Source organism: Bacillus sp. FSL L8-0199 (genome assembly GCF_038005705.1).
GTDB lineage: Bacteria > Bacillota > Bacilli > Bacillales > Bacillaceae_G > Bacillus_A > Bacillus_A cereus.
The window spans coordinates 720,001-775,814 of the sequence record NZ_JBBOTS010000001.1; the positions used below are offsets into that span (position 1 = coordinate 720,001).

A 55,814-nucleotide genomic window follows, 5' to 3' on the forward strand; every position below is an offset into this window, starting at 1 on the left:
TAGTCGAGTGACTCTGCGCCGAAAATGTACCGGGGCTAAATACACCACCGAAGCTGCGGATTGATACCGAATGGTATCAGTGGTAGGGGAGCGTTCTAAGGACAGTGAAGTCAGACCGTAAGGACTGGTGGAGTGCTTAGAAGTGAGAATGCCGGTATGAGTAGCGAAAGACGGGTGAGAATCCCGTCCACCGAATGCCTAAGGTTTCCTGAGGAAGGCTCGTCCGCTCAGGGTTAGTCAGGACCTAAGCCGAGGCCGACAGGCGTAGGCGATGGACAACAGGTTGATATTCCTGTACCACCTCTTTATCGTTTGAGCAATGGAGGGACGCAGAAGGATAGAAGAAGCGTGCGATTGGTTGTGCACGTCCAAGCAGTTAGGCTGATAAGTAGGCAAATCCGCTTATCATAAAGGCTGAGCTGTGATGGGGAAGCTCCTTATGGAGCGAAGTCTTTGATTCCCCGCTGCCAAGAAAAGCTTCTAGCGAGATAAAAGGTGCCTGTACCGCAAACCGACACAGGTAGGCGAGGAGAGAATCCTAAGGTGTGCGAGAGAACTCTGGTTAAGGAACTCGGCAAAATGACCCCGTAACTTCGGGAGAAGGGGTGCTTTCTTAACGGAAAGCCGCAGTGAATAGGCCCAAGCGACTGTTTAGCAAAAACACAGCTCTCTGCGAAGCCGTAAGGCGAAGTATAGGGGGTGACACCTGCCCGGTGCTGGAAGGTTAAGGAGAGGGGTTAGCGTAAGCGAAGCTCTGAACTGAAGCCCCAGTAAACGGCGGCCGTAACTATAACGGTCCTAAGGTAGCGAAATTCCTTGTCGGGTAAGTTCCGACCCGCACGAAAGGTGTAACGATTTGGGCACTGTCTCAACCAGAGACTCGGTGAAATTATAGTACCTGTGAAGATGCAGGTTACCCGCGACAGGACGGAAAGACCCCGTGGAGCTTTACTGTAGCCTGATATTGAATTTTGGTACAGTTTGTACAGGATAGGCGGGAGCCATTGAAACCGGAGCGCTAGCTTCGGTGGAGGCGCTGGTGGGATACCGCCCTGACTGTATTGAAATTCTAACCTACGGGTCTTATCGACCCGGGAGACAGTGTCAGGTGGGCAGTTTGACTGGGGCGGTCGCCTCCTAAAGTGTAACGGAGGCGCCCAAAGGTTCCCTCAGAATGGTTGGAAATCATTCGTAGAGTGCAAAGGCATAAGGGAGCTTGACTGCGAGACCTACAAGTCGAGCAGGGACGAAAGTCGGGCTTAGTGATCCGGTGGTTCCGCATGGAAGGGCCATCGCTCAACGGATAAAAGCTACCCCGGGGATAACAGGCTTATCTCCCCCAAGAGTCCACATCGACGGGGAGGTTTGGCACCTCGATGTCGGCTCATCGCATCCTGGGGCTGTAGTCGGTCCCAAGGGTTGGGCTGTTCGCCCATTAAAGCGGTACGCGAGCTGGGTTCAGAACGTCGTGAGACAGTTCGGTCCCTATCCGTCGTGGGCGTAGGAAATTTGAGAGGAGCTGTCCTTAGTACGAGAGGACCGGGATGGACGCACCGCTGGTGTACCAGTTGTTCTGCCAAGGGCATAGCTGGGTAGCTATGTGCGGAAGGGATAAGTGCTGAAAGCATCTAAGCATGAAGCCCCCCTCAAGATGAGATTTCCCATAGCGTAAGCTAGTAAGATCCCTGAAAGATGATCAGGTTGATAGGTTCGAGGTGGAAGCATGGTGACATGTGGAGCTGACGAATACTAATAGATCGAGGACTTAACCATATAATATGAAGCAATGTTATCTAGTTTTGAAAGAATATAAAAAACTTGTTGACTTTAAAAGTTAAATAAGTTAAAATGATTCTTGTCTTAAATGAATACAGTCTGGTAATGATGGCAGAGAGGTCACACCCGTTCCCATACCGAACACGGAAGTTAAGCTCTCTAGCGCCGATGGTAGTTGGGACCTTGTCCCTGTGAGAGTAGGACGTTGCCAGGCAAAATGGAGGATTAGCTCAGCTGGGAGAGCACCTGCCTTACAAGCAGGGGGTCGGCGGTTCGATCCCGTCATCCTCCACCATATATGTCGGAGGGGTAGCGAAGTGGCTAAACGCGGCGGACTGTAAATCCGCTCCTTCGGGTTCGGCAGTTCGAATCTGCCCCCCTCCACCATTCTTAATTAATGGGCTATAGCCAAGCGGTAAGGCAACGGACTTTGACTCCGTCATGCGCTGGTTCGAATCCAGCTAGCCCAGCCATTAAGAGCCATTAGCTCAGTTGGTAGAGCATCTGACTTTTAATCAGAGGGTCGAAGGTTCGAGTCCTTCATGGCTCACCATTTTAATGAAATATGCGGGTGTGGCGGAATTGGCAGACGCACTAGACTTAGGATCTAGCGCCTTTGGCGTGGGGGTTCGACTCCCTTCACCCGCACTTTTAATAAAATAACTCATACATGTCTTGCGGAAGTAGTTCAGTGGTAGAATACAACCTTGCCAAGGTTGGGGTCGCGGGTTCGAATCCCGTCTTCCGCTCCAATTTTCAATATGACATGCCGGGGTGGCGGAACAGGCAGACGCACAGGACTTAAAATCCTGCGGTGGGTGACCACCGTGCGGGTTCGACCCCCGCCCTCGGCACCATATGCGCCCGTAGCTCAATTGGATAGAGCGTTTGACTACGGATCAAGAGGTTAGGGGTTCGACTCCTCTCGGGCGCGCTTTTATTAACGGGAAGTGGCTCAGCTTGGTAGAGCACCTGGTTTGGGACCAGGGGGTCGCAGGTTCAAATCCTGTCTTCCCGATATTCCCAAAAAACATGGGGCCTTAGCTCAGCTGGGAGAGCGCCTGCCTTGCACGCAGGAGGTCAGCGGTTCGATCCCGCTAGGCTCCACTTTATTTAATATATGTCTCGGAGGTATACCCAAGTTCGGCTGAAGGGATCGGTCTTGAAAACCGACAGGCGGTGAGAATCGCGCGGGGGTTCGAATCCCTCTACCTCCTCCATTTTTTCTTTAATGGTTTAGACATATAATAATAAAATATTTATTTTTTCCTTCATGGAGGTATACCCAAGTTCGGCTGAAGGGATCGGTCTTGAAAACCGACAGGCGGCGAGAGTCGCGCGGGGGTTCGAATCCCTCTACCTCCTCCATTTTTTAAAAATTTATATTGTCGCGGGGTGGAGCAGCACGGTAGCTCGTCGGGCTCATAACCCGAAGGTCGCAGGTTCAAATCCTGTCCCCGCAACCAAATGGTCCCGTGGTGTAGTGGTTAACATGCCTGCCTGTCACGCAGGAGATCGCCGGTTCGACCCCGGTCGGGACCGCCATTTATGTTGGCTCGGTAGCTCAGTCGGTAGAGCAGAGGACTGAAAATCCTCGTGTCGGCGGTTCGATTCCGTCCCGAGCCACCATTTTTTTATGCCGGCTTAGCTCAATTGGTAGAGCAACTGACTTGTAATCAGTAGGTTGGGGGTTCAAGTCCTCTAGCCGGCATCATTTAGGGGCATAGTTTAAAGGTAGAACTGAGGTCTCCAAAACCTCCAGTGTGGGTTCGATTCCTACTGCCCCTGTAAAGTATATGGGCCTATAGCTCAGCTGGTTAGAGCGCACGCCTGATAAGCGTGAGGTCGATGGTTCGAGTCCATTTAGGCCCACCATATATTATTCCGCAGTAGCTCAGTGGTAGAGCTATCGGCTGTTAACCGATCGGTCGTAGGTTCGAGTCCTACCTGCGGAGCCATGGCCCGTTGGTCAAGTGGTTAAGACACCGCCCTTTCACGGCGGTAACACGGGTTCGAATCCCGTACGGGTCATACAAAAAAGAGTCAGCATTATGCTGACTCTTTTTTATTTTGTTAATCCTTTTTATTACGTTACTTTCCAGAAATAAATAAAGGAATTTTGGAAAAGCTATGGTATGTATAAAAAGGAGGAAATCATAATGACACGAGTTAGAGACTTAATGAGTACCCATATTGTACATTGTACACCGCTAGACAATGTATATGAGGCAGCTGTTAAAATGAAGGAAGAATCAGTTGGATTAATTCCTGTTGTTGAAAATGAGCAAGTTGTTGGGCTTGTTACTGATCGTGATTTAGTCGTTCGAGGGATTGCTGAAAAACATCCTGGATCTAATAAAATTACAAATGTAATGACAACAAATATTATCTCAGTTTCTCCAAATGATTCTATTGAAAAAGCTACAGAGCTAATGGCACAGCATCAAATTAGACGATTACCAGTAGTTGATAGTGGTCAACTTATTGGCATGTTAGCACTAGGAGATTTAGCTATAAGGGAATCAGCAGATGATCAAGCTGGATTTGCCTTGAGCGAAATCTCAGAGCATACAGAGTAAATTGAAACTTTAATTAACCGAGAGTCTAATGGTCACTCATAAAGAGCTAAATTATATATAAAGTTCAGATACATTATTCTAGCATATATGGATTAAACTAATATGTTAGCGTGATGTATCTGAGACATTATATAATAAGGATACGGTTAATAATTTCGACAGTTTTTTTTAATTTGTTATTCTTCATTTTTAATAAGAGAAAAGATGATATACTGATAGATATAAGTATTATGAGGGATTTTGAATATAACAATATTAATTTTTAGTGGTGCGATAATAAATTAATATTTCCTACATAGATGAAAAGGGAAGGGGAATTATATGAAGGCTGTACAGGGCGATCCAAATTGGAATTTGGTTACAGATACATATATAGAACCAAATAATTTCGCTGAATTATTTTCTTTGCTTGTACCTTGTCACCCAAAAGGTGAGGGGAAAGAACGAACTATATTAGTATGGAAAGAAAAAGAATTTTATAAAGAAGAAAATTTAGCGGCATTTATCGTATATGGCATGAATAAAGCAAAGAAATTACCGCAGTTTCATAAAGATGAAATTCCAACTTTAGTGCGTATTCTTCGCTTATGCCAAGAGATTGGTTGGTATGAAGAGGCAAATGATTTTATGATAGCGCAAGGATTAGCTGAGTTTGTTCATACTTCATTGGAATATGAAACATGGGATCTTTTGACACAATCAGTTGCTTTAAATTATTTAATTATTAAATATCGTATAGGTGAATTGACAGATAGGGATATTGAAATTTGGGATAGAGTTAAATTTAATGAGAAGTGTATAACCGATTGTAAACATTTATTATCTCATAAAGAAGTATTGGAATTTACATTCTTTTATATGTGCAAGAGAGCGAAATCATTATCAAAAGAGCAATTAAATAGTGATATGATGAGTTTAGCAATGTATTGTAATACTTTTGTATATGATTTGTATACACATGATTTATTACGGAAATATCGTAAGTGTACAGATTTCCTATCATATTATGGACCTAGTCAGGCAGTTTTAGCATGTCAAAGAGCTGTATTATCTCAAATTTCCGATCGCTTAGACCCATTAAAGACAACGCATGTAGATGATTATTTATATGTGATGAAAGAAATGATGGAGCATATGACGATAGGAGTAATGGATCGATACGGTCATTTTATTGGAAAGCTACTATCTTATGTGCCATTTTTCGAAATGATACAAGTTCCACAGCATGCATATTATTGTGAAGAATTACTGTATATTTGTAAGGGCATTGAATATAAAGAAGAAATACTACGCAATTATATATTTATACAATTACATGATTGTTTACCATCATTCTTTAGGCTATTTCTTAAAAATAAGCGTTACGCAACGATTCATGATATTCTTTTCTATTGGTGCGATGACGAACAAAGAATGAGCTTAGAGAAAAAATATAATCTGAGCTTTATTTATGAAAAATATGCTTGTGGATAAACAATATTTCCGATATGAAAAATTAATATAAATTAAAAAGGATCTCCAGTTTATATGAGATCCTTTTTTGTTAGTAAAACAAGGAGAAAGTGATTAAGACAAGAAACAACATTCCATATAGGAGAAGTTGTTCAGTATAACTTCCTTGTATACCAAAAAAAGTATTGGCTTTCTTATACAAATTCAATATGTATTTTATTGGAGTATCTTTGAAAGATTGGTACACAGTGTCTCCTCTTTCTAAGCTTCTTGTTCTTGTTTATAAGGGACATTAATATATCTAGCTACAAATAATAAAACAGCCATAAAGAATACTGGAAATACAGTAGATAAATAAAAGCCATTACTAATTATATTTGTTATGAGAGCACTCAAAAGAAAAATAGCATTATAAATATGGGCAATTTTTTGTTTTAGTTGCACTTGAAATGATTCCATCATAATTTCTAATGCAACAAAAGCAATAATAATAGATAAAAATACAATGTTTGTATTGTAAATGATTAAACAGCAGATTAAACCTAAAAAGGCTACGTATTCAATTATAAGAGGTATATTGCGTGGCATACAATTTACCTAACTAAATATGGCAGTGGATTTACTGCATTTGTTTTTTCAAAATTCCATTCTCCATTATGTAATTCAAAATGAAGATGTTGCCCGTATGAATGACCTGTGTTTCCCATATGACCTATTAATTGTCCAGTTTGTACTTGATCACCAGCTTGTACAGTGCGATCCTTCATATGAGCATAAACAGTTGTATATAATTTCCCATTGATTTGATGCGCAATGAAAACAACATTGCCATAGCTAGCTGAATAATAAGATTTCACAACTTTACCTGCAGCAGCAGCATGGATAGAGACGTTTCCTGGAGCGGCAATATCTATACCATAATGCATTTGTTCCCAGCGTATATCAAAGGTTGAGCTAATTCTTCCTTGAGCAGGGAATTTGAAAGCAGCTGGAATTGATGAAGGTTGATCTGTTTTAGCTTGTGGTTGATTTTGTACTACATAGTGTTTTGCTACATATCCGTATCCTGTGCCAAAACGAATTTTATACCAAGTTCCTACAGTTTCTACTACTTGTACTTGTGTACCGTTTTGTAATGAACCGAGTAGAGCGCTACTTGTACTAGCGTTGCTACGTACATTTAGATTAGGTGTTGCAACAGTATATTTTGTATTATTTTGAACGGTGATTCCTTTTACTAAGGGTTGTGAACCATTAGAGATGAATGCTTTTTGTACGTAACCTGTTTGGCCATTATGCGATATTTTATACCATTCGCCTTGATCTTCTTGAACGGTAATAAACTTGCCATTTGGTAATACATCTAAAATGGAAGATTCTAAATTAGGTTCAGAGCGAACGTTTAATGCATTAGCATTAACGATGTATTGATCATTAGAATGAAGTTTGTTTTTTAGTAAAATAGCATCTTTTTGTACATAACCTACTTTATTATGAACAGATACTTTATACCACTCATTAGTTGTTTCAAGGATGTTCACTTTTGTATTAAAGCGAATTGTATCAATTGATGTGCTTTTTACGTTATCTTCTGTATGTAATGCTACTTGATCGACTTTGACATACCCAGTTTTAATATTAGATAATTGTTCAGCGTTTGCTTTTTGTACATTTGTTTCACCCATAGAAGGAAGTAAAGAAGCAATCGCTACAGTAGTTGCTGTTAAAGCAGCAGCTTTCATATTCATGGAATAGAGACCTCCTCTAGTTGTATAGTTGTAATTTTATTATAGTATAAAGATATAATATAGTGGGTGTATTCACATAAATGTAATATGAAATCAATATAAAAATAAATTTTTTGAGGATAATGATTCCTTTTTATACAATTAATTGGGGTTTTATTTTCTAAAATAGAATGTATGTATTGTATAACTTTGATATTTTGTTAATAATTAAGAAAATTAAAAAAGTTGATGATGTCTTATTAGGGTGTTATACTGACAGTGATAATTTTATAGTTTGCTAGGAGAGCTGGTGTTGCCAGCTGAGAGTAGGCCGTAAGCCTTTGATCCTTTTTTTTACCTGATCTAGATTATGCTAGCGTAGGGAAGCAATTCGGACACTAACAATGAGTCCCCGTTTCTTTGCGTATAGAAACGGGGCTTTTTTATTTGAAAATTTCATATTGAAACCACTAGGGGTGCTTGATTTGCTGAGAGAGGAATAATCCTTAACCCTTACAACACCTGATCTAGGTAATACTAGCGAAGGGAAGTGGAACATCGAATAAATGTATAACTTTATTTGCTGTAACCACTTCTTATATATAGAAGTGGTTTTTTATTTAGATACATATATTGAAAGGGGATAGAGAAATGAAATTTTGCGATAGATTATTAGAAACTGTGCAACCGGTTTGGGAGATGAGTCATAATCATCCGTTTGTAGTGGGTATGGGAGATGGCACGTTAGAAAAAGATAAATTCCAGTATTATATTATTCAAGATTATTTATATCTGCTAGATTATGCAAAGTTATATGCGATTGGTGTTGTAAAAGCAACGAATCCACAAGTAATGGGAAAGTTCGCTGAACAAATTGATGGAATATTAAATGGCGAAATGACAATCCATAAACAATATGCAAAAAGACTTGGAATTTCTATAGAGGAGATAGAGTCTGCGAAACCATCTGCTAAAAATTTAGCTTATACAAATTACATGATGTCTGTATCTCAAAATGGCACACTTGCGGAATTAATAGCAGCGCTTCTTCCATGTATGTGGAGCTATTGGGAAATTGGAAAGCGTTTAAATGATATTCCTGGAGCAAGAGATCATGAGTTTTTTGGTGAGTGGATTCAAGGATATAGTTCGGAAGAATACGGTAATCTTTGTATTTGGTTAATAGATTTATTAAATAAAATGGCAGTTGGAAAGTCTGAGACAGAACTAGAAAGATTAGAGGAGATTTTCTTATATTCCAGTCGATTTGAATATTTATTCTGGGATATGTCCTATCGTAAGGAGATGTGGGGATTTGAGGAGCAAGAACATACTACAGTTTCATAATGTTTCTTTTCATTACGATGAGAAACCAATCATCCATGAATTAAATGCTTCTATACATGAGAAAGAGTTTGTCAGTATTATCGGACCGAGTGGATGTGGGAAAAGTACTTTATTTCGCCTTATTACAGGTCTAGAAAAGGTAAGTACTGGACAGATAGAACTGACAGAAACAAAGCACCATCCTGTAGGATATATGCCGCAAAAAGATATGCTTTTGCCGTGGAGAACAATTATTGAGAATGCTGCCCTGCCGCTAGAGTGCCAAGGTGTACAGAAGAAAGAAGCACAAGTAAAGGCAAAGGAACTGTTACATAAATTTGGTTTGCAAGGGTATGAGAAAAAATATCCGAAAGATTTATCTGGTGGTATGAGACAACGTGTATCTTTTATTCGAACTTTATTAACAGGCGGGGAAATATTGCTGTTAGATGAACCATTTAGTGCGTTGGATGCTTTAACGAAGACCTCTTTGCAAGAATGGTTGTTCGAACAATGGCAAGAGTGGGAAAAAACAATTTTATTCATTACTCATGATGTTGAAGAAGCGTTATTTCTTTCAAACCGAGTTTTAGTAGTGGAACAGCAGCCGATAACGACTTTGACTGAGCGGACTGTACCGCTTGATCATAACAGAACACGAAAAGATTTATATAAACCGGAAGTATTAGCGCTGAAAGATGAGCTTCTTAGTATGTTACAAAGGCAGGTACTTGTGTGATGAACCGATTGAAAGAATTAGTTCCTGCTATTACACTTTCTAGTATTTTACTAGCTGTGTGGGAAATAGGAGCAAGAATTGTAGATGAGATGTACATTTTACCGTCACCTTCTGCGATTGTAATGAAGATATGGAAACTAAAAGACATATTATTTACAGTTCATTTACCTGCAACGTTATACGTCGTTTTAATAGGTGTTGTTATCTCTATCGTATTAGGTGTAGGGCTAGCGATGTTAATGAATGCGAGTACATGGATGGAGAGAGCGTTTTATCCATTATTAGTTGCTTCACAAACGATTCCGATTACTGCGCTTGCTCCGCTATTTGTTTTATGGTTTGGATACACAATTTGGAGTAAGGTTGTTGTCACAGTTTTAATTACGTTTTTCCCAATTGCGGTCAATACGTATGATGGACTGCGTAGTACGAAAAAAGAATGGGAGGAGCTCTTAGTTACATATGGAGCAACAAAAAGAGATATTTTTCTTAAATTAAAGTTGCCATCTGCTCTTCCTTATTTTTTCTCAGCTTTAAAAATTGCAGTTCCGCTTAGTGTTATCGGAGCAGCAATTGGAGAATGGCTCGGTGCACAAGCTGGGCTTGGATATTTCAGTAAGAGAATGATGACGCAGTTAGATGGAGCTGGCGTATTTGCACCTATTGTATTGTTATCATTATTAGCTATTTTCTTCGTCGTAATTATTTCCATATTAGAAAAGAAATTCATTAGTTGGAGGAAGTATTCATGAAATTTTTAAAGCGCATCTTTGTGTTTACATTAATAATTGCAATAATTGCAGGATGTTCGAGTAATTCAGCATCAGACAAAAGTAAAAAAGAGAAAGAAATAACAGTCATGTTAGATTGGTATCCAAATGCGGTACATAGCTTTATCTATGCAGCAATTGAAAAAGGATACTTTAAAGAAGAAGGTGTAAAGGTAAATATTAAATTCCCTTCTAATCCGACTGATCCATTAACGCTGGCAGCAGCAGGGAAGGTGACAGTTGGCTTGTATTATCAGCCAGATGTTGTTATGGCGAGAGCGAATGAGCAAATTCCAGTGAAATCAATTGGAGCTGTCGTACGTTCACCATTAAATCATGTTGTATCACTGAAATCAGCGGGCATTCAATCACCGAAAGATTTAGAAGGAAAAACAGTAGGATACTCTGGAACACCTTTAAGTGAGATGTATTTAAGAACGATGGTAAAAGAAGCTGGTGGTAATCCTGATACAGTGAAAGTAGTTGATGTTGGCTTTGATTTAGTACCAGCATTAATTACGAAGAAAGTAGATGCGGTAACAGGGGCATACATTAACCATGAAGTACCTGTTATGCGTCATGAAGGCCATGAACCAGCGTACTTTAATCCAGCTGATTACGGAGTACCAAACTACCATGAGCTTGTGTTTGTAACAGGTGATAAAACGTTGAAAAAAGATAAAGAAGCGTTGCAAGCTTTCTTACGTGGTACGAAAAAGGGCTATGATTTCATGAAGAAAAACCCAGATGAAGCATTGAATATTTTATTAAATCATCAAGAAAAAGAAAACTTCCCACTTGTGCCAGAAGTTGAAAAGGAAAGTATGAAAATTTTATTAGAGAAGATGGAAACGAAAGATGAGCCATTCTTATCAGATTCAAAAGAATCTTGGGAGAAACAAAATAAGTGGCTGAAGGACAAAGGAATGACGAAAGAAACCGTCCCAGCCGATGAACTATTCGAAAATATTTTAAAGTAGGCGAATGAATATGAAAAATGAGCTCCACGTAATCTCAAATGGCCATATGCCATTCGAAGAGTTAGTGAATGTAGCGATGCAAATTGAGAGTGAGATTGATTATTTGCATATTCGTGAGCGTGAGAAGAGTACGAAGGAATTATATGAAGGTGTGGAAAGTCTATTAATGGAGGGCTTTCCGGCTTCTAAAATTGTCATAAACGATCGAATTGATATTGCAATTTTATTAAATATACCTCGTGTTCAACTAGGATATCGAAGTACAGATGTAAAGTCAGTGAAAGAAAAGTTTTCGTATTTGCATGTCGGTTATTCTGTGCATTCGCTAGATGAAGCAATAGTAGCTTTTAAAAATGGAGCGGATTCACTCGTTTATGGCCATGTATTTCCGACAGATTGTAAAAAAGGTGTGCCAGCGAGAGGGCTTGAAGAAATTTCAGACATTGCAAGGTGTTTATCTATACCGATTACAGCAATTGGAGGAATTACCCCAGAAAACACAGTGGATGTTCTTACTAACGGTGTAAGTGGTATAGCAGTTATGTCTGGAATTGTAAGTAGTAGTAACCCGTATAGCAAAGCGAAATCTTATAAGGAATCAATAAGAAAGTGGGCGGAAAAACATGTGTGAGAAGTATGATGTAGCGATTATTGGTGGTGGTGTAATTGGCAGTTCAGTTGCACATTTTCTAGCAGAAAGAGGACATAAAGTAGCGATTGTGGAGAAGCAAAGTATTGCATCGGAAGCTTCCAAAGCAGCTGCTGGTTTACTTGGTGTTCAGGCAGAATGGGATGCGTATGATCCGCTATTTGAACTTGCTAGAGAAAGCCGAGCTATATTTCCACAACTTGCAGCAGTTTTACGTGAAAAGACGGGTATTGATATTGGATATGAAGAAAAAGGAATTTATCGTATTGCTCAAAATGAAGATGAGAAGGAAAGAATTCTTCACATTATGGATTGGCAGCAGAAAACAGGTGAAGATTCTTATTTTCTAACGGGAGACCATGTGCGGGAAAAAGAGCCATATCTATCCGAATCTATTATAGGAGCAGTATATTATCCGAAAGACGGTCATGTTATTGCACCAGAGCTTACGAAAGCATTCGCACATTCTGCGGCAATTTCCGGTGCTGATATATATGAACAGGCAGAAGTATTTGATATCCGTATTGAAAATAATAAAGTGACTGGAGTTATTACAAGTGAAGGTATTGTCACATGTGAGAAAGTCGTTATTGCAGGAGGTTCATGGAGCACGAAGTTACTCAGTTATTTTCACCGTGATTGGGGTACATATCCAGTTAAAGGAGAAGTGGTTGCGGTAAGAAGTAGAAAACAACTTTTAAAAGCACCTATTTTTCAAGAAAGATTTTACATTACTCCAAAGCGCGGTGGACGTTACGTAATTGGGGCAACAATGAAGCCACATACGTTCAATAAAACTGTGCAGCCAGAAAGTATAACTTCTATATTAGAGCGTGCTTATACAATATTGCCAGCTTTAAAAGAAGCAGAATGGGAAAGCACGTGGGCAGGATTACGACCACAATCGAATCATGAAGCTCCTTATATGGGAGAGCATGAAGAAATAAAAGGTTTATATGCTTGCACGGGCCATTATCGAAACGGTATTTTATTAAGTCCTATTTCTGGCCAATATATGGCTGATTTAATAGAAGGAAAGCAAGAGAATCATTTGCTAGATTCATTGCTTTCTAGAAGAGTTTAGAAAGGGGATGGAAGTTTGAATTTAAAAATTAATGGTAACCAAATTGAAGTGCCAGCGAGTGTAAAAACAGTAGCTGAGCTACTTACACATTTAGAGTTAGATAACAGAATTGTTGTAGTAGAGCGTAATAAAGATATTTTACAAAAAGATGATCATACAGATACATCTGTTTTTGATGGAGACCAAATTGAGATTGTAACTTTCGTAGGAGGCGGTTGATTATGTTAAACATTGGACCATTTTCATTTCATTCTAGACTTTTATTAGGAACAGGTAAATTCCCTGATTTTGACGTACAGCAAAAGGCAATTGACGTTTCTGAAGCTGAAATTTTAACGTTTGCAGTACGTCGTATGGATATCTTTGATGCAAAGCAACCTAATTTATTAGAGAAACTTGATGTGAAAAAATATACGTTATTACCAAATACAGCAGGAGCAAAAAATGCTGAAGAGGCTGTTCGTATTGCAAAATTAGCAAAAGCTTCTGGGCTTTGTGACATGATAAAGGTAGAAGTTATTGGTGATGATAGAACGTTATTACCTGATCCGGTAGAAACGTTAAAGGCATCTGAAATGTTACTGGAAGAAGGATTTATCGTACTTCCGTATACATCTGATGATGTTGTATTAGCACGTAAATTACAAGAGCTTGGCGTGCATGCGATTATGCCAGGAGCATCTCCAATCGGATCAGGACTTGGTATTGTAAATCCATTAAATTTGAGCTTCATTATTGAACAAGCGACAGTACCAGTTATCGTTGATGCCGGTATTGGTAGCCCAGCTGATGCGGCATTTGCAATGGAATTAGGAGCAGATGGCGTGTTATTAAATACAGCTGTATCAGGAGCAAAAGATCCTATTAAAATGGCAAAAGCAATGAAATTAAGTATTGAAGCAGGCCGTTTAGGATTTGAAGCAGGTCGTATTGCACGTAAGCGTTGTGCAACTGCAAGTAGTCCTTTAGAAGGAATGAGCGTAGTTGAATAATCGATATTCTCGCCAAGAACTATTTTCTCCAATTGGAGAAGAAGGACAGCAAAAGATAAGAGAAAAGCATGTGCTTATTATCGGTGCAGGTGCATTAGGTAGTGCAAATGCAGAGATGTTTGTAAGAGCAGGTGTTGGCAAGATAACAATTGTTGACCGTGATTATGTAGATTGGAGTAATTTACAAAGACAACAATTGTATGCAGAGAGCGACGTAAAGAATAATCTTCCAAAAGCTATAGCGGCTAAAAAACGTTTAGAAGAGATTAATAGTGATGTAACAATAGAAGCTCTCGTTCAAGATGTAACAGCTGAAGAGCTAGAAGAACTTGTTACAAATGTTGATGTAATTATTGATGCGACTGATAATTTTGAAACACGCTTTATTGTGAATGATATAGCACAAAAATATTCTATTCCATGGATTTACGGTGCATGTGTAGGTAGTTACGGTCTTTCTTACACAATCCTTCCTAGTAAAACACCATGTTTATCATGTTTATTACAGTCGATTCCGCTTGGCGGGGCAACATGTGATACAGCGGGTATTATATCACCTGCTGTATCTCTTGTCGTTTCTCATCAAGTAACAGAAGCTCTTAAACTGTTAGTAGAAGATTACGAATCACTTCGAGATGGGCTTGTATCGTTTGATATGTGGAAGAATGAGTATTCATGTATGAATGTGCAAAAACTTCGCCAGCATAATTGTCCTTCATGCGGAGAGAATGCATTATATCCGTATTTAAATAAAGAGAACACATCAAAAACAGCAGTTTTATGCGGGCGAAATACAGTTCAAATTAGACCACCTTATAAAGATGAAATGAATTTTGAACAATATAAAGAGTTGCTGGAAGGTCGCGTGAATGATTTAAATATAAATCTATATTTATTATCATTTTCTGTTGAAGACAAGAGGTTAGTAGCCTTTAAAGATGGCCGTGTGCTCGTACATGGAACGAAAGATATAAGCGAAGCAAAAACGGTTTATCATCGCTATTTTGGATAGAAAAGGATGAGTGGGATGAAAGTGAATAAAGCTTTAACAATTGCAGGGTCTGATAGCGGCGGCGGTGCTGGAATTCAGGCAGATTTAAAAACATTCCAAGAGCTTGGTGTATACGGAATGACGGTTATTACGGCAATTACTGCTCAAAACACGCTTGGCGTTCAAGGGGTATATCCTGTTCCGTTAGAAGGTATTACAGAACAGCTGAATTCAATTGGTACGGATTTAACACCAGACGCAGTGAAACTAGGAATGTTATTTAGTAGTGAAATAATTCAAATTGTTGCAGAACAAATTAAAAAGTTTGGCTGGAATAATATTGTGCTAGATCCCGTTATGATTGCAAAAGGCGGTGCATCATTATTACAGCAAGAAGCAGTTCAAGCATTAAAAGAATATTTATTACCAGTAGCAACTGTTATAACACCGAATGTCCCAGAAGCAGAAGTGTTAACTGGGATGGAGATTCATAATGTTGAAGATAGTAAAGAAGCTGCAAAAGTATTGCATGAATTAGGTGCTAAATATGTGCTTATGAAGGGCGGACATGCAGAATATCAAGGGAATGAAGTAATTGATTTCCTCTTTGATGGAGAAAAATTTATTGAGTTTAGAAGCGAGCGAATTCCTTCAAAGCAAACGCATGGAAGTGGGTGTACATTTGCTTCAGCGGTTACAGCAGGACTTGCGAAAGGATACTCAATTGAAGATGCTGTTCAAGAAGCAAAACGATTTATTAGTATAGCAATTGAAGAGCCATTGAATATTGGTAGTGGTCATGGACCGACGAATCATTTTGCATATAAAGTGAATAGAACGCGTGCATAGGTAAGTGAAAAGCCAGTTTTATAACTGGCTTTTTTTCTGTTTACTTTTTCAAAATACAGGAGTAATATATCAGCCAGAATACATTTTTTTGTAAACGCTGAGTCCAATTATATGGAGCGGAGGAACCAATTTGTGCGTAGGCACTAGGGGTGAATCTTTCAAGTTTGAAAGTAGGGCTACTCTCAAAGTCCGAATCCGACAGCTAACTTCGTAAGCGTCTTGAGAGAGGACGGTGCCATGATGGATACATCACTTCATCGATCTGATTAGTATAGGGGAATATCAATCTATGTTTGATTTCTTTTATACTAAGGAGGATGAGGTACATGGAACTAACACTTATTTGTGTTGGAGAAGAAAGTAAGGTAGATAGTTTAAGAGATCTAGTACCATTTCAACATAAGTTAATTATTTTTACAGCAAATGAAGAGATAGCGGCTGAAGTTAGGAATTGTGGGTTTGATTGGACTTATAGCTGCAGTAAGGAGCAGGACTTTACTAGTATTTGTGAGTGTATTAAGAAGGTGATTTTACTAGGGGATGAGCTTCCAATCGTTAGTTTTTTCACAGAACACATTCGCTTTTCTTTTCAAGCACCTATTACTGTTGTTACAAGGAATAAACGATATCCAGCGAGGCTCTATGAAACAATTGGAGCTAAGTTTGTCGTGTTTACAAATTGTGATAATATTTCTTTTTTATTTTTTGAATAGGGCGGGGGAAGAAATGATGAAGGTATTATTACTTGGAGATATAGCAAATCGTTGGGCAGTATCGGTAGAGCGAGTTCAAGAATTGGTTCAGATCGATCCCCTTTTTCCAGGGCCGTATATTATATTACCATCAAAAGATGCTTTGTATTTAGAGGTGGATATTACCGAGTATGAGCAGCTACATGCAGAATTGACACAAGTTTATATTCGCGGGAGAAATTTACGTGCATTTTTACGAGGAGAATAAAGGTTGAATAAAAAAGAGCGAATGCTGAGTGCAACAAGCTATGCACTTCATCTCATTCGCTCTTTTTATTTCATATTTAAAAGGTCATTTTTAAGAAAAGAGAAGAGAAATAAAGAAAATAGATGAAATAATAGTAATAATCTTCAATGTAAGCGTTTAAATGAATATAAATATTATTATTTTCAGTAATTTAACCCTTTACAAGTGAAATATAGAGGAGTATATTTACTCTCATAAATCATTCATAAAATTTCCAAAAAAACCTAAAATCGCTGAGTTCCAGAAATGGAGCGGGGGAACCAATTTTGTGCATCGTCACTTGGGGTGAATCTTTCAGTTTTGAAGGTAGGGCTACTCTTTAGGCCCGAATCCGACAGCTAACCTCGTAAGCGTTTAGAGAGGAGGTTTACTTTTTGTTGTTCATTTTTTGAACACTGAGTAGAGCTCAGTGTTCTTTTTTAATAATTAAATGGTAAATTTTAACAAAAACAAAGCGAGGGATAGCTATGTTAGATGTTGTAATGGTCGGGATTTTTATTTTATTAGTTGCATCAATGGCAAGTCTTGCAAGTTGGTCAGATAAAGTTGTGAAAGAAGGAAAGCAATCATGATGATTGTCTTATCGGTTATTGTCGCAGCAATTACAGTGTATTTAGTGTATGCATTATTAAATCCAGAGAAGTTTTAATTAGGGGGAATCATTCATTATGATTTGGGTTGCAGTCATTATTACAATGCTCTTGTTTATTTTAGTAGCAAAGCCAATGGGGATTTATTTAGAAAAAGCTTTTCAAGGTAGCAAAATGCTAGATAAAGTATTCGGGCCTTTTGAAAAACTTATTTTTAAAATTATGGGTGTAAAAGAATACAATCAAACGTGGAAACAGTACGCATTATCATTAGTTTTACTCAACGGATTTATGATTGTTATTGTATATTTCATTTTCAGATTACAAGGTGTGTTGCCGCTAAATCCAGCGCATATTGAAGGGATGGAGCCTACGCTCGCTTTTAATACAGCGATTAGTTTTATGGCTGATACAAACTTACAGCATTATAGCGGTGAAAATGGTTTATCCTATTTATCACAATTAATCGGGATTACATTTTTAATGTTTGCGGCACCAGCAACGACATTGGCGCTCGTTATGGCTTTTATAAGAGGACTTGCTGGAAAAGAACTTGGTAACTTTTTCGTTGATTTTACAAGAGCGTTAACGAGAGTGTTTCTTCCTATCGCATTTATTGCGGCACTAGTTTTTGTTGCACTTGGCGTACCGCAAACGTTAGATGGGGCGGTTACAGCACAAACGATTGATGGGGCAAAGCAAAGTATATTACGTGGCCCTGTTGCATCATTCGTTTCTATTAAGGAACTTGGAAATAACGGCGGTGGATTTTTCGGAGCAAACTCTACGCATCCTTTTGAAAATCCAGGACAAATGAGTAATATTTTGCAAATGATGCTTATGATGTTATTACCAACAGCACTTCCATTTACGTACGGACGAATGGTAGGAAATAAAAAACAAGGTCGCATCCTTTTCGTGTCACTATTTATGGTATTTTTACTAGGGTTTATAACGATTACGACATCTGAACTAAACGGGAACCCGGCATTAAATGGAATGGGTATCGAACATGTACAAGGAAGTACAGAAGGGAAAGAAGTACGATTTGGAACAGTATTTTCTTCACTATACGCAACGGTAACGACAGCTGCTGAAACTGGGGCTGTTAATACGATGCATGATACGTTAACACCAATTGGCGGTCTAGTTCCACTTGTAAATATGATGTTAAATACAGTGTATGGCGGCGTTGGAGCAGGCTTTGTAAACATTATTATGTATGCAATTATTGCAGTGTTTATATCTGGGTTAATGGTTGGACGGACACCAGAGTTTTTAGGTAAAAAGATTGAAGGTAAGGAAATGAAATTAATTGCGGTCACGATTTTATTTCATCCATTGCTCATTTTAGGCTTTTCGGCATTAGCTCTTTCAACAAATTTAGGGACGGATGCTATTTCTCATTCTGGTTTCCACGGTTTAACGCAAGTTGTATATGAATATACATCGTCAGCTGCAAATAACGGATCTGGATTTGAAGGATTAGGAGATAATACACCGTTTTGGAATATTACGACTGGTTTAGTTATGTTTTTAGGACGCTACTTCAGTTTAATTACGATGTTAGCTGTGGCAGCTTCGCTGAAAGAAAAAACGGTAGTGCCAGAAACAGTTGGAACGTTCCGTACAGATAATAGTTTATTTGGTGGCATCTTCATCGGAACAATTGTAATTGTCGGTGCATTAACATTCTTCCCGATGTTAGTACTCGGTCCAATTGCAGAATTTCTTACATTGAAGTAATGGAGGGTAAATGATGAGACCGGTAGTAGTAAAAGAAAAACAATTAAATGAGTCACAAATACATGCTGTAGAAGATGAAGTTAGACAAGCGAAAACGATGGATCGTGATATCGTAACACATGCGATGAAGCAATCCGTTGCGAAATTGAATCCGAAAGTCATGATAAAGAATCCGATTATGTTCGTTGTGGAGATTGGATTTATCATTACGTTCATTTTATCTTTTCTTCCAAGTAGTTCTAGTAGTATACCAGATTGGTTTAATATAACAGTTTCTCTCATTCTATTATTTACAGTTTTATTTGCGAATTTTGCAGAAGCATTAGCAGAAGGTCGTGGTAAAGCGCAAGCCGATTCTTTAAAGCAGTCGAAGAAAGATGTGTTTGCAAATGTAGTAAAAGAAAATGGAGACATTGTCCAAGTTTCAGCAACTGATCTTAGAAAAGGTGACGTTGTTATCGTAAAACAAGGAGAAATGATTCCGAATGATGGCGAAGTAATCAAAGGATTAGCATCTGTAGATGAATCTGCAATTACAGGGGAATCAGCTCCTGTTATAAAAGAAGCAGGCGGTGATTTTTGTTCCGTAACAGGTGGAACGATGGTCGTAAGTGATGAAATTACAATTGTCATTACGAGTAATCCTGGTGAATCATTTATCGACAAAATGATTTCTTTAGTAGAAGGAGCTGCTCGTCAAAAAACGCCGAATGAGATTGCTTTAAATACAGTATTAACGAGCTTAACTCTTATTTTCTTGATCGTTGTTGTGACGTTGCCGATTTTTACAAATTATTTAGGGTTTCAAATTGATACTGCTGTGCTAGTTGCATTATTAGTTTGTTTAATTCCAACGACAATTGGTGGGCTATTATCGGCAATTGGTATTGCTGGGATGGACCGTGTGACAAAGTTTAACGTGTTAGCGATGTCGGGGAAAGCAGTAGAAGCTGCTGGCGATATTAATACAATTATTTTAGATAAAACAGGTACAATTACTTTTGGGAACCGGATGGCTCATACATTATTGCCTGTAGGAAATGAAACGATTGAGCAAGTTGGAAAGTGGGCCGCTATTAGTTCTGTTTTAGATGAAACACCAGAAGGTCGATCTGTTATCGAGTATGTGCAGGGAAAATCTATATCATACAATAGGGAACTTGCAGAACAAGGTGAGTTTGTTCCGTTTAAAGCAGAAACGAGAATGAGTGGTGTTGATTTACAAGACGGAACAAAAGTGAGAAAAGGTGCTGTAGGTGCCGTTATTGAATGGGTTGAGTCACAAGGCGGAATAATTCCGAAAGATGTAAATCAAAAAGCAGACTTAATTTCAAAAGAGGGTGGAACACCACTTGTAGTTGCAGTAGATAATCGTATTTATGGTTTAATTTATTTAAAGGATACAGTAAAACCGGGTATGCGTGAGCGTTTTGAACAGTTACGCCAAATGGGGATTAAAACGGTTATGTGTACAGGTGATAATCCGTTAACGGCAGCAACGATTGCAAAAGAAGCTGGAGTAGATGAATTCGTTGCCGAGTGTAAACCGGAAGATAAAATTGCTGTTATTAAAGCAGAGCAAGATAAAGGGAAACTTGTAGCAATGACAGGTGATGGTACAAATGATGCTCCAGCATTGGCACAGGCGGACGTTGGATTAGCGATGAACAGTGGTACGACAGCAGCGAAAGAAGCGGCCAACATGATTGATCTAGACTCGAATCCAACGAAAATTATTGAGGTTGTAGGAATCGGTAAGCAATTGTTAATGACGCGAGGTGCTTTAACGACGTTTAGTATTGCGAATGATATAGCGAAATATTTTGCAATCATTCCAGCAATGTTTACACTTGCGATTCCGCAAATGGAAGCATTGAACATTATGAAATTAACATCACCACTGTCAGCGATTTTATCAGCATTAATATTTAACGCTGTTATTATTCCATTACTCATTCCGTTAGCGATGAAAGGTATTGCATATAAACCGATGAGTTCTAATGCATTGCTTAGCCGAAACTTACTTATTTATGGGCTTGGTGGAGTTATCGTTCCGTTCATTGGAATTAAGGTAATTGATATGATTGTCGGCTTGTTTATATAAGGAAGAGGGGAAAAAGATGGAGAAGAAACAAAGTATACTATCACCAATTATCCGTATTACTTTTACATTTCTAGTATTGTGTGGACTTGTATACCCACTTATTGTTACTGGTATTGCACAAGCAGTGATGAAGGATAATGCGGATGGAAGTCTAATATATAATGATAAAAATGAAGTGATTGGTTCTAAATTAATTGGTCAAAACTTCACGGATCCACGTTATTTTCAAGGGCGTGTTTCTAGTATTGAATATAAGGCTGAAGCATCTGGTTCAAATAACTATGCACCATCTAATCCAGATTTAGCAAAGCGAGTAGAGAAAAGTATTGCGGACTGGAAGGAAAAAAATCCAGCTGTTCCAGTTACAGAAGTACCGATAGATTTAGTGACAAATTCAGGTTCAGGGCTTGATCCTGATATTAGTCCAAAGGCGGCCTCGGTGCAGGTGAATCGCATCTCAAAATTAACGAATATTCCGAAAGAAAAACTTAATCAATTAATTAAAGATCAAACAGAAGGTGCTGCGCTTGGTTTATTTGGAGAAGATCGAGTGAACGTCTTAAAGCTAAATTTGGCATTACAGAAATTAATGAAATAGTAACAGTGCTACCTCAATCTAATGGATTGAGGTAGCGTTGTTTCGAATGAAAGGTAGTGTTTATTTTGTATGCAGATGATTATGAACCGAAGTTTCAAAGGCGAACGCCAGAGGAATATTTAGAATATATTCGTCAGCAAAATCGCGGAAAGTTAAAGCTATATGTCGGAGCAGCTCCAGGCGTAGGAAAAAGTTATAAAATGCTCTTTGATGCAAGAGAAATGAAAAAAGATGGAATTGATATTGTAATTGGTTTAATTGAAACGCATGGAAGAAAAGAGACGGAAGAAGCAATTGCTGATTTAGAAAAAGTTCCTTTAAAAGAAATACAGTATAAAGGAAAGGTATTTTATGAGCTTGATGTGGAAGGAATAAAAAAACGCGCGCCGCAAGTAGTCGTAGTGGATGAACTTGCTCATAGTAATGTTCCTGGTTCTAAATATAAGAAACGTTATATGGATGTGCAGGAATTGTTAGAGGCTGGTATATCGGTATTATCAGCTTTTAATATTCAACATTTAGAAAGTGTTCATGATATTGTAGCTCAAATTACGAATGTAAAAGTAAGAGAACGAATTCCAGATTTTATTTTACAAAAAGCAAATGAAATTCAGCTCGTTGATGCAACGCCTGAGGTATTAAGGAAGAGACTAATAGACGGAAAGATATATAAAGAAGAAAAAATTCAGCAAAGCTTACAAAACTTCTTTACACTTAATAATTTAGGAGCACTTAGGGAATTATCACTTCGTGAAGTTGCTGATGATATGGACGAGAAAATTAGCCAAACAGTAATAGAACCAATTGGCGTAAAAGAAAAAATTCTCGTTTGTGTACAATACAGTTCAACAGCGGAGAAATTAATAAGACGGGGATGGCGCATGGCTGATCGATTAAATGCTGAATTGTACGTATTAAACGTTGAGAGGGAAAATATAGATTCTCTTTCAGCAGGTAAAAAACAAACAATTGAAGAGTGGAAATCGTTAACGAATCAATTTGATGCGAGTTTTGTATTAGAAGAGGCAAAAGGAAGAAAGCCAGCAGATGTTATTATTGAAGTCGCAAAAAGATTACAAGTAACGCAAATTTTACTTGGACAATCTGCAAGAACAAGATGGGAAGAAATACGAAAAGGCTCTATTGTAAATGAAATTATGAGACAAACAAAGTATATTGATATTCATATTGTTGCGGATCAAAGAGGGTAAAATAGAGCCGACCTTTTTGGGGGCTCTATTTTACTTTTTGTACAGAATGAAAACTTAGCATTTTCATTGCATATAAGATTACAAGTAAAAACATAATTGCGCCTAGGAAGAAAATCCAAAAGTAATTTTGGTTAAATAAAAGAAATCCACCTATAAGTGGCCCTGTACCCATACCAAGATAGCGGATGAAGTTGTATATACCGATAGCTGTTGCACGTTCTTGTACGAATTCTTCTGTTAATAAAGTAGTGTGAGTTGGCATAGAAAGTCCCATACTAAAACCGTACAAAGATGTAACGATAATGATGAAGGGGATATTGATGCTATATGTGAAAGAGAATAAAACGACACATATAATATTGAAGAAACTCGTAATAAATAAAGCTTGCTTTGTTGTGAGGCGTTTTTGCAAAAACTTGTAGCAAAAACTTCCTAGCATGATAGAAAGAGACATTGGTACAAACATAAGACCAATTTTATTTACAGTTAAATGAAATGAATTTGTTAAAATACTCGGTAAAAAAACGAGAAAGCAAAAGTAAATACAAAATTGAATGAAGCCAATAAGAGTAATAGAAAATCCAGTTTTATTTTTTAAGATAAGAGAGTAATTCTTTTGTGCTTTAGACTGCTTAATTACATTTGGCTTTGTTTCTGGAAGTAGTGAAATGTTTATCATTAATAAGATAATGCCAAGTGTAGATAAAAAGAGAAATACAGATAAGTGACCATTTATACTGCCAAGATAACCACCTATGAGAGGAGCCATTGCAGGTGCGAGGGCAAGTAACATTTGGTATAGGCTCATCGCTTCTCCGCGTTCTTTTCCTTCAAATAAATCGCCGATAATCGTTGCTGAAACTACAGGTATAGCCGCTATTCCTATAGCTTGAACAGCTCTAAAAAAGAGAAATAAATAAATGTTTGCCGAAAAAGCACATCCGATTGAAGCAATCGTACTAATAATTAAACTAGGAATAAGGACAGATTTTCTCCCTTTTGTATCAATTAAAGGGCCATATATGAGCTGCATAATCGCAAGAACGAATGTAAAAAGTGAAACTGTTACATTTACAAGATAAAGAGAAGTATGAAAAGAATTTTGAATCATCGGTAAGATAGGTGTGTAAATATTTTGAGCGAAGGAACCGAATAAGGCACTAATACAGATAACATATAAAATGAAATTTAGTTTAGATTTTTTCATCTTGTTAACCCCCTTGAAATTTAGTTTCCTAGGAAACTAAATTTATTTTAACATGATTTTCTCACTTGTAAAGATGAAAAAATAATTTTAAAATGGTATATAGTTAAATTGTTTCTTCGGAAACTTAGGAGGCGAACGGATTGAAGCATGCAACGAAGCAAATGGAAATACTGTCGGACATTCGTACACTTTTGCATAAAAAAGAAGAACATTTAAAACGACAAAATGAGAAGTTTCTTCGTGAGACAGGTGTAAGTAGTATGTCTTTATCTGAGTTACATGTAATCGAATGTATCGGAAAAAATGGTTTGATAAATGTAACGGCAATTACGACAGAAATGGGCATGACGAAGGGAGCAATCTCTAAAATTTGTACAAAGTTGTTTCAAAAGCAATTCGTTGAGAAGATGCAAATGTTAGATAATCAAAAAGAAATCTTCTTCCGCTTAACGGAAAGTGGGAATAAAATATATAAAGCTCATGAAAAATTGCATAAGCAAGCTGAAGAAAAGTGGTTGTTACTTTTAGATGGATATACGAAAGAAGAGCAAGATTTTATTCAAAGGTTTATAAAGGATGTCTCCGGTCATTTGGAAATATAATTGGAAGAAAAAACTCCTTTTTCTCAAGTCTTTTAAATATAATTTCTGAAAGAACTCATATATAATAGAAAAAGATACTTAACATGGTGAATAATTAAAGAGTCAATATATATAGAGGAGAGAGTAACATGCTTGAAAATACGGGGTTAGTATTAGAAGGCGGCGGTATGCGTGGTGTGTACACGGGCGGGATATTAGAATACTTTATGGAACAAGATTTATATTTTCCATATGTAATTGGTGTATCAGCTGGTGCTTGTCATGCAGCGTCGTATCTTTCCAGACAAAGAAATAGAAATAAAACGGTCAATATTGATTATGCATCACATCCGAAATATTTATCGTATAAAAACTTATGGAGAAAACGGCAGTTATTTGATATGGATTTCATTTTTCATGAAATTCCAGAAAAGCATGTGCCGTTTGATTTTGAAACATACTTTAATAGCCCAGAACGTTTCCTTGTAGGAACGACGGATTGTGAAACTGGGCAATCTGTTTATTTTGAAAAAGAAGGAACGAATGATGATGCGCTAAATTTATTACAAGCGTCTAGTTCATTGCCTTTCATTGCACCAGTAGTAAATTACCGTGGTAAGCAATTATTAGATGGTGGGATTTCAGATCCGATTCCAGTTCGTAAAGCACAGGAAGATGGATTTAAAAAATCAGTCGTAATTTTAACGAGAAATCATGGCTACGCGAAGAAAAAATCAAAGTTTGGATGGGTTGCTGCGAAAGCTTATAAAAAATATCCGAATCTTGTTAACACGATGCTAAATCGTTATGAAGTGTATAATGAAACACTTCACTACATCGAAAAAGAAGAACAAGCGGGTAATTTATTTGTTATTCGCCCAGAAGTGCCGCTTCAAGTAGATCGTATGGAAAAAGATACAGCAAAACTACAAAATTTATATGAGCAAGGCTATGAAGATGCAAAGAGACAGTTTGCAGATTTGCAGGCGTTTTTGCAAAAATAAGTACTAGGCTGCGGAGATGGAGTTCTCTGCAGCCTTTTTTTGTATTGCTTGCTTATCCGTTACTTTTTAAAAATGTATGAATGTTTAAGTGTTTAAAGAGTTTGTAAAACATCGGGGTTTCTTGTTGAGGAGAATTTATTTGAAGGATATTATGATGATGTAGCGCTACTAAACTATTAAATTTATGAGGTGATTGTTAATGAAAGGAAAAGTTTTTTCAATTACGACTTTAGTATTATTAGCAACATCAATCTCAACAAGTGCATTCTATCCAACTCTAAGCGGTCACAAAAGCGGTAACCTACTATCTTACAGAGCTCAAACTACTACGAATCAAAATGCATCTCGTTGTTCAGTAGCAATTTCTTTTATTAAATCAAATGGAAATAATTCATATATTGAAAGCGCTTCAGACAAATTAGGATCCCATGAATCTGGAAGAGCATTAAACGCAACTGTGAGTAATGGTGCATATAACGCCTTTGGTGCAAAAGGACTATACTCGGAGCATTATGCAAATGAGAATAATGACTATCAAGAAGATACACACAAAGGTACTTTTGATAGTAATGGTAACTTACGATTACAGTGGTAAAAAGCATTAAACAGTTGTCTTTATAAATATTTAGATAAGGAGAAGGGGATGTTCATCATCTCCTTCTTATTTAAAAGGAGCACAGACATGTACCTAGCTTTTAAAAATATAAAAAGCAATAAACTGTTTTTCTTAATTCTCCTTATGTCATTTTTTATTTCTTTTCTTTCTATATCAATAGCCGCACTTTTAACAGAGTCTAAACGAAACTTTATATCGGCTTTTCAAATCGGTTTTCCAGAGAAGAACCAAGTTTTAACTGTTCCGATAGCGAATGCAACTGAATTGGAAGAGATAATTCCTTTCATACAAGATACTTTTGTTAAAAGTGATATTTATGTAGAGCATTTAAAAGCATTAAATAGTTCAGGGGCAACAAAGATCATAGCTGTGAATTTAAAAGATGATTATTATTGGAAGCCATATATTTCTGAAGGACAATATTTTCATCGTGAAAATGTAAACGATATGGTTGTTGGCGATCAAACGAATGTAGAGGAGTTATATGAATTTGATGATACATATAAAAAAATAGGAACTATATCAAGAAAAGACAGTGACGTCGGTGTAGCAGGCATATACGTTCCACTTCAAAACTTACCTACTATATCTAAAAAAGGTATTATCGAGAGTAAACAATTACAATTAACAGTTGTTAATCCTACATCATCTATTCATAACGAAATAAAAAAGTTTATGGGTAGGAGTAAAGAAGTGCTTTCGGGAGATGTTCAAATGCTGAATGAACGAGATCTTCAAGAACTACATGTGACACATATAGATCCAGCAAATAAGTATTATTATAAATTTATTCTTGTTGCAATTGTTTCTGGCATTTCTGCGGTTTTATTTTGGATTTATAAAAAAGAAAGAGAGATTTCATTAAAAAAAGCAGTAGGTGCTTCTAATATATCTATCTACTGCGAACTATATATTCAAATTTTGTTTATTTCTCTAGCAGCGATGTTCTTAGTTTTTATTACGTTAGAAATATTTTCGGGAACAATTCATACTTATTTTCAGACATACTTAGTAAAACCGTTAACACTATATGTATTGATATGCAATGTTATTTTTATAATTTTTCTTACAATTTTTGTTACTGTAATTCCAATCAAGCACATTATAAATATATATCCCGGAAAACATTTAAGAACGTAGGAGGTCGTCATGTTTTTTATATTTGATTCTATACGGTCTGTGAAAAAACGGTTGTTACCAAGTTTGATTATAGTAATTTCTTTAATTATTGCATTTTCTTCAGCAATAGAATTTGTTAGTAATCTTTCGGGATATCGAAAAATGATGACGGTAGCAAATAATTTATCGACTCATAAAAATTTCTATGAACTTTATGCGACGCAAGATATAACCTTGTTTAGCGAAGAAAAAGCGAAAAATGATTATCAACATTTCATGCAAGGGTTATCTAATATGATACCAATAACAAATAAAACTAATTATCTGTTCCGTAACTATTCACTTAGTTTAAAAAAAGAAAATGGAACGATAAAGACTCTTATTGTTGATAAAGATATTAATAAGTACTTTCGTATACGAATTTCACAAGGAAGATATTTTGAGGAATCGGAATTTCATAAATCAGTATTTGATATTAGACCTGTTATATTAGGGGCTAATTATATAGAAAAGGTATCTATTGGTGATGTTATACCATCTGGAAAAATGAAGCTAAAAGTAATTGGTTTTTTAGAAAAAAATTCACCATTTACATATCCTCGAAGTGGTGAAATATCGGATAATCGTATTACATTATTAGATGACATGGCGATTTTACCAATTGGAACAGAAGAAATAGAGTTCTATAGTGTAGAACTTTTATACAATGGGTTAATTATAGAAACAAATGATAAGATAAATATAAATGAACTTCAAAAGAAAGTATTAAAGGTAACAGAAGGTAAGGGTTATTCGTATTATGTTACAAATCCGAATAAATTGTTAGAAAACGAAAAACAAGGTATTGATAATATGTCATACCCCTTATTATTAAGCGGTACAGTCTTATTTTTTTCATTTCTATCTATTGTATTAACATCAATGGCAGCACTTTATATGGAGCGTAAAAATATTTCTATTAGATCAGCGTTAGGTGCAAGCACTTTTCAAATATGTCTTCCATTTATTATTGAGTATATGTTGCTATTCGTTTTAGCGATATGTATAGGCATAATGTATTTTCAATGGGAGAATAGCGGAGTAATTGAAATTCAGAAAGGGCTAGAAAATAGTATAGTATCTTTCTTTGGAACGTTAAAAGTCTCTATAGAATCATTGGTTGTTATAGGTGCTTTATCAATTGTAATGATCCTCGTTATATATGCAATCATTTATTTCAATGTACTAAAAATAAAAAATACATATATGAAAGAGGTGTTATAGATGATTCAGCTCGCAAATGTGGCTAAGGGATATGGAAAGAGTAATTTTAGTGCTTTACAAGATATTAATCTTACAATAGAAAAAGGCGAAATGATAGCCATTATGGGACCATCTGGTTCTGGGAAATCAACCTTGCTTAACATTATTGGCTTAATTGATAGCCCCTCTACTGGAAAGTATTTTTTAGATGGAATGGATACGAGTACATTCAAGTCAAATTATCATAAGTATAGAAACACGGAAGTTGGATTTGTGTTTCAGAACTTTTCGCTATTAGATGATTATACAGCTGTTGAAAATGTAATGCTTCCGCTTATATATAGAAGAATTTCTCATAAGAAACGTATGCAAATATCAAAAGAAATGCTGAAAATGGTAGGGCTTGAGAGGCATATTAACAAATATCCTTACGAGTTATCAGGAGGAGAACAGCAAAGAACAGCAATAGCAAGGGCTTTAGCACAAGATACAAAAATTATACTTGCTGATGAACCGACTGGTGCTCTTGATCAAGAAAATGGGGAGAAAATTATGAGTATTTTACAAGAGATTAATAAAGAAGGAAAAACAGTGTTAGTTGTTACACATGATCAAAAGGTAGCTGCATATTGTCAGAGGACGATACGGTTACTTGATGGTTGTATGGTATAATATGGATAATGTTATGTGAAGAGGTGATACATATGGAAAATGTCTATAAAGGACTTAGGCATACTGGGTTTATTATGATGTTTATTTTTGGTAGCGTATTTTTACTTCGCTGGTTTATTCATGATGAAATGTTAATAGATCAACTTATTGGTTTTAGTGTGGGCATAGTAATGGTTATTTCATCAGTTTTCATTCAAAAGTATAGTAAAGAATTAAAGGTAGAAGAGAAGTATTAAAAGGTTATAACCTTCTTCATATTTTGGAGGTGCCTTTATAGTTTGAATGATTGTTGTAAAAGAAAAGTAGAGCATCGGATTTCGATGCTCTACTTTTTTAATGTGGTAAGAATATCAATTGATAAGCAAACAAAATTCCAAATACATATACAAGTGGGTGAACAGCACGGAATTTACCTTTTGCCACTTTCATAAGTGGATATGAAATAAATCCAAGTGCGATACCTGTTGCGATACTTGATGTAAGAGGCATGCTTAAGATTACTAAAAATGCTGGGAATGCTTCATCAAATGTGTCCCAATCGATGTGGCGAACTGAACCCATCATAAGACTACCAACGATAATTAATGATGGAGCAGTAATAGCTGATACACCAGAGACAGCACTTACTAATGGTCCGAAGAATGCTGCTAGTGCGAATAGAACAGCTACTGTAACAGTTGTTAAACCAGTACGACCACCAGCTGCAACACCAGCAGATGATTCAATGTAAGCTGTTGATGGTGTCGTTCCGAACATAGAACCAATAGTTGCTGAGAATGAGTCAGATAGAAGAGCTCGTCCAGCTTTTGGGAGTTTTCCGTCTTTCATAAATCCACCTTGTTGAGCTACCCCAAGTAATGTACCTGTTGTATCAAATAATGTAACAAGGAAGAATGAAAATACAACGCCGTATAATCCGTAGTTAATTACGTCAGATACAGCAGTAATTGGATTTGAAACGATAATTCCTTCTGGTAATCCAGGCATTGATGTAACACCGTTTGAGAATGTTAATTGTCCTGTGAAGAAAGCGATAATACCAGTTAATAGCATACCGATAAATAGTGCGCCATTTACATTTAAAGACATAAGGATAATAGTAATTCCAAGTCCAGCTAATGCTAGTAGAACTGGAGCAGAGTGAAGATCACCAAGTCCAACTAAGTTTGCATCATTTTTTGTAACGATACCTGTTAAACGTAAACCGATAAAGGCGATAAATAGCCCGATACCAGCAGTAATTGCATGTTTTAAGTTTTCAGGAATTGCTTCCATTAATTTTGTACGGAAAGATGTAAATGATAGCAAAATTAAAATCATACCTGCTACGAATACAGCAGAGAATGCAATTGCGAAAGTCATGCCTTCATGCGCTTTTACAACAGAGTAAGAGAAGTAAGCATTTAATCCCATACCTGGCGCGATTGCGATTGGTAAGTTTGTAAAGATTGCCATAAATAATGTTCCGACAACAGCAGCAATAATTGTTGCTGTAAATGCTTGTTCAAATGGAACACCTGCATCTCCAAGGATAACAGGGTTTACGACAATGATATATGCCATTGTTAAGAAGGTAATAATACCTGCCATAATTTCAGTTTTAATAGAAGTTTTATGTTTTGAAAGGTTAAACATATAAACATCCTTTCTGTTTACGAATAATTTTCACAACAGTTATATATAATATTCGTTTTTTATCTATTTTGCAATAGTTTTGCATAAAAAGTTTATAACAATTCATATTTTGTGTCTTAAATTCGAATATTAATCGTAAACCGATGTGTGAATTTCAGCTTTTTATTGTGCACATGCTAAGGAAAAGGAGTTGAAAGCAGCTATGCCACAGCAAAAAAACTTTATAACAATGCCTGCGCAACATCAAAATAAGCAGCCTGGTATTGAATCATTAATGAGCCCCCTTCCGCAGTTTGAAGATCCAAATTATCAAGGAAGTGAAAAGTTAAAAGGGAAGAATGTGTTAATTACGGGAGGAGATAGCGGAATTGGACGAGCAGTTTCCATCGCTTTTGCAAAAGAAGGAGCAAATGTTGCGATTGCTTATTTAGATGAGGAAGAAGATGCAAAAGAGACGAAACAACGTGTTGAAAAAGAAGGTGTAAAGTGTGTATTGTTGCCGGGGGATTTGAGTAATGAACAGCATTGTAAAGATATTGTGGAAGAGACCGCCCGGCAGTTAGGTAGTTTAAATATTTTAGTGAATAACGTTGCACAGCAATATCCGCAGCAAGGGCTAGAGTATATTACAGCAGAACAGCTAGAAAAAACATTTCGTATTAATATTTTTTCTTATTTTCACGTTACGAAAGCAGCCCTTTCTCATTTGAAGAAAGGGGATGTCATTATAAATACGGCATCTATCGTTGCATATGAAGGAAATGAAACGTTAATTGATTATTCCGCAACGAAAGGAGCAATCGTAGCTTTTACAAGATCACTTTCTCAATCGTTAGTGCAAAAAGGGATTCGGGTAAATGGTGTTGCACCAGGACCGATTTGGACACCGCTTATTCCATCGAGCTTTGATGAGAAGAAAGTCTCTCAGTTTGGGAGCAATGTCCCAATGCAAAGGCCTGGTCAACCATATGAGTTAGCGCCGGCATACGTATATTTAGCGTCTGGTGATTCTTCTTATGTTACTGGACAAATGATACATGTAAATGGGGGCGTTATTGTAAATGGATAGTTTTCATTTATAAGAGCAAAGTAATGTTAATTCCACTTATTATAGTGAGCGCTAGGGGGGATATAGCTGAAAAAGTTATGTTTCGTCATACTATTATTTTTCATCCTACCGGTTAGTGCTTTTGCTAATACAGATCATTTAATATTAGTGAATCTTACGACAAATCAGTTGTCTTTTTTTGAGAATGGAAATTATACAAAAACATTTCCAGTAACGACTGGAAGAGATCGTACACCTACGCCTGAAGGTAACTTTTGTATTATAACTAAATTTAAAAATAAAGAATACCATCGAAAAAAAATACCTGGGGGTGCACCGAATAACCCTCTCGGTACGAGGTGGCTTGGACTAGATAAGAATGAATATGCGATTCACGGGACGAACCGGGAATGGACGATTGGAAGTAGGGAATCAAATGGTTGTATTCGCATGCATGACAGGGATATACAATGGTTATATGACAGAGTACAATTACAAACAAAAGTAATCATTTCTCGTTTTCATACGAGCCCCGAATATGAAGCGAATAAGCTTGGTTATCGCGTTGTGAGCTGGAATGGTCGAAAAATAGAAGAAGAACAAATTGGAGTACTAACGCTAGTAGACCGCGCGGATATATATTGGCAAGAACCAAATGGACAGTTAACGAAAGTGAAAACGGTATTGCCAAATGAAAGATATCCAGTGTACTCAAAACGAAAAGATGGAATATATTATATAGGAAACAATTCGTATATTATAGATGAAACAGGAGAGAAAATTCGTTACGAGCAAATTCCTTCTTCGATTTTAAGTAATATATATAAACGGAAATACAATGTTCCGTAATGGCTACCGTATTATAGACGGTAGCTTATTTATACTTGGAGTTTAACTGCAACTATTGTATTTTGCTGAATATAATACAGTACAGATAGGGGGCGGTTATATTATGAAAAGTGAATTTGCGTTTAAAGTTTTTTTAGTAACGACCTGTTTATTTATCGTGTATTTATATGCGTTTCTCGTCTTTTCTTTTTATGTTCCATATGTTGATTTAATATTGTTCTTCGGATTTATTTGGGCGTTTGTGAAAGCGAGGGAAGGAGAGAAGAGTATATATCGGCGCATTACCTTATGCGGGACGGCCGTTCTCGTTATTTTGTACTTTTTTATTATGCATGATTTTTGGAGGGGAATGTAAAAAAGCATACGATTAATCGTATGCTTTTATATCTGTTAATGATGGAAGAGAGGCAATTGCACCGTAATTTGTACATGTGATAGCGCCTACTTTATTTGCAAAGGAGATAAACGCTGTTAAGTCTTTGAAATGATACGAAAGTGTATGTTCACTTTGGGCAATCTGATATAACATTGCTCCAACGAAAGCATCACCAGCACCAGTTGTATCGACTTGTTGAATGGAAATAGAAGAGACAATGGTTTGACCTTCATTTGTCGCAAGAAGTGTACCGTCTTTTCCAAGTGTAATAGCTACTACTTTTGCGCCATAATTTAATAATTTGAGTGCAGCTTGTTGTAAATCACTCTCTTTAGAGAGCATAGTAGCTTCCTCTTGACTTACTTTTACGAAGTGTGCATGTTTTATAAAGGTTAGACAATCTTGAGAGAATTGTTCTGTATTTGTAATGAGTGCACTTCGATAATTTGGATCAAAAGAAATAAAATGGCCGTTATCTTTCGCATATTGTAACAACTGAAAATACGTTTCTTTTAATGGGCTTGATAGTAAAGCTGTCGCTGAACCGAAATGTATTAAATCATTCGTTTGTATTTTTGATAAATCAATGCTATTGAATTGATATTCACCATCTGCACCACGCATAAAAGTAAAATCACGTTCGCCATCTTGATCGATGGATACGAATGCAAGTGTTGTTTGTTTATCTTTTATGAGCATGGATGTATCGACTTGCGCACGCTGTAAAGTTTGTTCAAGAAACTCACCAAATGGGTCATTTCCTACTTGTCCCATAAATGTAGCGTGTCCACCTAATTTTGTAATCGCAGCAGCAACGTTAGCGGGTGCTCCACCAGCTTTTTTTTCGAAATCTGAACCGTTTACTAAAGAAACGTTAGTATTTCGGCACACAAAATCAATTAATAGTTCACCTATACAAAAGACATTTCTCATACAATCCCTCTTTTCAGCTTATATTGTGTGATGATAAAGTTTAGTTTTGCATCTGAAAAGATTGCGATATGATGTTTCATGTCTTTTCGAGGAAAAACTCGGGACGTAAAGACTGTTGAACCATCGTATAAGAAAATTTCCACGATGCTTTTATCTACAAATATTTGTAGTTCTATCGTATCTTGAATATCGATTTTTTTACAGCGTTCAAATCCATATTCTCCGCCAAATTGATGGTAGAAGTTGCCCCTGTCTATAGAAATAGTACCTTGTTCCCGATTAAATGTAATGGGGAAACATTCCTCCTCATTGTGGAAGAGAGAAAGCCCAAAACGCTTTGCATCTTCTGTTTTAAGTGTAACAATTAATTCATAGGAGCCTTTATCATCAAGCGTTGATAATACATTTAATCCAGCTGTTATATCTCCTGAAATTTCTTTTTTTGTTGTTCGTAGTTTTGTTAATTCTGAAACTGGTTTTTGTTTTAAGATGTTATCTTCTAATGTTAATTCACGTGGAAGTGTTAGGCAATGAGCCCACATATAATCATCAGAAGGATATGTGATTTCACTTGATCCTGCCCAAGCAAACAATAGGCGACGACTAGTAGAGTCTTCTAAAGTTTGAGGGGCATAAAAATCGAATCCTTTATCAGCTTCGTAATAGGAATCAACATGGAAATATAAATTTTTAATATCGAAATGGCCTATGGCATAAACGACATTGTATATATTGTGAAAGTTTTCGCCGTCTTTTTCAATTCCTTGCGGTGAAAAGAGAAGTACATCTTTCCCTGATAATTGGAAGTAATCGGGGCATTCCCACATAAATCCGAATTCTTTTAAATTTGTTGTAATTTCGCCTTGGAAATGCCAATTGTATAGGTCTTGTGATTTGTATAGTAATAGAGTTCCTGTTTTATTTTCACGTTGGGCACCGAGTAACATATAGTACATATCATTATGTTTCCAGACTTTTGGATCACGTACATGTTTTGTATATCCGTCAGGAATTATATCAATAACAGGATTATTACTATATTTCGTCATCGTATATTGTGAATCCATTGTTGCCATACATTGTTTTGCATCACGGGAATCATCAGGCTTTTTTATATTCCCTGTATAAAGTAAATGAAGAAGGCCATCTTTTACGATAGCACTACCAGAATATGCACCGTGTGATTCATAGCTTTCAGTAGGGATGATGGCTACAGGCATACGCTCCCAGTTAATAAGGTCTTTTGACTTCACATGCCCCCAATGCTTCATTCCATGAATGGGACCAAATGGATACCACTGATAAAAAACGTGATATTCATCATTGTAGTAGGATACACCGTTAGGATCATTCATTAATCCAAATGGTGGGTGGATATGATAAATTGGTTTCCATGAATCTTGGTTTGCAATTTCATATAAAGAATGTAATTCGTCTTTATTAGATTGCAGTATTGTTTTATATTTTGACATAGGTTTTCACCCCGTTATTATTTACTTTCTTTATATAAAATGAATGTGGCAACAAAAGCAGTGATAACTGCAATAGCGAAACCAATTATATAGTGAATCATGTTCATCATGCCAAGAGGTGCAACAATTGTAAGCATCGGAATACCTGTTAAACCGTATGCATTAGCCGCCACTTGCATCCAAACAACGTAAGCGCCTCCAATTGCGCCGCCAATAGCTGCTGCAATAAATGGTTTACCAAGTTTTAAATTGACACCAAAAATAGCTGGTTCTGTAATTCCTAAAAATGCTGAAGCTGCGGCCGGAATTGCAATTTCTTTCGTTTTTTTGTTTTTTGTTTTGAAATAGACAGCTAAAGTAGCACCGCCCTGTGCAACGTTCGCCATTGACCAAATAGGGAGTAAGAAATTGACACCGATATCTTTATTTGCGAGTAAGCCTGCTTCAATAGCGTGGAAGCTATGGTGTAAGCCAGTAAGAACGATTGTTGAATACAATCCGCCGAATATAAGTCCAGCTACTGGTCCTGCAAATTGATAGATTGTATTTAAAAGGTACGTAATGCCGTCACCGATTTTATATCCAATTGGTCCGATAATAATAAGTGATAAAAAGCCAGTTATAATAATTGTTAAGAATGGTGTAACTAATAAATCTAAAGAGTTCGGAACACGTTTTCGAAGTTCTTTTTCAATTGTACTCATAACATATACGCATAATAAAATAGGTAAAACAGTACCTTGATAGCCAATCATATCAATATCCATACCAAAGAAATGTAAAACAGTTGGTTTTGCATTTGAAAGAGTCCAAGGATTTGTTAAGCTTGGGTGAGTTAATATACCACCAACAACTGCACCTAAGAAAATGTTTCCACCAAATTCTTTAGCGGCACTAACTCCAATTAAAATAGGTAAAATAATGAAAGCTGCACTTGAGAACATATCAAGTAATTGGATAAGTGAGTGATCTCCAGGAACTAATTTAAACGCTTTCAACATTCCGAGTAGACCCATAAGTAAACCGCTTGCGACGATAGCTGGAATAATTGGAACAAAAATATTAGATAGTGTCTTTGCTAGGCGGGCGATAGGATTCATTTTTTTCTTAGGTATATCGTTTGATGTTGTAGAATCTAGTTCGGCTATTCCAATTAGTTTTGAGAATTCATCATATACTTTGTTTACTATGCCAGTTCCAAAAATAATTTGATATTGCTCGGTCGTTGCGAAAGCACCTTTTACTCCATCGATGTTTTCGATTTCTGCAGCGTTTATTTTCGTATCATCCTTTAATATAAGACGAAGGCGAGTCGCGCAATGTGTGGCACGGACAATGTTTTCCTTTCCACCAATGTTCTGTATTACTTGAGTTGCAATTTGTTTCATATCCATAAAAATTCCCCCTTACTATAAATTTTCTTATATGGAACCGGTTCCTTAAGGAACTAAAATAAAAAACAGGGAAATGATGTTGAAAATCCTGTTTTTAAAATGTGGAACCGGTTTTAATTTTATTATAGAGCGCCTTTATATTTTGTCAACGCTTTCTTGGATTTTTAATGTATAACGAGAGTGTAATATTTTTGGTATAGTTTTGTTTTCAACAAGCTGTGAAAGAGAAGTGGCAGCAAGCTTTCCAGCATACTCATAGTCAAACGCAATTGTCGTTAAACTAGGGTGTACCATTTCTGAAATATCATATCCACCGAATCCTGTTACAGAAATATCACCTGGTACAGAAAGGGAGTGGGAGTGAATGACTTTCATTGCGCCAAGAGCGATGTTATCTGTAGCACATACGATAAGAGTTGGGCGATTATTATCTAAAATATGTTGTACTTGTTTCATGGCATCTTCTATGCGGAAAGTTGTTTCGTAATATGAAACGTTGCAAGTTGGTTCTAAATTTTCAATTGCTTTTTGAAAACCATTTTTTCGATTTATTCCAACAGAAATATCATCTTTTCCTATCCCTAAATAGGCAATATGTCGATGGCCTTGTGATAAAACGTATGCCCCTAACTCATACGCTGCATCATAATCATCGTGAACGAGGCAATATTGATTTTTATATTCTTGCCCGACGAATAAAATAGGGATGTTTGAATTAGCCATAATTTTTTGATGTTCATTCGTTAATGTTTTTGTTAATAAAATAATGCCAGCTACCTTTTGTTTTATAAAGTTTTCAATTGCTTGTATTTCAGTTTCGGTTGTTTGATTTGCATTTGCTACAAGCATTTGATAGTTATTTTCCTGTAATGTTTTATCGATCCCGATAAGTGTTTTCATTGTAGCGAAGGAGTCTAATCGGGGGATGATGACACCAATTAAATTTGTTGTTTTTGCTTTTAAACTTTGAGCAAATGTATTGGGAGAGAAATTTGTTTCCTGAATAATACCTTCGATTTTAAGTTTTGTTTTATCACTTACATATCCGCCGTTTAAGTAACGAGAGACTGTGCTTTTTGCAACTCCAGCCAATTTGGCGATATCTGCAATTGTTTTAGCCATAGTATTTCACCTTCGTATTCATAAAAATGTTAACTTTATTATAGGGAGAATTAGAGATGACGTAAACAAGAAGAGGGAAAGAAAAAACCACCTCACGTATATGAGGTGGAATAATTGTTAATATTTAGGCTTAAATGTATGACAACAAGTCTCTACACTCGTTGCTACAGAACTTTCTAGTGTCTCGTTTGTTAAAACAGCAGCTGTATATGAATCATTTTCAGTTTGACCAGTTTCATCTGCATCAGGCTGAACGATGATCGCACTTGCTTGACAAAAGTTACCTTGTCCCCAAAAAGAACAGTTGGAAACAGAACATCTTACTTCTGGCATAAAACCCCCTCCTTATACATTAGTGTGGGATTTTACACCCATTTCATGTGTAGAAGGAGTTTCCTTTTCTCGTTACTTTTTCGTTTGCTCAAGCCATTCTTTTAATTTATCTTTCGGCTGTTCACCGCTAATACGGCTCACTTCTTTGCCATCTTTAAAATGAATGATTGTTGGTGTTCCTTGAATTTTATATTCATCCCAAGGAGCATCTAATTTTTCAATATCCATAACTTTCATATCAACGTTTAAGTCTTTAGCCATTGGCACTAGGACAGGAGATAATTTTTGGCAATGAACGCAGGATGTTTGATAAAAGTATACTGTTTCTTCTTTTTTCTCTTTTAAGTTCTTTTGAAGATCTGAAAGAGAAATTTTATTTGTGTAGTAGTCAGGACCGTTTGTCTTACTTTCAGTAGGATTATCAATCTTTTGGCTAGTAGCATTTTTTTCTTCCATTTGTGTGACCGCGAAAATTGCTACGAACAAGGCGATAATAATACCACCAAATATAAGCATTTTTTTCATTCTTTCATCTCCTTATTTGTTTTTGATGACAATAAAGCTACAAACAGCGATTGTAATAAAGCCGATAAGTGCTAAAAACGGGATTGTAATAAAACCAAACCAGTTTATAAATTCTCCGGTGCAGGGTACACGACCGCAAGCTGCTCCAGCAGCTGAAAACGCTGCGACTTTTTGAATTGCATAGTGATATAAAGAAATACAAGCACCAATACTTGCAATTGGTAAAGAATAACTTGCGATGCGATAATCTTTTTTTGCTACAGCGATACCGAGCCATAAAACGAATGGATACATAAAAATACGTTGATACCAACAAAGAACACAAGGCTCAAATTTCATGATTTCGGAAAAGTACAGACTTCCTAGTGTAGCGATAAAAGAAGCTCCCCATGCGGTAAGTAAAGCATATTCTTGCTTTTTTTCTCGTCCCATATTTTATACCTCTCTTATAATAGTTACATACTAAATTATAGTATGAAGTGGTATGGAAAAGAAAGAAAAAATATGTTTATCAATAAAAGTTTTATAAGAGGGAACTTTTATTAGTATTAATATTAATAAAAGCGCTACCCTCCTAAAGAGAATAGCGCTATATTTTACATTTGAATTTGTTCTACTTCTTCTACATGCGACTTTTGGGATGCGTGGTCAATATATTGAAATAGGAGCTGCAATTGTTTATCAACTTCTGGTAGTTCTTTACTGTATTGATAAGCGTGTAAAAAATGCTCAATACGCTTAGAAAATAATTGATCGTTCGTTTGAACCATGAGAACGAGTAATTTATCCCAATTACAGCAATACGTGTAATAGAGAGCTTTATCATAGTCGTTATATGTTTGCACTGTATACCCTCCTTACCGAGAGTTATATATAGTGTGTGATAAGTAAGGGGAAATACACTTGAAAGAATTTGTTAAGAAAAAAAGTGAATGAAAAGAAAAAACGAGGAGTTTCCTCGTTTTTTAAGCTTTTGGCATTGGCGTAGGTGTTGGTTTGCCATAGCCTTCCTTGTATTTATTATCGATATAGTTGCGAATTTCAAGCGTTGATTTTCCTTTTTGTTTCATGGAAGCAGATTCAACTGCGATTTCTAGGCAATTGACGCAAGTCGTTGCGTGGGAATCCCAAACAACTTCACCATTCTTTTTAATTTCACGGATAAAGCAGTTTTTATTATTTTTATGTCCTACACTTTCACCGCAACCACAATAGCATGGAATCCAATCTAATAGCTCTGCATTTTGTCCAGCGACGGTGTAGATATCTTTCATTTGTGGATCAAGCTTATCTAGGAAGGTTGGAAGTGTGTCGATTCCTTTTGTTTTCTCTTGAATGTCAGCTTGCTGAGTGTGCGATGCGTGGTCATGTTCTTCTTGTTTTGATTCAGAAGATTTTTGGTCATTTGTACCTGTACTTCCGCATCCAGCAAGAATTAAGCTTAGTACTGCAAGTAAAGAAAATACATACTTTTTCATTCGCTTGTCCCCTTTACAAATGTATTAATCAAATTGTATCAGACTAAGGGACACCTAGGGAGAAGTTTTTTTTGAACGATTTTTGAAGTGCCATCTTAGTGAATGAAACAAAAATAAAATCGGGATATAAGCGTATACAATATATAAACCCGCTTGAGATAGTACGGTATTTAATGTATTGATACTTTCACGGTTTGTGAAAAACAGAGAAGCTGAAAATATGATGAAAATAAAAAACGGTAATGTAAATTTAAATGAAATATGAAAGGAACGCTTCATCGTTTGACATGATGACCAAATGGTTAAGCAAAGGTTTGGTAAAATAATTAAAAACCAAACGAAAATAATAATATATTCAAAGCGCTGAATAAAAGGAACTTTAATTATTTTTAACATCGTTAAAGTAGGCCAAATAGTACGGTGTAATTGTCCCTCGCTATAATACATAAAAGATACGATAGCTAAAATCACATAAATTAAAGTGCTAAAAGCAATTCCAGCATGGGCCCATCGCTTTAAAGATTTTCCTTTTTCAATAAAGGGATAAAAGATAAGAATTGTTTCAAATCCCAGAAATTCCAATGCGGAGTGTTTTGCAGATATAAGCATGTCAAAAGGTGAATGCGTAAAAATAGGTAAAATATTACGAAAATGTGCATACTTCATCGGATAGATTAAAAAGAACACAACGAAAATAGGCAGCACAATACCCCAAAAGCATATCCCTGTCACAGAGCGAAAGCCGCCTTTTATAATGTAGTAAGTGACTAATAAAAACATAAGCGTAAGTTTCCATAACTTAATGGTAGGGAAAATCCAAACTTGTATTACTTCCATATATGTCCGAAGAACAGTAAGGCAAAATAATAAGCAATAAAGAGTGAAAATTACAGAAAATATAGAGCCAACCCATTTTCCAAAAGTTGTTGTATGAATGCTAATTAAATCTCCGTCTTTTTCAAGCATTTTTAACATACAAAATAGTACAATATGAGTTGCAATCCCCGCAATAATAAGAGAAATCCAAGCATCATAACCTGCATTTTTCAAAATTACACGTTGATATCCGAGAATTCCTATGCCGATTTGGAGAGAATGCAATAAAATAAATGCAAAATATGGAGAGACAGTTTTTGTCTTATTCATTGTATTCATTGCTCATTTCACCTCACTATTCTCCGATTCCAGATTGTACAATATTAAGATCTAAATTTATATCTACCGCTACATTTTTATACATATTTCGAATTTGTTTTATATTCCATTTTCTCGTATGGCTTCTAATTTCATCTCGTATTCCTAACGGATCAATTTCCTTTTCTTGAAATTGTTTTATTAAATCTTCACAGTCTTTTTCGACATTTCGTTCAATTTGTTTTTTTATATAATTGATATTTGTTTTTTTTCTTAGATCAATCCAATTAGGAGAGTTTTTAATTAATCCATTTAATTTTAAATTGATTTTTACTTTTGGTATGTCGCCAGTTTGATCTATATCATACTTATTTTCTCCGGCTAAGTTTTGTATAACAACCATACCTTTATGCTTATCCTTTTTTATTGCTGCTTCGTAACGTCCATTTTTCGTAGGATTAATAAGTAATTTTGCTAAAACAGAATGTCTTTTATCCGTATACATGACGACTTTATCGCCTTTTAAAAAGGCAAGTCCTTTGACAGCGACGGAATGATTATCGTCCATTTTAATATAAGGAACATAGGCATCACATACAGAAGAGTAATAATTATATAAAAAAATGTTTAATTCAGTTTGTGGAATGTTCTCATTTCTTATATTTTGCTCGAGTAAATCAGCAATATATAAAGACCCATTTTTTTTTCCGTAATTTAAAAGCTCTTCAGCCGATCCATCTACAATTGCTAGTTGTACATCACGCCCGATATTTGGGTCACGTTGTAAGTTAGTAATAATCTCTCCCATTCCGCGTTCTCCTAGAGCCTTTCCAAATAGGACGACACGCATTTGACCTACAACAACATTGTGAGGAGATTTCGCATTCAATCGTGAAGCAATTGTTTCAAGTGAACGGGCAGATGTTGTTTGAGTCTCTGGCTTAGACTTTACACCATGTGTGTACTCTGGGAACAGAATAGTTCCTTGGAATCCTTTGTTTTTTGTGATGTCAAATCCAGCAATATGAATAATACGCTGTGCATCCACTATATACGTTTGTGTACAGCCAGTTTGTAAAACGAAGAAGATAATGATAAGGTGCAATAAAATTTTCTTCATTCATTCTCACCATCACGTTTTTGCTTCGATTTGTTTGGATTGTAGCGCCATTTTGATTTTGGTCTAAGAAAAGAAGGTCTTTGAGCCGTTTGGCTAAATGGTAATCGAAGAAAACCTTCTGCTGTACCTAAACCACGAAATGGATATAAAGGTAATAAATAAGGTGATCCAAGTGATTTTAATTTAATTAAATGAGCTAAAATAAATACAAATCCGACAGCGAGGCCTAATCCTCCGAATGCACCAGCTAAAAGAATAAGCGGAAAGCGTAACAACCGGATAGTAGAAGACATCTTTACAGTCGGTGTTGTGAAAGATGCAAGGGCGGATAAAGCAACTGCAATTAATAAAATTGTACTTGTTAAAGCTGCTTCAACAGATGCTTGTCCAATTACAATCCCCCCAACAATCCCAATCGTTTGTCCGACTTTTGTCGGTAAACGCGCTCCAGCTTCACGAAGCAATTCAATTGTAATTTCTAAAAAGAGTGCTTCTAGAATAGGAGGGAAAGGTACGTTAGCTCTCGAGAAAATAATAGGACCTAGTAAATCGGCAGGAATCATTTGATAATGATATGTTAAAGCCGCTGTATAAATAGCGGAGGAAAAAAGAGAAAATATAGCTCCGAAAAAACGAATAATACGAAAGAACGATCCAATCATCCACGGTAAATAATAATCTTCTGGTGAAATGAAAAAATCCAGTAACGTTGTTGGTCCTGATAAAGCATATGGAGAGCCATCTGTTAAAATTAAAACTTCCCCGTTAATTAATGCAAATACAGCTCGATCTAATCGTTCTGTAGGTAATAGAACAGGAAAAGGTGAATTGCTATTATCACTAATAAATTGCTCAATCATAGTTGAATCAAATGGGACATCAAAGTCAATGTCTTCTAGCCGTTGAAGTGCGGTGTTGACAAATTGTTCATTTGTAATTCCTTCTATATAAGCAACTGCTACTTTCGTTTTTGATATAGATCCGACGGTAACTTCTTTAAAAATGAGTTGCTCCGTTACGATATTTCGGCGTAATAAGTGGATATTTGTATCAAGGTTTTCAACGAAACCGATTTTAGGCCCGATTACGCTATACTCATTTTCTGTATCGTTATATAATCGTTTTCCTAAAACAGTACTTTCGGCACGAATTAAAGCATATTGATCAGGATTCGAATTGTTTTTTAAGCGTATTAAAATATATCCACCTAATAATTTTTCACGAATATCATCAATAGAAGGGGAGGTAATAATGTCTTCAATAGAGATGATATTACATAAATCAGAGATGTTTTGGATTTGTTCCGATTCCTTTTTTATAGGAGTTAAAATGAATTGTTTAATAATAAGTGCTTCCACGACAGATTTATAATAAAATAAGCACAACGTTTCATCTTTAAGTATGTTATAAGAGACAAAATCGCTTGATTCTTTCATGGTTTGTATAAATTCTGGGATAGAACAAAGTGTTTTTGTATTAGTCTTTTTTGATTTCTTAGATGATAAACCGAACATTTTCTCACCCCTAACTTACATCATTTACTTGTGTTAGTTTTTGGGAAAGACGGGAATTTATACTTAAAAATTGAAAGTTCATAAAGAAAAGGAAGAGTGGTGAATGGCTCTTCCTTTTTAGCATTTTAATTTGTTTTTTGTTCTTTAATAGACTTCACTAATTTCATCATTTCCGCTCGTATATCTTCTCTTTTTACATTTAATTTTTCGGCAATTTGTTTAATGTCCATTCCATCTTTTTTCATTTTTAATACATCATCAAGAGGGGTATTGCTTTTTTGAGAGATGATTGTTAACACAGTAAGATGACGCAATTTGATGTTATATTCTTTCATTTTTTGCTTTAGCTGATCCGGTGTGGATTTTTGCATAGTTGCTAACTGTTGTAGCAGTGCTTGCTTTGTTTCTTTACTCATATGATGCTTTTTCAGCTTACTTGGATCTACACCGAAATGCTCGGCTGTTTTCTCCCAAGATTTATTTTGCTTATAGTAAGATAAAACATCTTTTATTTCTTGTTTACTGATTCTTGCAATGTGAGCAGCTTTCCAAATTTCATGTTTGTTATAGCCGAGCTTTTCTAGCGACTGCATTTCTTCTTCTGAAATTGGTTTATGGTGATGCATTGTTACTTCTTTCGGTGTGGCAGCGGAAGCCGGGAAGATAATTGCTCCGCATAATAATGCTGTCATAGTCATACTTACCGCGATTTTTTTGTACATGTAAACTCCTCCTAGATGGATAGTGTGGAAAACTGTACACATATCATTTCCATAAAATGTGAAATACTTGTGAACAAGTTAAGTTTTTTTATTCACAGCATGGAATGACGTTTTTAGAAGTTTTCCAACATAAAACATTGATTAATAGTAAAAAACTAAGGTATAATCGAAATTGAAAATCAATATCAATAATGAAGATAAAATTATACATATAGATAAAAATAAGGGAGAGATAAATATGACTACATATACTTCCATCGCTAATGTGATTAAAGAAAGGCGCTCTGTTCGTACATTTACAGACAAAGCAGTAGAAAAAGATCTATTAATTGAACTATTAAACGATGCAACATGGGCACCAAATCATAAGCACCGTGAACCATGGAATTGTAAACTATACATCGGAGAAGGCCGCAAGAAATTAGTAGATGCAGTATTAAACTCTTTCACAGAAGAAGAAAGAGCGAAACGCGGTAAAATTTTATCAGATCGTTTCTTAAACACGCCTGCACAAATCGTTGTATATATAAATGAAGATCCGCGTCAAATTCAACGTGATGAAGATTACGCTGCAACATGTGCATTTATGCAAAACTTCCAACTTCTTGCTTGGGAACGCGGATTAGGTTGCGTTTGGAAATCAGGCGGATTAAACTACAATCCATTATTTATAGAAGGAATCGGTTTAACAAGAGGTCAACGTATCGTTGGAATTCTTCACCTGGGCTATTTCGATAAAGCGCCAGAAGGAAAAGCTCGTACTCCGATTACGGAGAAGATGGAGATTATTGAAGGTTAATAGATGAGACATTCTCGTTTTTGCGGGGGTGTCTTTTTATTATGCAATCAATCCTCATGAAAGCTTGTTCTTCATCATACACTTTCTTAAGGGAAAGTGTAAGGAGGGAAAATAATGAGAGCAAGTGACGATAAAGCACTGCAATATGCGATTGCGGAAATTACGGAAATTGCGACTGGATTTGGGCTTGATTTTTATCCGATGCGTTATGAAGTATGTCCAGCGGAAATTATTTATACATTCGGTGCATATGGGATGCCGACGAGGTTTTCACATTGGAGTTTTGGAAAACAGTTTTTCAGAATGAAATTACAATACGATTTAGGTCTTAGTAAAATATACGAACTCGTTATTAACTCTGATCCATGTTACGCCTTTTTATTAGATACGAATTCTTTAATTCAAAATAAATTAATTGTAGCGCACGTTTTAGCGCACTGTGATTTCTTCAAAAATAATATTCGTTTCTCTAATACGAAACGCGATATGGTGGAGAGTATGGCAGCGACAGCAGATCGTGTGAAGGCGTATGAACATAAGTATGGAAGAGAAGAGGTAGAAACGTTCTTGGATGCAGTACTTGCCATTCAAGAACATATTGATCCATCGCTTATGCGTCCGAAACTTGCTTGGAGTATTGGAGATTTAGAAGAGGATGTAGAAAAGAAGAAGATATCACAGTACGATGATTTATGGAATTTAGATGATCGAAACAAAAAGAGGGAACGACCTAATATGCATAAAAAGAAGAAAATCCCACCGCAGCCAGAAAAAGATTTACTCCTCTTTATTGAAGAATATAGCCGTGAGCTAGAAGAGTGGCAGCGCGACATATTAACGATGATGCGCGAGGAAATGTTATATTTCTGGCCACAGCTTGAAACGAAGATTATGAATGAAGGCTGGGCTTCCTTCTGGCATCAACGCATACTCCGTGAAATGGACTTAACATCTTCTGAAGCGATTGAATTTGCAAAGCTTAATGCAGGTGTAGTTCAACCATCAAAAACAAGCATTAACCCATACTACCTCGGTATTAAAATGTTTGAAGATATAGAGGAGCGCTACAACAACCCGACAGAAGAAATGAAACGACGCGGTGTAAAACCAGGATCTGGTCGAGACAAAATTTTTGAAGTACGTGAAATTGAGTGGGACGTATCGTTCTTAAGAAACTACTTAAATAAAGATCTTGTTATGCGAGAAGATATGTACTTATTCCAGCGCCAAGGAAAAGAATATAAAGTAATAGATAAAGAATGGGAGAATGTGCGTGATCAACTCGTAAATATGCGGACAAATGGTGGGTTCCCGTACTTAGTAGTAGAAGATGGAGACTACTTAAAGAACGGAGAATTGTACATTAAACATAGTTACGAAGGAATCGAGCTCGATTTAAAATACTTAGAAAAAGTACTGCCATATCTTCATCAATTATGGGGAAGAACGGTGCATATGGAGTCCATTGTGGAGAGTAAGGGCGTTGTGTTTTCTTATGATGGGAAGATGGTGCATCGGAAGTATGTGTGAGGGGAAGAACGGACATAGGATACTGTGTCCGTTCTTTTTTATTTAAAATAGGAAAAATATGCTATTCTTGAAAAAAGGGAGTTATATAGAGAAATGGAGCGATTAAAATGAGCAAAGTAGGGGTATGCAAGGTTGATATTACGCCGCCTGTAGGTATTGATTTTGTCGGATATCATAGAGAGACAGGAATAAATAATATTGAAGAGCGTATTTATGGGACAGTTTTTGTATTTGAAAAAGATGAAATGAAAACTGTGTTTATAAGTATTGATAATATTGGAATGTTAGTAGAAGATACGAATATGATTCGTGAGCGAGTAGCAAGTAGGCTTCATGTTCCATTTGAGCGAATAACAGTTGTTTATACACATACCCACTCTGGTCCAGAAACGGTCGGTGATAATTCGCTCGTACAGTCGTATAAAACGATTTTAGTAAATAATGTGGTGCAAGGTGCTGTTACTGCTAATAAAAACTTGAAGCGATGTGAAGTTGGCTGGAGTGTTACGACAGGTGATATTGGGGTCAATCGAAGAGAGAGAACATCTGATGGAAAAGCGAAGATGGGAACAAATATAGATGGTGTTGTAGATAAACGAATTGGTATGTTAGCAATAAGAGATGCTGAAACGAAGGAGTTATCTGGGGTTTTAGTATTTTGTACTGCGCATCCGAATGTTTTAAAAGGTGATAGCGATGTATTATCAGCAGATTATCCTGGAATGACGAGAGAGATTCTTGAGAAAATCGTAAACTGTCCTGTTATTATTGTGCAAGGAGCTGCTGGTAATGTAAATGCAAAGTATCGCGGTTCAAGTGAAGCGTTAAAACAAATGGCTTACATACTTAGTGGACATATATTAACGATGTTGCCAGCAGTTACATATAGCCCAATTTTAAATTTAAGGACAGTTTCAAGTACGGTGCAAATGAAGTTGAATGATATTCCTGAAATTGATGAGATACGAAGCATGGCTCGATTAGCTGAGAAGCAGTGGGGCGTAAATACGGAAGAATGGCTTACTATCGTTTTAGAGAAATATAGGCAAGGTATTCGGCGGTTAAGTATTGATTTAGAAGTGCAACTGTTTCAAGTTAATGATGGTATGTTTTCAGGTATACCGATGGAACCTTTTTCAGAAACTGCCTTAGAAATGAAAGAGAGCCTTCAAAATGAATTGGCTTTCTTTGGTGGATATATGAACGGATATCTTGGTTATTTACCGACAAAAGACGAATATGCATATGGCGGATATGAAGTAGAATTAAGTCCTATTGTGTATGGAACAGTTACAAATTTGTTAATGCCACCGGGAGAGAATACTGCGGAGTTGATTGTGAAAAAGGTTATGGATTTATGTAATATGGTGAAACTTTAATGAGACAGATTTTTGAACGCAGAGTAAAGAATATGACTAATTGTGTGATTTTGTTAAGTCAACGTAATTAATAATGATTATCATTATTAATTACGTTGACTTTTAAAAAAAGAAAAACTAGAATTTATAAAGGGATCTTCAATTGTTCGCTATCATTTGTATAGGAGGTAAGTTATGTTGTATAGCTTTATTTCTATAAGATGTAGGTTGGCTCTTTATAGTTTTGGTGTTCTTTTTATCTTTTTTTGTATAGTATTTTTGGTGAATCAGAAGGTGTATGCAGAAGATGTACCGTGGACATCAGTTTCAAATGAGGGAGAACGTGTACTTTTTCAAGAACAATCTTTGTATAGTAATGATCGAAGGGGAGAAGATCTTGTTTCACCTTCATTTGAAGGGCGTAAACATGGTGGGGAAGATTGGGGATACTTATTAAGAGACAGTAATTTTAATTATCCATCTAATATCCTTACACATTCTATAATAGGAAGAGATGATCGAATTAGAGTTACTGATACAACTTTGTATCCTTATAGGGCTATAGTACACACAGTAATTCAATTTAATGGACAAGAGGTTTATGGGTGTACAGGAGCGCTAATTAGTAAAGATACAGTATTTACAGCTGGGCACTGTGTTTACAATAAAAAGCTTGGTGGATGGGCAAAAAATGTTATTGTGACTCCTGGTAGAAATGGAAACCAAGCACCGTATTTGCCTTATAGTTGGACAAAGCTTTATTCAGTAAGTGGATGGACTGATGATGGAGATTCGGAATTTGATTATGGAGCCATTAAATTAAATGGATCTCCTGGAGATTATACAGGGTGGTTAGGATATAGAACTACTAATGTAGAGTCTCCAAAGGGGTTACTCGCAGTAGTTCCAGGGTATCCGTGTGATAAAGTAGGAAATGAAAAATATACTATGTGGACAGATTATGGACCAATTGAAGGCACTAGTCCTAGAATTTTAACATATAGGATGGACACTTATGGATGTCAAAGTGGAGCACCCGTATATCATGACTATTCTCGCACGGGTGTAACAATAATAGCTACCCATACAGTAGGAAGTAATTCTTGGAATTCTGGAAACCGGGTGACAGACGATGTTTTTAATAATCTTAAAAAATGGTCTGAATAAATATAATAAGCTTTTATGGATTTTATGTTGTGTACTGGTCATAATCATAATGTCTAGTTCTATAGCAAATAATGAAAAGAAGTTTAGTAAGGTTGTTAATTCTGTAACTTTTCACGTAAAAAATAAAGAAAAACAGCCAATAAAAGATTTTGAAATTATACTTATGAAAGACGAATCACCTGAACCCAGTAAAGAAATTGGGATCTCAATAGGGAAAACAGACGAAGAAGGAAAAGTTATTTGGAGGAATGTGAGAACGGGAAAATATATCGTATTTTTGCCAAATAACGAGATACAGATGGTTATGATTAATGATAGAGGTGCAACGAAAAAAATAAATATATCATTGTAGAAAAAGAGTCCATTGGGATTCGTTTTCTCAGGTTGTGGCATTAAAGAATTTTACGTGGAATGGATCTAACCTTATGTGAAGAAGCAATTGATTTTGAAAATTTAAATACAGGTGTATTTAAATTTTCAAAACACGTATTTATACATTGGTTTAATCGTACAGAAAGTTATAGAACTATACGTAAAAGAACTTGGAGATATCTAAGTTCTTTTTTATCTCGCTATTTGCCGGGCAGTAAGACCCCCACCTCAAAATTCAGCGGAAGCAAAGAAGTTAGGTGGGGGATTAACTGTCCGTAAAAGCCCGATTGGTGAGGGATGATTAAAGTTTCACTTTATTTGTTTCAAATTTGTGAAAGAAAGACATATTGATTGAAATTAAATTTTTTATACTCTATCATATACCCATACAGGTATAGGTTTTTGTTTAATGCATGAGGAAATCAAATAATAAATAACATGGAGGTTTGAAATATGTCTAGAAAAATTGTTGTAGTAGGCGGAGTTGCTGGCGGGGCATCAGTAGCTGCAAGGCTTCGTCGTTTAAGTGAAGAAGATGAAATTATTATGGTGGAGCGCGGTGAATATATTTCATTTGCAAATTGTGGCTTACCATACTATATTGGCGGTGTTATTACAGAAAGACAAAAGTTATTAGTACAAACTGTTGAAAGAATGTCAAAGCGCTTTAATCTAGATATACGTGTATTGAGTGAAGTAGTAAAGATTAATAAAGAAGAGAAAACAATTACGATAAAGAATGTAACTACAAATGAAACATACAACGAGGAATATGATATTTTAATTCTTTCACCAGGGGCAAAACCAATTGTTCCACCTATTCCGGGTATTGAAGAAGCGAAGGCGATGTTTACGTTACGAAATGTACCTGATACAGATCGTATAAAAGCGTATATTGATGAGAAGAAACCACGTCATGCGACGGTTATTGGTGGCGGATTTATTGGAGTGGAAATGGTTGAAAACTTAAGAGAACGAGGAATTGATGTTACTCTTGTAGAGATGGCGAATCAAGTAATGCCACCAATCGATTATGAAATGGCAGCATACGTACATGAACATATGAGAAATCACAATGTTGAGCTTGTTTTAGAAGACGGTGTAGATGCGTTAGAAGAGCACGGGACTGTTGTACGTTTAAAAAGTGGTTCAATCATAAAGACAGATATGATTATTTTAGCAATTGGTGTGCAACCAGAGAGTAGTTTAGCGAAGGATGCAGGGTTAGCACTAGGAGTTAAAGGAACGATAAAGGTAGATGAGCGTTTTCAAACGTCGGACCCGCACATATATGCAATTGGTGATGCGATTGAAGTGAAAGATTTTGTTACAGAAACAGAGACAATGATTCCTTTAGCGTGGCCAGCTAATCGTCAAGGTCGCATGTTAGCAGATATTATTCATGGCCATACAGATTCTTTATATAAAGGTACGATGGGAACTTCTGTGGCTAAAGTTTTTGATTTAACAGTTGCTTCGACTGGAGTAAATGAGAAAATATTAAAACGATTAAATATACCCTATGAGGTAGTACATGTACAGGCGAATTCGCATGCAGGATATTATCCGAATGCTACGCCAGTGCTAATAAAATTAATTTTTAATAAAGAAAGCGGAAAAATGTATGGGGCGCAGGCGTTAGGGCGTGACGGTGTAGATAAACGTATTGATGTTATCGCAACGGCAATGAAGGCAAACTTAACTGTAATCGATTTGCCGGATTTAGAATTATCATATGCCCCGCCCTATTCTTCTGCAAAAGACCCAGTAAACATGGTGGGGTATGCAGCAAGTAATATAGTAGATGGTTTCGTGGACACAGTACAATGGCATGAAATAGATCGTATTGTTGAAAATGGTGGGTATCTTATTGATGTTCGAGAGCCGAATGAACTCAAACAAGGAATGATGAAAGGTTCTATTAATATTCCGTTAGATGAATTACGTGATCGATTGGATGAAGTGCCAATGGACAAAGAAATATATATCACTTGCCAACTTGGTATGAGAGGGTATGTTGCAGCGCGCATGTTAATGGAAAAAGGATATAAGGTAAAGAACTTAGATGGTGGCTTTAAATTATACGGAACAGTAGTACCAGAACGTGTTGTATATTAATATTTTTTCATCTTCCACTTCAAAATTTGGTGGAAGATGAAAGCCTATATAGTAAGGTTTCACTTCTTGTTTTGTGAACATATAAGATAAATATTAAAAATAGGGGTTTACAAAATACCCTATAGGGTATAATATATTGTCATAGGTTATAAATAGTGACATAATGGTAATGAGGTGATTATAGGATGGAATATAATCAAGATATGAAAAATAGATTGAAACGTATTGAAGGTCAAGTTCGTGGTGTACTTCGTATGATGGAAGAAGGAAAAGATTGCCGAGAGGTTATTACACAGTTAACGGCATCTCGTTCTGCACTTGATCGTACAATTGGACTTGTTGTTGGGACAAATTTAGAGCAATGTTTGCGTGAGCAGTTTGAAAGCGGTAATGCTTCAAATGAAGAGTTAATTAAAGAAGCTGTTCAATTACTTGTAAAAAGCCGATAATCTGTCAGACATAATTGTTGACAGATTTTCAAAAACATTTTAATATACCCCTACAGGTATATGTATATAAATTATGGAGGAATCGACTATGAATATAAAAGTGGATATGAGTTTAGATTGTAAAGGGTTGGCTTGTCCGATGCCGATTGTGAAAACGAAGAAGGCGATAGAAGGATTAGCACCAGGGCAAGTGATTGAAGTTCAGGCAACAGATAAAGGATCTACGGTAGATATAAAAAGTTGGGCGGGTAAAGTAGGACATCAATATATCGGGACGAAACACGAGGATAATGTATTGGTGCATTATGTTAGGAAAGCAAACGAGCATGAAGTGAATGAAATTGTGAAATATCCTCATACAATTACGAATGCTGAATTGGAAGAGATAGTATTAAGTGGTGAAGAGTGTATTATAGTAGATGTTCGTGAAGCGGCGGAATTCGCTTTTGGTCATATTCCATCGGCTATTTCAGTTCCATTAGGCGAACTTGGTAGTGCGGAATTAGATCAGACGAAGCAAATTTACGTCGTTTGTCGAACTGGTAACCGTAGTGATGTAGCTTGTCACATGTTGAAAGAGAAAGGTTATGCAAATGTGAAAAATGTCATCCCAGGCATGTTAGAGTGGAAAGGGAATGTGGAAAAATAAAATTTTTTAAATAAAAATATACCTACGGGGGTAATGAGATGAATGTTAAAGCATTACAAGCAAAAGATGTTGCAGAGAAAGTTTTATTCGGAGAGTTGTTTATTTTAGATGTTCGTAATGAGGCGGATTATGAAGGTTGGAAAATTGAAGGAAAAGAAGTTACTTCAATGAATGTGCCGTACTTTGATTTATTAGAGGGTGTAGATCGTATTGTCAGTGAACTACCTAAAGATAAAGATGTTTTAGTAGTATGTGCAAAAGAAGGGTCTTCTATATTTGTAGCAGAGCAATTAACAGAGGCTGGATTAGAAAATATTTACTATTTATCTGGTGGTATGAAGGCTTGGAGTGAATATGTAAAGCCTATAAAAGTGGGAGATTTAAAAGATGGCGGAAGTATGTATCAGTTTAACCGTCTTGGAAAAGGTTGCTTATCATATATGGTTATTTCAAACGGTGAAGCAGCAGTTATTGATGCAGTAAGAACAGTTGAAGCGTACGAAGAGTTTGCGAAAGAGCATGGCGTTACGATTACGAATGTAATGGATACACATTTACATGCAGACCATATTTCTGGCGGACGTAAGTTAGCGGAAAAAGTAGGTGGTACGTATTGGTTACCGCCAAAAGATGCAGAGGAAGTTGTGTTCTCATATAAACCACTTGTTGAAGGATCTGTTATTACGGTGGGGGGTACTAAAATTGAAATTGATGCATTATACTCACCGGGGCATACGATTGGAAGTACGTCATTTATTGTAGATGATTCCTATTTATTATCAGGTGATATTTTATTTGTAGATTCAATTGGACGTCCAGACCTTGCTGGGAAAGCTGAAGATTGGGTAAGTGATTTACGTACTACTTTGTATAGCAGATATAAAGAACTATCTCAAAACTTAGTTGTGTTACCGGCTCATTATTCAAAAATAAGTGAAATGGACGAGAGTGGTATTGTTAGTGCTAAATTAAAAGATTTATTTGCGTATAATGCAGGATTAAATATTGAGGATGAGGGAGAGTTTCGTAAAGTTGTAACGGAGAATTTACCACCACAACCGAATGCATATCAAGAAATTCGTCAAACAAATATGGGGCGATTAAATCCAAGTCAAGACGAAGAGCGTGAAATGGAGATTGGTCCAAACCGTTGTGCTGTTCATAATTAATTCGATTTTAAATGTAATAAAAATAGGAGGTATATAAGATGAAAGTGAAAGAAGTATTAGATGTAAAAGGATTAGCATGTCCAATGCCAATTGTAAGAACGAAGAAGGCAATGGAAGCATTACAATCGGGGGAAGTGTTAGAAGTACACTTAACAGATAAAGGTGCGATTAAAGATATTCCAGCATGGTCACAAAAAGGCGGTCATGAGGTGTTAAAGCATACAGAAGAAGAAGGCGAATTAAAGTTCTGGATTAAGAAAGCTTAATTATAAAAATAGGAGGCAAACAAGATGAAAGTGAAAGAAGTATTAGATGTAAAAGGATTAGCATGTCCAATGCCAATTGTAAAAACAAAGAAAGCAATGGAAGCATTACAATCGGGGGAAGTGTTAGAAGTACACGTAACAGATAAAGGTGCGATTAAAGATATTCCAGCATGGTCACAAAAAGGCGGTCATGAAGTGTTAAAACACACGGAAGAATCTGGTGAATTAAAGTTCTGGATCAAGAAAGCATAGCGGTTCAATAATAAGTGGAAGATTACATCCTCTGCTTATTATTGAAAGTAAAGAGGATAATCATATATGTCTTATATAGTTATATCTCTAATAGTATCGATGCTAGGAAGTTTAGTAAAACGTTACATTCCGGTTTTAAATGTTGCATATATTTCGTTAGAACAAGTAAGGAAAATGGAAAGTGTTGTTGTAGATGTACGCAATTATACAGAGAGTCACAGTGATAACACTTCTAGAATTATGTGTATACCGTATGCGTATTTAAAACGGTATTATCATGAAATACCAAATAAGCCTTTGCATCTTATTGTTCATAATAAAGTGGATCGGAATTTAAGTGTTCGTTTTTTAAGAAAGAAAGGGTTCCATATTCAAAGCTATAGTATATATTTGGACGGGAAAAAGGCATAGAAGGAGTTTAAATAGT

The 55,814-nt window shown here is 36.3% G+C and carries 59 protein-coding genes, 20 tRNA genes, 2 rRNA genes and 4 riboswitches (1 of these 85 running past the window's edge); of the genes, 64 read left to right on the forward strand and 17 right to left on the reverse strand.

All coding sequences use genetic code 11. From position 1 onward, the window contains the following. The 24 genes from NST86_RS03620 to NST86_RS03735 form a co-directional block, all read left to right on the forward strand. A 23S ribosomal RNA gene (locus tag NST86_RS03620) occupies positions 1-1,773 on the forward strand (it extends 1,150 nt beyond the left edge of the window). Positions 1,774-1,874: 101 nt separating this feature from the next. Then, a 5S ribosomal RNA gene (gene rrf / locus NST86_RS03625) occupies positions 1,875-1,990 on the forward strand. 5 nt (positions 1,991-1,995) lie between these two features. Beyond that, positions 1,996-2,071 (forward strand) — tRNA-Val (locus NST86_RS03630). Positions 2,072-2,079: 8 nt separating this feature from the next. After that, positions 2,080-2,163: transfer RNA gene (locus NST86_RS03635), tRNA-Tyr, on the forward strand. A gap of 11 nt (positions 2,164-2,174) precedes the next feature. Continuing rightward, positions 2,175-2,249: transfer RNA gene (locus tag NST86_RS03640), tRNA-Gln, on the forward strand. Positions 2,250-2,253: 4 nt separating this feature from the next. Beyond that, a tRNA-Lys gene (locus NST86_RS03645) sits at positions 2,254-2,329 on the forward strand. Positions 2,330-2,343: 14 nt separating this feature from the next. Then, positions 2,344-2,424: transfer RNA gene (locus NST86_RS03650), tRNA-Leu, on the forward strand. A 29-nt stretch (positions 2,425-2,453) separates the two neighbouring features. Further along, positions 2,454-2,528: transfer RNA gene (locus tag NST86_RS03655), tRNA-Gly, on the forward strand. 16 nt (positions 2,529-2,544) lie between these two features. Further along, positions 2,545-2,633: transfer RNA gene (locus NST86_RS03660), tRNA-Leu, on the forward strand. 3 nt (positions 2,634-2,636) lie between these two features. Beyond that, positions 2,637-2,710 (forward strand) — tRNA-Arg (locus NST86_RS03665). A 10-nt stretch (positions 2,711-2,720) separates the two neighbouring features. After that, a tRNA-Pro gene (locus NST86_RS03670) sits at positions 2,721-2,794 on the forward strand. 16 nt (positions 2,795-2,810) lie between these two features. Further along, positions 2,811-2,883 (forward strand) — tRNA-Ala (locus NST86_RS03675). Between the two features lie 20 nt (positions 2,884-2,903). Next, a tRNA-Ser gene (locus NST86_RS03680) sits at positions 2,904-2,996 on the forward strand. A 55-nt stretch (positions 2,997-3,051) separates the two neighbouring features. Continuing rightward, a tRNA-Ser gene (locus tag NST86_RS03685) sits at positions 3,052-3,144 on the forward strand. A 21-nt stretch (positions 3,145-3,165) separates the two neighbouring features. Then, positions 3,166-3,242: transfer RNA gene (locus NST86_RS03690), tRNA-Met, on the forward strand. A gap of 3 nt (positions 3,243-3,245) precedes the next feature. Continuing rightward, positions 3,246-3,321 (forward strand) — tRNA-Asp (locus tag NST86_RS03695). Between the two features lie 8 nt (positions 3,322-3,329). Beyond that, positions 3,330-3,405, forward strand: a tRNA-Phe gene (locus tag NST86_RS03700). 9 nt (positions 3,406-3,414) lie between these two features. Further along, positions 3,415-3,487: transfer RNA gene (locus tag NST86_RS03705), tRNA-Thr, on the forward strand. Positions 3,488-3,493: 6 nt separating this feature from the next. After that, a tRNA-Trp gene (locus NST86_RS03710) sits at positions 3,494-3,564 on the forward strand. A gap of 10 nt (positions 3,565-3,574) precedes the next feature. Beyond that, positions 3,575-3,651, forward strand: a tRNA-Ile gene (locus NST86_RS03715). 8 nt (positions 3,652-3,659) lie between these two features. Continuing rightward, positions 3,660-3,734, forward strand: a tRNA-Asn gene (locus NST86_RS03720). A gap of 1 nt (position 3,735) precedes the next feature. Beyond that, positions 3,736-3,807, forward strand: a tRNA-Glu gene (locus NST86_RS03725). A 128-nt stretch (positions 3,808-3,935) separates the two neighbouring features. Then, a complete protein-coding gene (locus tag NST86_RS03730) occupies positions 3,936-4,355 on the forward strand; it encodes a CBS domain-containing protein (protein ID WP_000199010.1) in 420 nt (139 codons plus the stop codon). A 321-nt stretch (positions 4,356-4,676) separates the two neighbouring features. Beyond that, complete coding sequence (locus NST86_RS03735; RefSeq protein ID WP_000648911.1) at positions 4,677-5,828, forward strand: DUF3965 domain-containing protein; 1,152 nt, start codon at positions 4,677-4,679, stop codon at positions 5,826-5,828. A 240-nt stretch (positions 5,829-6,068) separates the two neighbouring features. Here NST86_RS03735 and NST86_RS03740 read toward each other — a convergent pair whose 3' ends face one another. Then, positions 6,069-6,395: a hypothetical protein gene (locus tag NST86_RS03740; RefSeq protein ID WP_086423988.1), complete on the reverse strand. Its 327-nt coding sequence runs from the start codon at positions 6,393-6,395 to the stop codon at positions 6,069-6,071. Positions 6,396-6,400: 5 nt separating this feature from the next. Beyond that, positions 6,401-7,555 carry an SH3 domain-containing protein gene (locus tag NST86_RS03745; RefSeq protein ID WP_086423989.1) on the reverse strand — a complete coding sequence of 385 codons (1,155 nt, stop codon included), beginning with the start codon at positions 7,553-7,555 and terminating at the stop codon, positions 6,401-6,403. Positions 7,556-7,824: 269 nt separating this feature from the next. Then, a riboswitch (TPP riboswitch) is annotated at positions 7,825-7,936 on the forward strand. 60 nt (positions 7,937-7,996) lie between these two features. Next, a riboswitch (TPP riboswitch) is annotated at positions 7,997-8,100 on the forward strand. A gap of 85 nt (positions 8,101-8,185) precedes the next feature. On the opposite strand from NST86_RS03745, the gene tenA reads away from it, so the two are divergent. The 18 genes from tenA to kdpDN all read left to right on the forward strand — a co-directional run bounded on the left by tenA (position 8,186) and on the right by kdpDN (position 23,162). After that, on the forward strand, positions 8,186-8,881 hold the full coding sequence (gene tenA / locus NST86_RS03750; protein WP_000666830.1) for a thiaminase II: 696 nt from the start codon (positions 8,186-8,188) through the stop codon (positions 8,879-8,881). Continuing rightward, positions 8,850-9,599, forward strand: a complete 750-nt coding sequence (locus NST86_RS03755) for an ABC transporter ATP-binding protein (RefSeq protein WP_001256793.1) — start codon at positions 8,850-8,852, stop codon at positions 9,597-9,599. Before tenA ends, NST86_RS03755 begins: the two co-directional genes overlap by 32 nt. Further along, positions 9,599-10,351, forward strand: coding sequence for an ABC transporter permease (locus NST86_RS03760; RefSeq protein ID WP_001080856.1), 753 nt, complete (start codon positions 9,599-9,601; stop codon positions 10,349-10,351). Before NST86_RS03755 ends, NST86_RS03760 begins: the two co-directional genes overlap by 1 nt. Further along, positions 10,348-11,349 (forward strand): ABC transporter substrate-binding protein, encoded by a 1,002-nt coding sequence (locus NST86_RS03765; protein ID WP_086423990.1) that lies wholly within the window; start codon positions 10,348-10,350, stop codon positions 11,347-11,349. Before NST86_RS03760 ends, NST86_RS03765 begins: the two co-directional genes overlap by 4 nt. Before the next feature lie 10 nt (positions 11,350-11,359). After that, entirely contained in the window at positions 11,360-11,980 is a 621-nt protein-coding gene (tenI, locus tag NST86_RS03770) for a thiazole tautomerase TenI (protein WP_000787170.1), read from the forward strand. Next, positions 11,973-13,082 carry a glycine oxidase ThiO gene (gene thiO, locus NST86_RS03775; protein WP_016117181.1) on the forward strand — a complete coding sequence of 370 codons (1,110 nt, stop codon included), beginning with the start codon at positions 11,973-11,975 and terminating at the stop codon, positions 13,080-13,082. The genes tenI and thiO overlap by 8 nt, the downstream gene beginning before the upstream one ends. Before the next feature lie 15 nt (positions 13,083-13,097). Further along, positions 13,098-13,301 carry a sulfur carrier protein ThiS gene (gene thiS, locus NST86_RS03780; RefSeq protein ID WP_001049502.1) on the forward strand — a complete coding sequence of 68 codons (204 nt, stop codon included), beginning with the start codon at positions 13,098-13,100 and terminating at the stop codon, positions 13,299-13,301. Positions 13,302-13,303: 2 nt separating this feature from the next. Next, on the forward strand, positions 13,304-14,074 hold the full coding sequence (gene thiG, locus NST86_RS03785; protein ID WP_016117182.1) for a thiazole synthase: 771 nt from the start codon (positions 13,304-13,306) through the stop codon (positions 14,072-14,074). Continuing rightward, positions 14,067-15,086 carry a thiazole biosynthesis adenylyltransferase ThiF gene (thiF, locus tag NST86_RS03790; RefSeq protein ID WP_340933157.1) on the forward strand — a complete coding sequence of 340 codons (1,020 nt, stop codon included), beginning with the start codon at positions 14,067-14,069 and terminating at the stop codon, positions 15,084-15,086. The genes thiG and thiF overlap by 8 nt, the downstream gene beginning before the upstream one ends. 15 nt (positions 15,087-15,101) lie before the next feature. Next, the gene (thiD, locus tag NST86_RS03795; RefSeq protein ID WP_016117183.1) at positions 15,102-15,914 is read left to right on the forward strand and encodes a bifunctional hydroxymethylpyrimidine kinase/phosphomethylpyrimidine kinase; all 813 of its coding nucleotides are present in this window, start codon (positions 15,102-15,104) and stop codon (positions 15,912-15,914) included. A gap of 85 nt (positions 15,915-15,999) precedes the next feature. Then, positions 16,000-16,147, forward strand: a riboswitch (cyclic di-AMP (ydaO/yuaA leader). Between the two features lie 93 nt (positions 16,148-16,240). Further along, positions 16,241-16,627: a hypothetical protein gene (locus NST86_RS03800; protein WP_000424066.1), complete on the forward strand. Its 387-nt coding sequence runs from the start codon at positions 16,241-16,243 to the stop codon at positions 16,625-16,627. 13 nt (positions 16,628-16,640) lie between these two features. Continuing rightward, the gene (locus tag NST86_RS03805; protein WP_001985933.1) at positions 16,641-16,874 is read left to right on the forward strand and encodes a hypothetical protein; all 234 of its coding nucleotides are present in this window, start codon (positions 16,641-16,643) and stop codon (positions 16,872-16,874) included. Positions 16,875-17,134: 260 nt separating this feature from the next. Beyond that, positions 17,135-17,280: riboswitch (cyclic di-AMP (ydaO/yuaA leader) on the forward strand. Positions 17,281-17,380: 100 nt separating this feature from the next. Next, a complete protein-coding gene (locus NST86_RS03810) occupies positions 17,381-17,485 on the forward strand; it encodes a SipW-dependent-type signal peptide-containing protein (RefSeq protein WP_000887894.1) in 105 nt (34 codons plus the stop codon). Then, a complete protein-coding gene (gene kdpF / locus NST86_RS03815; RefSeq protein ID WP_223153441.1) occupies positions 17,485-17,562 on the forward strand; it encodes a K(+)-transporting ATPase subunit F in 78 nt (25 codons plus the stop codon). The genes NST86_RS03810 and kdpF overlap by 1 nt, the downstream gene beginning before the upstream one ends. A 19-nt stretch (positions 17,563-17,581) precedes the next feature. Further along, entirely contained in the window at positions 17,582-19,249 is a 1,668-nt protein-coding gene (kdpA, locus tag NST86_RS03820; RefSeq protein ID WP_000638317.1) for a potassium-transporting ATPase subunit KdpA, read from the forward strand. A gap of 13 nt (positions 19,250-19,262) precedes the next feature. Further along, positions 19,263-21,353 carry a potassium-transporting ATPase subunit KdpB gene (kdpB, locus tag NST86_RS03825; protein ID WP_001247997.1) on the forward strand — a complete coding sequence of 697 codons (2,091 nt, stop codon included), beginning with the start codon at positions 19,263-19,265 and terminating at the stop codon, positions 21,351-21,353. Positions 21,354-21,369: 16 nt separating this feature from the next. Next, a complete protein-coding gene (gene kdpC, locus NST86_RS03830; RefSeq protein WP_016117185.1) occupies positions 21,370-21,951 on the forward strand; it encodes a K(+)-transporting ATPase subunit C in 582 nt (193 codons plus the stop codon). A 56-nt stretch (positions 21,952-22,007) separates the two neighbouring features. Then, positions 22,008-23,162, forward strand: a complete 1,155-nt coding sequence (gene kdpDN / locus NST86_RS03835; protein ID WP_086391542.1) for a KdpD-like non-kinase potassium sensor — start codon at positions 22,008-22,010, stop codon at positions 23,160-23,162. Between the two features lie 25 nt (positions 23,163-23,187). Here the strand turns inward: kdpDN and NST86_RS03840 are convergent, their stop codons facing one another. Then, positions 23,188-24,369, reverse strand: coding sequence for an MFS transporter (locus NST86_RS03840; protein WP_086391543.1), 1,182 nt, complete (start codon positions 24,367-24,369; stop codon positions 23,188-23,190). Between the two features lie 140 nt (positions 24,370-24,509). Here NST86_RS03840 and NST86_RS03845 point away from each other — a divergent pair, with 140 nt between their 5' ends. From NST86_RS03845 to NST86_RS03875, 7 genes are all read left to right on the forward strand, one after another. Beyond that, positions 24,510-24,971, forward strand: coding sequence for a MarR family transcriptional regulator (locus NST86_RS03845; protein WP_000679676.1), 462 nt, complete (start codon positions 24,510-24,512; stop codon positions 24,969-24,971). 128 nt (positions 24,972-25,099) lie between these two features. After that, positions 25,100-25,954 carry a patatin-like phospholipase family protein gene (locus tag NST86_RS03850; protein WP_000892677.1) on the forward strand — a complete coding sequence of 285 codons (855 nt, stop codon included), beginning with the start codon at positions 25,100-25,102 and terminating at the stop codon, positions 25,952-25,954. 199 nt (positions 25,955-26,153) lie between these two features. Beyond that, positions 26,154-26,549, forward strand: a complete 396-nt coding sequence (locus tag NST86_RS03855; protein WP_000676983.1) for a hypothetical protein — start codon at positions 26,154-26,156, stop codon at positions 26,547-26,549. Positions 26,550-26,636: 87 nt separating this feature from the next. Continuing rightward, a complete protein-coding gene (locus tag NST86_RS03860; protein WP_000280228.1) occupies positions 26,637-27,710 on the forward strand; it encodes an ABC transporter permease in 1,074 nt (357 codons plus the stop codon). 9 nt (positions 27,711-27,719) lie between these two features. After that, entirely contained in the window at positions 27,720-28,952 is a 1,233-nt protein-coding gene (locus NST86_RS03865; protein ID WP_016117188.1) for an ABC transporter permease, read from the forward strand. Further along, a complete protein-coding gene (locus NST86_RS03870) occupies positions 28,953-29,603 on the forward strand; it encodes an ABC transporter ATP-binding protein (RefSeq protein ID WP_086423991.1) in 651 nt (216 codons plus the stop codon). A gap of 32 nt (positions 29,604-29,635) precedes the next feature. Continuing rightward, complete coding sequence (locus tag NST86_RS03875) at positions 29,636-29,839, forward strand: hypothetical protein (protein ID WP_000432806.1); 204 nt, start codon at positions 29,636-29,638, stop codon at positions 29,837-29,839. 97 nt (positions 29,840-29,936) lie between these two features. On the opposite strand, the gene NST86_RS03880 is transcribed toward NST86_RS03875, so the two are convergent. After that, complete coding sequence (locus NST86_RS03880; protein WP_000482711.1) at positions 29,937-31,238, reverse strand: NCS2 family permease; 1,302 nt, start codon at positions 31,236-31,238, stop codon at positions 29,937-29,939. Positions 31,239-31,440: 202 nt separating this feature from the next. Between NST86_RS03880 and NST86_RS03885 the strand changes: the two genes are divergently transcribed. The 3 genes from NST86_RS03885 (at position 31,441) to NST86_RS03895 (ending at position 33,490) form a co-directional block, all read left to right on the forward strand. Next, positions 31,441-32,307: an SDR family oxidoreductase gene (locus tag NST86_RS03885; protein WP_001136266.1), complete on the forward strand. Its 867-nt coding sequence runs from the start codon at positions 31,441-31,443 to the stop codon at positions 32,305-32,307. A 66-nt stretch (positions 32,308-32,373) separates the two neighbouring features. Continuing rightward, complete coding sequence (locus tag NST86_RS03890; protein WP_033682769.1) at positions 32,374-33,135, forward strand: L,D-transpeptidase; 762 nt, start codon at positions 32,374-32,376, stop codon at positions 33,133-33,135. A 103-nt stretch (positions 33,136-33,238) separates the two neighbouring features. Next, positions 33,239-33,490: a hypothetical protein gene (locus NST86_RS03895; protein WP_000834195.1), complete on the forward strand. Its 252-nt coding sequence runs from the start codon at positions 33,239-33,241 to the stop codon at positions 33,488-33,490. Positions 33,491-33,502: 12 nt separating this feature from the next. Here NST86_RS03895 and NST86_RS03900 read toward each other — a convergent pair whose 3' ends face one another. From NST86_RS03900 to NST86_RS03960, 13 genes are all read right to left on the reverse strand, one after another. Then, on the reverse strand, positions 33,503-34,444 hold the full coding sequence (locus NST86_RS03900) for a carbohydrate kinase family protein (RefSeq protein WP_001246642.1): 942 nt from the start codon (positions 34,442-34,444) through the stop codon (positions 33,503-33,505). Next, positions 34,441-35,916 carry a beta-fructofuranosidase gene (gene scrB, locus NST86_RS03905; RefSeq protein WP_000049743.1) on the reverse strand — a complete coding sequence of 492 codons (1,476 nt, stop codon included), beginning with the start codon at positions 35,914-35,916 and terminating at the stop codon, positions 34,441-34,443. The genes NST86_RS03900 and scrB overlap by 4 nt, the downstream gene beginning before the upstream one ends. Positions 35,917-35,933: 17 nt before the next feature. Continuing rightward, positions 35,934-37,310 carry a sucrose-specific PTS transporter subunit IIBC gene (locus NST86_RS03910; protein ID WP_000367319.1) on the reverse strand — a complete coding sequence of 459 codons (1,377 nt, stop codon included), beginning with the start codon at positions 37,308-37,310 and terminating at the stop codon, positions 35,934-35,936. Between the two features lie 135 nt (positions 37,311-37,445). Then, a complete protein-coding gene (locus NST86_RS03915; protein WP_001140398.1) occupies positions 37,446-38,432 on the reverse strand; it encodes a LacI family DNA-binding transcriptional regulator in 987 nt (328 codons plus the stop codon). 117 nt (positions 38,433-38,549) lie between these two features. Continuing rightward, complete coding sequence (locus tag NST86_RS03920) at positions 38,550-38,765, reverse strand: DUF1540 domain-containing protein (RefSeq protein ID WP_001115481.1); 216 nt, start codon at positions 38,763-38,765, stop codon at positions 38,550-38,552. 72 nt (positions 38,766-38,837) lie between these two features. Next, positions 38,838-39,290, reverse strand: a complete 453-nt coding sequence (locus NST86_RS03925) for a thioredoxin family protein (RefSeq protein WP_000738450.1) — start codon at positions 39,288-39,290, stop codon at positions 38,838-38,840. 12 nt (positions 39,291-39,302) lie between these two features. Beyond that, the gene (locus NST86_RS03930) at positions 39,303-39,722 is read right to left on the reverse strand and encodes a disulfide formation protein C (protein WP_000532262.1); all 420 of its coding nucleotides are present in this window, start codon (positions 39,720-39,722) and stop codon (positions 39,303-39,305) included. A gap of 164 nt (positions 39,723-39,886) precedes the next feature. Next, positions 39,887-40,135 carry a YhdB family protein gene (locus NST86_RS03935; protein WP_001195459.1) on the reverse strand — a complete coding sequence of 83 codons (249 nt, stop codon included), beginning with the start codon at positions 40,133-40,135 and terminating at the stop codon, positions 39,887-39,889. Between the two features lie 120 nt (positions 40,136-40,255). Further along, positions 40,256-40,768, reverse strand: a complete 513-nt coding sequence (locus NST86_RS03940; protein WP_000761028.1) for a PCYCGC domain-containing protein — start codon at positions 40,766-40,768, stop codon at positions 40,256-40,258. A 54-nt stretch (positions 40,769-40,822) separates the two neighbouring features. Continuing rightward, positions 40,823-41,923 carry a GerAB/ArcD/ProY family transporter gene (locus tag NST86_RS03945; protein WP_086423992.1) on the reverse strand — a complete coding sequence of 367 codons (1,101 nt, stop codon included), beginning with the start codon at positions 41,921-41,923 and terminating at the stop codon, positions 40,823-40,825. Between the two features lie 16 nt (positions 41,924-41,939). Next, positions 41,940-43,022, reverse strand: coding sequence for a Ger(x)C family spore germination protein (locus NST86_RS03950; protein WP_000722243.1), 1,083 nt, complete (start codon positions 43,020-43,022; stop codon positions 41,940-41,942). Beyond that, positions 43,019-44,536: a spore germination protein gene (locus NST86_RS03955; protein WP_000467493.1), complete on the reverse strand. Its 1,518-nt coding sequence runs from the start codon at positions 44,534-44,536 to the stop codon at positions 43,019-43,021. Before NST86_RS03955 ends, NST86_RS03950 begins: the two co-directional genes overlap by 4 nt. A gap of 125 nt (positions 44,537-44,661) precedes the next feature. Further along, positions 44,662-45,258, reverse strand: a complete 597-nt coding sequence (locus NST86_RS03960) for a hypothetical protein (protein WP_000276998.1) — start codon at positions 45,256-45,258, stop codon at positions 44,662-44,664. Positions 45,259-45,496: 238 nt separating this feature from the next. On the opposite strand from NST86_RS03960, the gene NST86_RS03965 reads away from it, so the two are divergent. The 12 genes from NST86_RS03965 to NST86_RS04020 all read left to right on the forward strand — a co-directional run bounded on the left by NST86_RS03965 (position 45,497) and on the right by NST86_RS04020 (position 55,798). Further along, a complete protein-coding gene (locus NST86_RS03965; RefSeq protein ID WP_000214816.1) occupies positions 45,497-46,057 on the forward strand; it encodes a nitroreductase family protein in 561 nt (186 codons plus the stop codon). Between the two features lie 114 nt (positions 46,058-46,171). Continuing rightward, positions 46,172-47,587: a stage V sporulation protein SpoVR gene (gene spoVR, locus NST86_RS03970; protein ID WP_001202724.1), complete on the forward strand. Its 1,416-nt coding sequence runs from the start codon at positions 46,172-46,174 to the stop codon at positions 47,585-47,587. Positions 47,588-47,694: 107 nt separating this feature from the next. Then, positions 47,695-48,966, forward strand: coding sequence for a neutral/alkaline non-lysosomal ceramidase N-terminal domain-containing protein (locus NST86_RS03975; protein ID WP_000048708.1), 1,272 nt, complete (start codon positions 47,695-47,697; stop codon positions 48,964-48,966). Positions 48,967-49,140: 174 nt separating this feature from the next. Further along, positions 49,141-50,112 (forward strand): trypsin-like serine peptidase, encoded by a 972-nt coding sequence (locus NST86_RS03980; protein ID WP_140159094.1) that lies wholly within the window; start codon positions 49,141-49,143, stop codon positions 50,110-50,112. After that, entirely contained in the window at positions 50,078-50,464 is a 387-nt protein-coding gene (locus NST86_RS03985) for a DUF2606 family protein (protein WP_000478585.1), read from the forward strand. The genes NST86_RS03980 and NST86_RS03985 overlap by 35 nt, the downstream gene beginning before the upstream one ends. Before the next feature lie 473 nt (positions 50,465-50,937). Further along, positions 50,938-52,602, forward strand: a complete 1,665-nt coding sequence (cdr, locus tag NST86_RS03990) for a CoA-disulfide reductase (RefSeq protein WP_016117192.1) — start codon at positions 50,938-50,940, stop codon at positions 52,600-52,602. A gap of 185 nt (positions 52,603-52,787) precedes the next feature. After that, a complete protein-coding gene (locus tag NST86_RS03995; protein ID WP_000456205.1) occupies positions 52,788-53,051 on the forward strand; it encodes a metal-sensitive transcriptional regulator in 264 nt (87 codons plus the stop codon). Positions 53,052-53,124: 73 nt separating this feature from the next. Then, on the forward strand, positions 53,125-53,700 hold the full coding sequence (locus tag NST86_RS04000) for a sulfurtransferase TusA family protein (protein WP_001999122.1): 576 nt from the start codon (positions 53,125-53,127) through the stop codon (positions 53,698-53,700). Positions 53,701-53,738: 38 nt separating this feature from the next. Then, a complete protein-coding gene (locus NST86_RS04005; protein ID WP_001101019.1) occupies positions 53,739-54,869 on the forward strand; it encodes an MBL fold metallo-hydrolase in 1,131 nt (376 codons plus the stop codon). Between the two features lie 38 nt (positions 54,870-54,907). Then, complete coding sequence (locus NST86_RS04010; protein ID WP_016117194.1) at positions 54,908-55,135, forward strand: sulfurtransferase TusA family protein; 228 nt, start codon at positions 54,908-54,910, stop codon at positions 55,133-55,135. A gap of 24 nt (positions 55,136-55,159) precedes the next feature. Beyond that, positions 55,160-55,387 carry a sulfurtransferase TusA family protein gene (locus NST86_RS04015; RefSeq protein WP_061664795.1) on the forward strand — a complete coding sequence of 76 codons (228 nt, stop codon included), beginning with the start codon at positions 55,160-55,162 and terminating at the stop codon, positions 55,385-55,387. Between the two features lie 66 nt (positions 55,388-55,453). Next, entirely contained in the window at positions 55,454-55,798 is a 345-nt protein-coding gene (locus tag NST86_RS04020) for a hypothetical protein (protein ID WP_000120509.1), read from the forward strand. Positions 55,799-55,814: the final 16 nt, after the last annotated feature.

What these genes read in the sequence shown, in the direction of transcription:
- NST86_RS03730 (WP_000199010.1), top strand. Translation starts at nt 3,936, where the DNA reads ATGACACGAGTTAGAGACTTAATGAGTACCCATATTGTACATTGTACA.
- NST86_RS03735 (WP_000648911.1), top strand. Translation starts at nt 4,677, where the DNA reads ATGAAGGCTGTACAGGGCGATCCAAATTGGAATTTGGTTACAGATACA.
- NST86_RS03740 (WP_086423988.1), bottom strand. Translation starts at nt 6,395, where the DNA reads ATGCCACGCAATATACCTCTTATAATTGAATACGTAGCCTTTTTAGGT.
- NST86_RS03745 (WP_086423989.1), bottom strand. Translation starts at nt 7,555, where the DNA reads ATGAATATGAAAGCTGCTGCTTTAACAGCAACTACTGTAGCGATTGCT.
- tenA (WP_000666830.1), top strand. Translation starts at nt 8,186, where the DNA reads ATGAAATTTTGCGATAGATTATTAGAAACTGTGCAACCGGTTTGGGAG.
- NST86_RS03760 (WP_001080856.1), top strand. Translation starts at nt 9,599, where the DNA reads ATGAACCGATTGAAAGAATTAGTTCCTGCTATTACACTTTCTAGTATT.
- NST86_RS03765 (WP_086423990.1), top strand. Translation starts at nt 10,348, where the DNA reads ATGAAATTTTTAAAGCGCATCTTTGTGTTTACATTAATAATTGCAATA.
- tenI (WP_000787170.1), top strand. Translation starts at nt 11,360, where the DNA reads ATGAAAAATGAGCTCCACGTAATCTCAAATGGCCATATGCCATTCGAA.
- thiO (WP_016117181.1), top strand. Translation starts at nt 11,973, where the DNA reads ATGTGTGAGAAGTATGATGTAGCGATTATTGGTGGTGGTGTAATTGGC.
- thiG (WP_016117182.1), top strand. Translation starts at nt 13,304, where the DNA reads ATGTTAAACATTGGACCATTTTCATTTCATTCTAGACTTTTATTAGGA.
- thiD (WP_016117183.1), top strand. Translation starts at nt 15,102, where the DNA reads ATGAAAGTGAATAAAGCTTTAACAATTGCAGGGTCTGATAGCGGCGGC.
- NST86_RS03800 (WP_000424066.1), top strand. Translation starts at nt 16,241, where the DNA reads ATGGAACTAACACTTATTTGTGTTGGAGAAGAAAGTAAGGTAGATAGT.
- NST86_RS03805 (WP_001985933.1), top strand. Translation starts at nt 16,641, where the DNA reads ATGATGAAGGTATTATTACTTGGAGATATAGCAAATCGTTGGGCAGTA.
- NST86_RS03810 (WP_000887894.1), top strand. Translation starts at nt 17,381, where the DNA reads ATGTTAGATGTTGTAATGGTCGGGATTTTTATTTTATTAGTTGCATCA.
- kdpF (WP_223153441.1), top strand. Translation starts at nt 17,485, where the DNA reads ATGATTGTCTTATCGGTTATTGTCGCAGCAATTACAGTGTATTTAGTG.
- kdpA (WP_000638317.1), top strand. Translation starts at nt 17,582, where the DNA reads ATGATTTGGGTTGCAGTCATTATTACAATGCTCTTGTTTATTTTAGTA.
- kdpB (WP_001247997.1), top strand. Translation starts at nt 19,263, where the DNA reads ATGAGACCGGTAGTAGTAAAAGAAAAACAATTAAATGAGTCACAAATA.
- kdpC (WP_016117185.1), top strand. Translation starts at nt 21,370, where the DNA reads ATGGAGAAGAAACAAAGTATACTATCACCAATTATCCGTATTACTTTT.
- NST86_RS03840 (WP_086391543.1), bottom strand. Translation starts at nt 24,369, where the DNA reads ATGAAAAAATCTAAACTAAATTTCATTTTATATGTTATCTGTATTAGT.
- NST86_RS03850 (WP_000892677.1), top strand. Translation starts at nt 25,100, where the DNA reads ATGCTTGAAAATACGGGGTTAGTATTAGAAGGCGGCGGTATGCGTGGT.
- NST86_RS03855 (WP_000676983.1), top strand. Translation starts at nt 26,154, where the DNA reads ATGAAAGGAAAAGTTTTTTCAATTACGACTTTAGTATTATTAGCAACA.
- NST86_RS03860 (WP_000280228.1), top strand. Translation starts at nt 26,637, where the DNA reads ATGTACCTAGCTTTTAAAAATATAAAAAGCAATAAACTGTTTTTCTTA.
- NST86_RS03865 (WP_016117188.1), top strand. Translation starts at nt 27,720, where the DNA reads ATGTTTTTTATATTTGATTCTATACGGTCTGTGAAAAAACGGTTGTTA.
- NST86_RS03870 (WP_086423991.1), top strand. Translation starts at nt 28,953, where the DNA reads ATGATTCAGCTCGCAAATGTGGCTAAGGGATATGGAAAGAGTAATTTT.
- NST86_RS03875 (WP_000432806.1), top strand. Translation starts at nt 29,636, where the DNA reads ATGGAAAATGTCTATAAAGGACTTAGGCATACTGGGTTTATTATGATG.
- NST86_RS03880 (WP_000482711.1), bottom strand. Translation starts at nt 31,238, where the DNA reads ATGTTTAACCTTTCAAAACATAAAACTTCTATTAAAACTGAAATTATG.
- NST86_RS03885 (WP_001136266.1), top strand. Translation starts at nt 31,441, where the DNA reads ATGCCACAGCAAAAAAACTTTATAACAATGCCTGCGCAACATCAAAAT.
- NST86_RS03895 (WP_000834195.1), top strand. Translation starts at nt 33,239, where the DNA reads ATGAAAAGTGAATTTGCGTTTAAAGTTTTTTTAGTAACGACCTGTTTA.
- NST86_RS03900 (WP_001246642.1), bottom strand. Translation starts at nt 34,444, where the DNA reads ATGAGAAATGTCTTTTGTATAGGTGAACTATTAATTGATTTTGTGTGC.
- scrB (WP_000049743.1), bottom strand. Translation starts at nt 35,916, where the DNA reads ATGTCAAAATATAAAACAATACTGCAATCTAATAAAGACGAATTACAT.
- NST86_RS03910 (WP_000367319.1), bottom strand. Translation starts at nt 37,310, where the DNA reads ATGGATATGAAACAAATTGCAACTCAAGTAATACAGAACATTGGTGGA.
- NST86_RS03915 (WP_001140398.1), bottom strand. Translation starts at nt 38,432, where the DNA reads ATGGCTAAAACAATTGCAGATATCGCCAAATTGGCTGGAGTTGCAAAA.
- NST86_RS03920 (WP_001115481.1), bottom strand. Translation starts at nt 38,765, where the DNA reads ATGCCAGAAGTAAGATGTTCTGTTTCCAACTGTTCTTTTTGGGGACAA.
- NST86_RS03925 (WP_000738450.1), bottom strand. Translation starts at nt 39,290, where the DNA reads ATGAAAAAAATGCTTATATTTGGTGGTATTATTATCGCCTTGTTCGTA.
- NST86_RS03930 (WP_000532262.1), bottom strand. Translation starts at nt 39,722, where the DNA reads ATGGGACGAGAAAAAAAGCAAGAATATGCTTTACTTACCGCATGGGGA.
- NST86_RS03940 (WP_000761028.1), bottom strand. Translation starts at nt 40,768, where the DNA reads ATGAAAAAGTATGTATTTTCTTTACTTGCAGTACTAAGCTTAATTCTT.
- NST86_RS03945 (WP_086423992.1), bottom strand. Translation starts at nt 41,923, where the DNA reads ATGAATACAATGAATAAGACAAAAACTGTCTCTCCATATTTTGCATTT.
- NST86_RS03950 (WP_000722243.1), bottom strand. Translation starts at nt 43,022, where the DNA reads ATGAAGAAAATTTTATTGCACCTTATCATTATCTTCTTCGTTTTACAA.
- NST86_RS03955 (WP_000467493.1), bottom strand. Translation starts at nt 44,536, where the DNA reads ATGTTCGGTTTATCATCTAAGAAATCAAAAAAGACTAATACAAAAACA.
- NST86_RS03960 (WP_000276998.1), bottom strand. Translation starts at nt 45,258, where the DNA reads ATGTACAAAAAAATCGCGGTAAGTATGACTATGACAGCATTATTATGC.
- NST86_RS03965 (WP_000214816.1), top strand. Translation starts at nt 45,497, where the DNA reads ATGACTACATATACTTCCATCGCTAATGTGATTAAAGAAAGGCGCTCT.
- spoVR (WP_001202724.1), top strand. Translation starts at nt 46,172, where the DNA reads ATGAGAGCAAGTGACGATAAAGCACTGCAATATGCGATTGCGGAAATT.
- NST86_RS03975 (WP_000048708.1), top strand. Translation starts at nt 47,695, where the DNA reads ATGAGCAAAGTAGGGGTATGCAAGGTTGATATTACGCCGCCTGTAGGT.
- NST86_RS03980 (WP_140159094.1), top strand. Translation starts at nt 49,141, where the DNA reads ATGTTGTATAGCTTTATTTCTATAAGATGTAGGTTGGCTCTTTATAGT.
- NST86_RS03985 (WP_000478585.1), top strand. Translation starts at nt 50,078, where the DNA reads ATGTTTTTAATAATCTTAAAAAATGGTCTGAATAAATATAATAAGCTT.
- cdr (WP_016117192.1), top strand. Translation starts at nt 50,938, where the DNA reads ATGTCTAGAAAAATTGTTGTAGTAGGCGGAGTTGCTGGCGGGGCATCA.
- NST86_RS03995 (WP_000456205.1), top strand. Translation starts at nt 52,788, where the DNA reads ATGGAATATAATCAAGATATGAAAAATAGATTGAAACGTATTGAAGGT.
- NST86_RS04000 (WP_001999122.1), top strand. Translation starts at nt 53,125, where the DNA reads ATGGAGGAATCGACTATGAATATAAAAGTGGATATGAGTTTAGATTGT.
- NST86_RS04005 (WP_001101019.1), top strand. Translation starts at nt 53,739, where the DNA reads ATGAATGTTAAAGCATTACAAGCAAAAGATGTTGCAGAGAAAGTTTTA.
- NST86_RS04010 (WP_016117194.1), top strand. Translation starts at nt 54,908, where the DNA reads ATGAAAGTGAAAGAAGTATTAGATGTAAAAGGATTAGCATGTCCAATG.
- NST86_RS04015 (WP_061664795.1), top strand. Translation starts at nt 55,160, where the DNA reads ATGAAAGTGAAAGAAGTATTAGATGTAAAAGGATTAGCATGTCCAATG.
- NST86_RS04020 (WP_000120509.1), top strand. Translation starts at nt 55,454, where the DNA reads ATGTCTTATATAGTTATATCTCTAATAGTATCGATGCTAGGAAGTTTA.